Origin of the sequence: Streptomyces sp. NPDC060028 (assembly GCF_042736725.1) — a bacterium.
Lineage (GTDB): Bacteria > Actinomycetota > Actinomycetes > Streptomycetales > Streptomycetaceae > Streptomyces.
Window position 1 is genome coordinate 1 of record NZ_JBHWVJ010000069.1, and the last position, 40887, is coordinate 40887.

Annotated in this window: 44 protein-coding genes and 2 pseudogenes; 27 read left to right on the forward strand and 19 right to left on the reverse strand. The window is 72.4% G+C overall.

The window, feature by feature from the left end; all coding sequences use genetic code 11:
- From ACFWBF_RS27755 to ACFWBF_RS27775, 5 genes and pseudogenes are all read left to right on the forward strand, one after another.
- A pseudogene (locus ACFWBF_RS27755) lies at positions 1-1290 on the forward strand (hypothetical protein); the annotation flags it as partial.
- Between the two features lie 165 nt (positions 1291-1455).
- Positions 1456-2412: an ABC transporter ATP-binding protein gene (locus ACFWBF_RS27760; RefSeq protein WP_385606669.1), complete on the forward strand. Its 957-nt coding sequence runs from the start codon at positions 1456-1458 to the stop codon at positions 2410-2412.
- Positions 2409-3161, forward strand: coding sequence for an ABC transporter permease (locus ACFWBF_RS27765; protein WP_385606671.1), 753 nt, complete (start codon positions 2409-2411; stop codon positions 3159-3161). The genes ACFWBF_RS27760 and ACFWBF_RS27765 overlap by 4 nt, the downstream gene beginning before the upstream one ends.
- Positions 3162-3187: 26 nt before the next feature.
- Positions 3188-4315 carry a sensor histidine kinase gene (locus ACFWBF_RS27770; RefSeq protein ID WP_385606739.1) on the forward strand — a complete coding sequence of 376 codons (1128 nt, stop codon included), beginning with the start codon at positions 3188-3190 and terminating at the stop codon, positions 4313-4315.
- On the forward strand, positions 4312-4929 hold the full coding sequence (locus tag ACFWBF_RS27775; RefSeq protein WP_385606673.1) for a response regulator: 618 nt from the start codon (positions 4312-4314) through the stop codon (positions 4927-4929). Before ACFWBF_RS27770 ends, ACFWBF_RS27775 begins: the two co-directional genes overlap by 4 nt.
- Before the next feature lie 90 nt (positions 4930-5019).
- On the opposite strand, the gene ACFWBF_RS27780 is transcribed toward ACFWBF_RS27775, so the two are convergent.
- Positions 5020-5811, reverse strand: a complete 792-nt coding sequence (locus ACFWBF_RS27780; RefSeq protein WP_385606675.1) for a tetratricopeptide repeat protein — start codon at positions 5809-5811, stop codon at positions 5020-5022.
- Positions 5808-6797, reverse strand: a complete 990-nt coding sequence (locus ACFWBF_RS27785; RefSeq protein WP_385606677.1) for a GNAT family N-acetyltransferase — start codon at positions 6795-6797, stop codon at positions 5808-5810. Before ACFWBF_RS27785 ends, ACFWBF_RS27780 begins: the two co-directional genes overlap by 4 nt.
- Before the next feature lie 116 nt (positions 6798-6913).
- Between ACFWBF_RS27785 and fdxA the strand changes: the two genes are divergently transcribed.
- Both fdxA and dapC read left to right on the forward strand, forming a co-directional pair.
- A complete protein-coding gene (fdxA, locus tag ACFWBF_RS27790) occupies positions 6914-7249 on the forward strand; it encodes a ferredoxin (RefSeq protein ID WP_365918743.1) in 336 nt (111 codons plus the stop codon).
- A gap of 116 nt (positions 7250-7365) precedes the next feature.
- Entirely contained in the window at positions 7366-8463 is a 1098-nt protein-coding gene (gene dapC / locus ACFWBF_RS27795; protein WP_385606679.1) for a succinyldiaminopimelate transaminase, read from the forward strand.
- Between the two features lie 59 nt (positions 8464-8522).
- Here the strand turns inward: dapC and ACFWBF_RS27800 are convergent, their stop codons facing one another.
- Both ACFWBF_RS27800 and ACFWBF_RS27805 read right to left on the reverse strand, forming a co-directional pair.
- Entirely contained in the window at positions 8523-8894 is a 372-nt protein-coding gene (locus tag ACFWBF_RS27800; protein WP_385606681.1) for an ATP-binding protein, read from the reverse strand.
- Positions 8895-9142: 248 nt separating this feature from the next.
- Positions 9143-10117, reverse strand: coding sequence for a hypothetical protein (locus ACFWBF_RS27805; RefSeq protein WP_385606683.1), 975 nt, complete (start codon positions 10115-10117; stop codon positions 9143-9145).
- 87 nt (positions 10118-10204) lie between these two features.
- Here ACFWBF_RS27805 and dapE point away from each other — a divergent pair, with 87 nt between their 5' ends.
- Positions 10205-11284, forward strand: coding sequence for a succinyl-diaminopimelate desuccinylase (dapE, locus tag ACFWBF_RS27810; RefSeq protein ID WP_385606685.1), 1080 nt, complete (start codon positions 10205-10207; stop codon positions 11282-11284).
- A gap of 64 nt (positions 11285-11348) precedes the next feature.
- A pseudogene (locus ACFWBF_RS27815) lies at positions 11349-12101 on the forward strand (TIGR00730 family Rossman fold protein); the annotation flags it as partial.
- A 163-nt stretch (positions 12102-12264) separates the two neighbouring features.
- Here the strand turns inward: ACFWBF_RS27815 and folP are convergent.
- On the reverse strand, positions 12265-13125 hold the full coding sequence (gene folP, locus ACFWBF_RS27820) for a dihydropteroate synthase (protein WP_385606686.1): 861 nt from the start codon (positions 13123-13125) through the stop codon (positions 12265-12267).
- A gap of 76 nt (positions 13126-13201) precedes the next feature.
- On the opposite strand from folP, the gene ACFWBF_RS27825 reads away from it, so the two are divergent.
- Together ACFWBF_RS27825 and ACFWBF_RS27830 are read left to right on the forward strand one after the other, a co-directional pair.
- Positions 13202-13525 (forward strand): DivIVA domain-containing protein, encoded by a 324-nt coding sequence (locus ACFWBF_RS27825; RefSeq protein WP_385606688.1) that lies wholly within the window; start codon positions 13202-13204, stop codon positions 13523-13525.
- Positions 13522-14109 carry a DNA-3-methyladenine glycosylase I gene (locus tag ACFWBF_RS27830; RefSeq protein ID WP_385606690.1) on the forward strand — a complete coding sequence of 196 codons (588 nt, stop codon included), beginning with the start codon at positions 13522-13524 and terminating at the stop codon, positions 14107-14109. Before ACFWBF_RS27825 ends, ACFWBF_RS27830 begins: the two co-directional genes overlap by 4 nt.
- On the opposite strand, the gene ACFWBF_RS27835 is transcribed toward ACFWBF_RS27830, so the two are convergent.
- Positions 14106-14909: an enoyl-CoA hydratase/isomerase family protein gene (locus ACFWBF_RS27835; protein ID WP_385606692.1), complete on the reverse strand. Its 804-nt coding sequence runs from the start codon at positions 14907-14909 to the stop codon at positions 14106-14108. The two genes, ACFWBF_RS27830 and ACFWBF_RS27835, sit on opposite strands and share 4 nt — an antisense overlap.
- A 333-nt stretch (positions 14910-15242) precedes the next feature.
- On the opposite strand from ACFWBF_RS27835, the gene ACFWBF_RS27840 reads away from it, so the two are divergent.
- Positions 15243-15410, forward strand: coding sequence for a DUF3117 domain-containing protein (locus ACFWBF_RS27840; protein WP_003966491.1), 168 nt, complete (start codon positions 15243-15245; stop codon positions 15408-15410).
- A gap of 126 nt (positions 15411-15536) precedes the next feature.
- Here ACFWBF_RS27840 and ACFWBF_RS27845 read toward each other — a convergent pair whose 3' ends face one another.
- Complete coding sequence (locus ACFWBF_RS27845) at positions 15537-16199, reverse strand: O-methyltransferase (protein WP_385606694.1); 663 nt, start codon at positions 16197-16199, stop codon at positions 15537-15539.
- Positions 16200-16388: 189 nt separating this feature from the next.
- Here ACFWBF_RS27845 and sigE point away from each other — a divergent pair, with 189 nt between their 5' ends.
- From sigE to ACFWBF_RS27870, 5 genes are all read left to right on the forward strand, one after another.
- Positions 16389-17168 carry an RNA polymerase sigma factor SigE gene (gene sigE / locus ACFWBF_RS27850; protein WP_385606696.1) on the forward strand — a complete coding sequence of 260 codons (780 nt, stop codon included), beginning with the start codon at positions 16389-16391 and terminating at the stop codon, positions 17166-17168.
- Positions 17165-17827, forward strand: a complete 663-nt coding sequence (locus ACFWBF_RS27855) for an anti-sigma factor family protein (RefSeq protein WP_385606698.1) — start codon at positions 17165-17167, stop codon at positions 17825-17827. Before sigE ends, ACFWBF_RS27855 begins: the two co-directional genes overlap by 4 nt.
- A gap of 111 nt (positions 17828-17938) precedes the next feature.
- Positions 17939-19288 (forward strand): S1C family serine protease, encoded by a 1350-nt coding sequence (locus tag ACFWBF_RS27860; RefSeq protein WP_385606700.1) that lies wholly within the window; start codon positions 17939-17941, stop codon positions 19286-19288.
- 116 nt (positions 19289-19404) lie between these two features.
- Positions 19405-19857 (forward strand): sec-independent translocase, encoded by a 453-nt coding sequence (locus tag ACFWBF_RS27865; protein ID WP_385606702.1) that lies wholly within the window; start codon positions 19405-19407, stop codon positions 19855-19857.
- 138 nt (positions 19858-19995) lie between these two features.
- Positions 19996-20727, forward strand: coding sequence for a hypothetical protein (locus tag ACFWBF_RS27870; RefSeq protein ID WP_385606703.1), 732 nt, complete (start codon positions 19996-19998; stop codon positions 20725-20727).
- 55 nt (positions 20728-20782) lie between these two features.
- Here ACFWBF_RS27870 and ACFWBF_RS27875 read toward each other — a convergent pair whose 3' ends face one another.
- The 3 genes from ACFWBF_RS27875 to ACFWBF_RS27885 form a co-directional block, all read right to left on the reverse strand.
- On the reverse strand, positions 20783-21949 hold the full coding sequence (locus ACFWBF_RS27875) for an Mrp/NBP35 family ATP-binding protein (protein WP_385606705.1): 1167 nt from the start codon (positions 21947-21949) through the stop codon (positions 20783-20785).
- A gap of 42 nt (positions 21950-21991) precedes the next feature.
- Positions 21992-22519, reverse strand: a complete 528-nt coding sequence (locus tag ACFWBF_RS27880; protein ID WP_385606741.1) for a DUF1003 domain-containing protein — start codon at positions 22517-22519, stop codon at positions 21992-21994.
- A gap of 160 nt (positions 22520-22679) precedes the next feature.
- On the reverse strand, positions 22680-23951 hold the full coding sequence (locus ACFWBF_RS27885) for a magnesium transporter MgtE N-terminal domain-containing protein (RefSeq protein ID WP_385606706.1): 1272 nt from the start codon (positions 23949-23951) through the stop codon (positions 22680-22682).
- A 177-nt stretch (positions 23952-24128) separates the two neighbouring features.
- On the opposite strand from ACFWBF_RS27885, the gene ACFWBF_RS27890 reads away from it, so the two are divergent.
- Positions 24129-24935 (forward strand): hypothetical protein, encoded by an 807-nt coding sequence (locus ACFWBF_RS27890; protein ID WP_385606708.1) that lies wholly within the window; start codon positions 24129-24131, stop codon positions 24933-24935.
- Here ACFWBF_RS27890 and ACFWBF_RS27895 read toward each other — a convergent pair.
- Together ACFWBF_RS27895 and ACFWBF_RS27900 are read right to left on the reverse strand one after the other, a co-directional pair.
- A complete protein-coding gene (locus ACFWBF_RS27895) occupies positions 24925-25464 on the reverse strand; it encodes a hypothetical protein (RefSeq protein WP_385606710.1) in 540 nt (179 codons plus the stop codon). The genes ACFWBF_RS27890 and ACFWBF_RS27895 overlap by 11 nt on opposite strands.
- A gap of 31 nt (positions 25465-25495) precedes the next feature.
- Positions 25496-26620, reverse strand: a complete 1125-nt coding sequence (locus tag ACFWBF_RS27900) for a magnesium and cobalt transport protein CorA (RefSeq protein ID WP_385606711.1) — start codon at positions 26618-26620, stop codon at positions 25496-25498.
- Between the two features lie 364 nt (positions 26621-26984).
- Here ACFWBF_RS27900 and ACFWBF_RS27905 point away from each other — a divergent pair, with 364 nt between their 5' ends.
- The 4 genes from ACFWBF_RS27905 to ACFWBF_RS27920 all read left to right on the forward strand — a co-directional run bounded on the left by ACFWBF_RS27905 (position 26985) and on the right by ACFWBF_RS27920 (position 30068).
- Complete coding sequence (locus ACFWBF_RS27905; RefSeq protein WP_385606713.1) at positions 26985-27569, forward strand: suppressor of fused domain protein; 585 nt, start codon at positions 26985-26987, stop codon at positions 27567-27569.
- Positions 27570-27640: 71 nt separating this feature from the next.
- A complete protein-coding gene (locus ACFWBF_RS27910) occupies positions 27641-28285 on the forward strand; it encodes a DUF6758 family protein (RefSeq protein ID WP_385606715.1) in 645 nt (214 codons plus the stop codon).
- A 253-nt stretch (positions 28286-28538) separates the two neighbouring features.
- Positions 28539-29405, forward strand: coding sequence for a PHP domain-containing protein (locus ACFWBF_RS27915; protein WP_385606717.1), 867 nt, complete (start codon positions 28539-28541; stop codon positions 29403-29405).
- 57 nt (positions 29406-29462) lie between these two features.
- Complete coding sequence (locus tag ACFWBF_RS27920; protein ID WP_385606718.1) at positions 29463-30068, forward strand: MarC family protein; 606 nt, start codon at positions 29463-29465, stop codon at positions 30066-30068.
- Between the two features lie 63 nt (positions 30069-30131).
- Here ACFWBF_RS27920 and ACFWBF_RS27925 read toward each other — a convergent pair whose 3' ends face one another.
- The 3 genes from ACFWBF_RS27925 to ACFWBF_RS27935 all read right to left on the reverse strand — a co-directional run bounded on the left by ACFWBF_RS27925 (position 30132) and on the right by ACFWBF_RS27935 (position 33215).
- Complete coding sequence (locus tag ACFWBF_RS27925) at positions 30132-30284, reverse strand: hypothetical protein (RefSeq protein WP_385606720.1); 153 nt, start codon at positions 30282-30284, stop codon at positions 30132-30134.
- A gap of 99 nt (positions 30285-30383) precedes the next feature.
- Positions 30384-31244 carry an alpha/beta fold hydrolase gene (locus ACFWBF_RS27930; protein WP_385606722.1) on the reverse strand — a complete coding sequence of 287 codons (861 nt, stop codon included), beginning with the start codon at positions 31242-31244 and terminating at the stop codon, positions 30384-30386.
- Positions 31245-31346: 102 nt separating this feature from the next.
- A complete protein-coding gene (locus tag ACFWBF_RS27935) occupies positions 31347-33215 on the reverse strand; it encodes a DEAD/DEAH box helicase (RefSeq protein WP_385606724.1) in 1869 nt (622 codons plus the stop codon).
- A 466-nt stretch (positions 33216-33681) separates the two neighbouring features.
- Between ACFWBF_RS27935 and ACFWBF_RS27940 the strand changes: the two genes are divergently transcribed.
- On the forward strand, positions 33682-34440 hold the full coding sequence (locus tag ACFWBF_RS27940) for a ferritin-like fold-containing protein (RefSeq protein WP_385606726.1): 759 nt from the start codon (positions 33682-33684) through the stop codon (positions 34438-34440).
- 87 nt (positions 34441-34527) lie between these two features.
- On the opposite strand, the gene ACFWBF_RS27945 is transcribed toward ACFWBF_RS27940, so the two are convergent.
- The 4 genes from ACFWBF_RS27945 to ACFWBF_RS27960 form a co-directional block, all read right to left on the reverse strand.
- Positions 34528-34830, reverse strand: a complete 303-nt coding sequence (locus ACFWBF_RS27945; RefSeq protein ID WP_385606728.1) for a hypothetical protein — start codon at positions 34828-34830, stop codon at positions 34528-34530.
- Between the two features lie 119 nt (positions 34831-34949).
- The gene (locus ACFWBF_RS27950) at positions 34950-35177 is read right to left on the reverse strand and encodes a DUF3107 domain-containing protein (protein ID WP_385606730.1); all 228 of its coding nucleotides are present in this window, start codon (positions 35175-35177) and stop codon (positions 34950-34952) included.
- A gap of 164 nt (positions 35178-35341) precedes the next feature.
- Entirely contained in the window at positions 35342-35980 is a 639-nt protein-coding gene (locus ACFWBF_RS27955; protein WP_365918689.1) for a TetR/AcrR family transcriptional regulator, read from the reverse strand.
- 137 nt (positions 35981-36117) lie between these two features.
- Positions 36118-36333: a hypothetical protein gene (locus tag ACFWBF_RS27960; RefSeq protein WP_385606732.1), complete on the reverse strand. Its 216-nt coding sequence runs from the start codon at positions 36331-36333 to the stop codon at positions 36118-36120.
- Between the two features lie 132 nt (positions 36334-36465).
- On the opposite strand from ACFWBF_RS27960, the gene ACFWBF_RS27965 reads away from it, so the two are divergent.
- The 4 genes from ACFWBF_RS27965 (at position 36466) to ACFWBF_RS27980 (ending at position 40827) form a co-directional block, all read left to right on the forward strand.
- The gene (locus ACFWBF_RS27965; protein WP_385606734.1) at positions 36466-37431 is read left to right on the forward strand and encodes an alpha/beta fold hydrolase; all 966 of its coding nucleotides are present in this window, start codon (positions 36466-36468) and stop codon (positions 37429-37431) included.
- Positions 37432-37580: 149 nt separating this feature from the next.
- Positions 37581-38759 (forward strand): DUF3152 domain-containing protein, encoded by a 1179-nt coding sequence (locus ACFWBF_RS27970; protein WP_385606736.1) that lies wholly within the window; start codon positions 37581-37583, stop codon positions 38757-38759.
- A gap of 57 nt (positions 38760-38816) precedes the next feature.
- Positions 38817-38912 (forward strand): Ms4533A family Cys-rich leader peptide, encoded by a 96-nt coding sequence (locus ACFWBF_RS27975; RefSeq protein WP_324605477.1) that lies wholly within the window; start codon positions 38817-38819, stop codon positions 38910-38912.
- 172 nt (positions 38913-39084) lie between these two features.
- The gene (locus ACFWBF_RS27980) at positions 39085-40827 is read left to right on the forward strand and encodes an ABC transporter substrate-binding protein (protein ID WP_385606738.1); all 1743 of its coding nucleotides are present in this window, start codon (positions 39085-39087) and stop codon (positions 40825-40827) included.
- Positions 40828-40887 lie beyond the last annotated feature (60 nt).

Below are 40887 nucleotides of genomic sequence, written 5' to 3' on the forward strand. Positions count from 1 at the left end.
GGCTACGGCCCCGGCCCCGCCGGACCCGGCTTCGACACGCCGCCCCAGGGGTTCGCGGCCCCCGCCGCACCCGGCTTCGCCGCGCCCGCGCCCGCCCCGGCGGCCCGGCCCGTCGGCGGACCCGGGGTCGGCGCCACCCAGGGCATCCCCGCGTACGGGACCGGCCCGGCGGGCCCCACCGGCGGCCCCGCGCTCGGCACCGTCCCCGTCGAGGAGCAGCAGCCGCCCCGCTGGCCCGGACCCGACCTGGACACCCCGGTGCGCCACGCACCACCGCCGGTCCCGGCCCCCGGCCCGGCGGCAGCCGCCCCGGCCCCGGCCAAGGCGGCCGCCCCCGCCAAGCCCGCCAAGAAGGGCCGCAACAAGCTCGTCCTGCTCGGCGGCGCGGCCATCGCCCTGCTCGGCGTGGCTTACGGCGCCGGACTGCTCCTGAACCACTCCGACGTCCCCAAGGGCACCACCGTCCTCGGCGTCGACATCAGCGGCAGCCGCGACGAGGCCGTCTCCAAGCTCCAGACGGCCTTCGGCAATCGCGCCGCGGCCCCCCTCCAGCTCAGCGTCGGTGGCAAGCAGGTCGAGCTGAAGCCCGAGAAGGCCGGCCTGACCCTGGACAGCCAGACCACCGTGCGCAATGCGGCGGGCAGTGACTACAACCCCGTCACGGTCATCGGGTCCCTCTTCGGCAGCGAGCGTGCCGCCGAGCCCGTCATGCCCACCGACGAGGAGAAGCTGCAGGTGGCTCTCCAGGAGCTGGCCGGGAGCGCCGGTTCCGCCACCGAGGGCACCATCACCTTCGACACCGGCAAGGCCGTCGCCGTCCCCGGCAAGCCCGGCTCCACGCTCGACGCGGACGGCTCCGTCGAACTGGTCACCAAGGCCTTCCGCGACATGGTCGCCACCGGCAAGGCCGATCCGGTCGAACTCCCGGTCACCACCAAGCAGCCGGTCGTGGACCAGGCCGAACTCGACCGTGCCATGAAGGACTTCGCCGAGCCCGCGATGTCGGCGACCGCCACCGTCAAGGCGGGCTCCAAGGCCCTCCCCTTCGGCGCCAAGTCCCTGCCCAAGATCCTCAGCATGCAGGTCGTGGACGGCCACCTCGTCGAGAAGTACGACCTCGAGGCGCTCAAGGCGACGTACGGGAACACCTTCGACGGCGTGTTGATCATGCGCGGCAACGGCCAGAAGACGGCCGTCACCCCGCAGGACGTCGTGGGCGCCCTCGGCAAGGCCCTGCGCGGCAAGACGCCCGCGGAGCGCATCGCCACCATCGACACGAACCCGAACTGACAGCGACAGCAGCACGTCGGAGCCGGTCAGCCGGTCAGCCGGTCGGAGCCCCTTCCCGGACCCCCGGGGAGGGGCTCCGTCACATCCCCCGCATGACATCTGTCATCCGCCCTTCACGACGGGCGACACTGCCGCGCGTACCCCCGTACCAGCGAACCTTGAGCCATGACGACGACGACCGCGAAGTACTCCACGGCCGCCACGGACCCCGGCTCCGACTCCGGCACCGTGGTGAGCTTCCGCAATGTGACCAAGAGCTACGGCTCGGTCCGGGCGGTCGACGGACTCTCCCTCGAACTCCACCCGGGCGAGACCGTCGCACTCCTCGGCCCGAACGGCGCCGGCAAGTCCTCCACCCTCGACCTGCTGCTCGGCCTGCGCCCCGCCGACTCCGGCTCCGTCAGCCTCTTCGGCACGACCCCCCGCGAGGCCATCGCGGCCGGCCGGGTCGGCGCCATGCTCCAGACCGGCGGCCTGATGGAGGAGGTGACCGTACGAGAGCTCGTGACGCTCACCTGCGCCCTGCACCCCCGCCCGCACCCCGTCGACCAGGTGCTCGGCCTCGCCGGTGTCGCCGACATCGCCGACCGCATGGTCAACAAGCTCTCCGGAGGCCAGGAGCAGCGCGTGCGCTTCGCGCTCGCCACCGCCGGACGCAACGACCTGATCGTGCTCGACGAGCCGACCACCGGCATGGATGTGACCTCCCGCCAGGCCTTCTGGGCCACGATGCGCGAGCAGGCCGCCGAAGGCCGCACCGTCCTCTTCGCCACGCACTACCTGGAAGAGGCCGACGCGATCGCCGACCGGGTCATCGTGCTGCAGAAGGGCCGCGTCCTCGCCGACGGCACCGCGGCCGAGATCAAGGCGAAGGCCGGCGCCCGCCGGATCGCCTTCGACCTCGCGGGCTCCGTCGACGAGGACGCGCTGCGCGCCCTGCCGCACCTGACGGCTTACGAGCGGCACGGCGAGACCGTACGGCTCCAGTCCGCCGACGCCGACGCGACGGTCCACGCCGTCTACGCCCTGGGGCTCTACCCCCGCAACCTGGAGGTCGCGGGCCTGGGCCTGGAGCAGGCCTTCATCGCCCTCACCGAGGCCGAGGAGGCCGACGCATCATGAACACCGGAACCGCTCTGCTCGTCAAGCTCGAGATCACCCGGGCCCTGCGCAACAAGAAGTACCTCTTCTTCACCGTCCTCTACCCGGCCGCCCTCTTCCTGATGCTCGGCGGCACCCTGGACGGCACGACGAAGGTCATGGGCACGGATCTGACGATGCCCGCGTTCTACATGGTGGCGATGGCCTCCTTCGGCGCCCTGACGGCCGTCCTGATGGGCAACAGCGAGCGCATCGCCAAGGAGCGGGAGAAGGGCTGGGTCCGCCAGCTCCGGCTCACAGCCCTGCCCGGCCGCGGGTACGTCCTCGCGAAGACCGCCAGCGCCGGCGTGCTCTCCCTGCCGTCGATCCTCGTCGTCTTCGCGGTCGCCGCGGTCGTGAAGGGCGTACGGTTCGACGCCTGGCAGTGGCTCGCCCTGACCGGCTCCATCTGGGCCGGCAGCCTCGTCTTCGCCGCCCTCGGCGTGGCCATCGGATACATGGCGACCGGCGACAACGTCCGCCCGATCACCATGCTCTTCTACTTCGGCCTCTCGATCCTCGGCGGCCTGTGGATGCCCACGGCGAACTTCCCGCAGTGGCTGCGCAGCATCTGCGAATGGCTCCCGACCCACGCCTACGCCGGCCTCGGCCAGGCCATCGAGCTGGGTGGCGCGCCGCACGCCAAGGACGTGGCCATCCTCGCCGTGTACTTCGTACTGTTCACTGGTGCCGCCGCCTGGCTGTACCGCAAGGACTCGCTGAAGGCGTGACGGTTGTGAGTGGGGCGACGAAGTCGATGATCGGGGTCCGGCCGCGAGACCGCCGGCACAAGATCGTGCAGTCACTGTGGATCGGCCTGTGGCTGTTCTACCTCAGCGCCCCCGTCACCGACCTGATCCGCGGCGGACACAGCCTCGGGGCCCGGCTGCTCGGCGGCCTGGGCCTCGCGGCCTTCGTCGCCTGGTACCTGCTCCTCGTCTACCGCACCGCCCGGCAGCTGCCCGTCGGCCGGGTCCTGTTCTCGGTGGCGGTGCTCTCCGCCCAGGCCACGATCCTCTCGCTGTCCCTGGGCCGCGAATGGCTCGTGCTCTTCGTCTACGTGTCCATCTCCTCCGGCGCCGCGCTGCCCGGGGAGATCTCCCGCTGGACGGTCCCCGGCGCGACCGCGCTGCTGGCGGTGACCGCCTTCGCGGTGCCGGGCGGCGACGCGTACCTGACCGGCCTGCTGATCCCGGCCCTGATGGGCGGCTTCGCGATGGTCGGCATCCGCGCGATGATCCGGACCACCGTGGAACTGCGCGAGGCGCGCGCCACGGTGGCGCAGCTCGCCGCGAACGAGGAGCGGCTGCGGATGGCCCGGGACCTGCACGACCTGCTGGGGCACTCGCTGTCGCTGATCACGCTCAAGAGCGAGCTGGCGGGGCGGATGCTGCCCTCCCGGCCCGAGGCGGCGGCCCAGCAGGTCGCGGACATCGAGCGGGTGAGCCGGCAGGCGCTGGTCGACGTACGGGAGGCCGTGAGCGGCTACCGGCGGCCGACCCTGCCGGGTGAACTGGCGGGCGCGCGGACCGCCTTGACCGCCGCCGGAGTGGTGGCGGACCTGCCGTCCGAGCTCACGGCGGAGCTGGCGGAGGAGCAGGAGTCGGCCCTGGCCTGGTCCCTGCGGGAGGCGGTGACGAACGTGGTCCGCCACAGCGGCGCCACACGCTGCACGGTCACGCTGGAGACCCGCCAGACCCTGGCGGGGCCGGTCGTGGAACTGGGCGTCGCCGATGACGGCGCGGGCGGTTCGGCCACCGCCGGCAACGGTCTGACGGGCCTGACGGAACGCCTGGAGGCGGTGGGCGGGACCCTGGCGGCCGGCCCGACGGGCAAGACCGGCTTCCGGCTGCGGGCGTGCGTCCCCCTAGGATCGGGATCATGACCCCACGACCCATCAGGATCCTCCTGGCCGAGGACCAGTCCATGGTCCGGGAGGCCCTGGCGGCGCTGCTCGGGCTGGAGCCGGACATCGAGGTGCTGGCCCAGGTCGCCCGCGGCGACGAGGTGGTGGCGGCCGCGCGGGCGCACGACGTGAACGTGGCGCTGCTCGACATCGAGATGCCGGGCATGACGGGCATCGAGGCGGCCGCGGCGCTGCGCGAGGCCCTTCCCGCGCTCCGGATCGTGATCTTGACGACCTTCGGGCGCCCCGGGTACCTGCGCGGCGCGATGGAGGCGGGGGCCTCGGCGTTCCTGGTCAAGGACGCGCCGGCCGCGCAGTTGGCGGAGGCGGTACGCAAGGTCCTGGCGGGGGAACGCGTCATCGACCCCACGCTCGCCGCGGCGGCCCTCGCGGAGGGCGCGAACCCCCTGACCGACCGGGAGCGGGAGGTGCTGCGGGCGGCGGAATTCGGCGCGACCAATGCCGAGCTGGCGGCCCACCTGCACCTGTCCCAGGGCACGGTCCGCAACTACCTCTCGACGGCGATCCAGAAACTGGCCGCCCGCAACCGCGCCGAAGCCGTCCGCACGGCCCGCGAAAAGGGCTGGCTCTAGCCGCGCTGCGGGGCTGAGATCGCAGGCGGCACCAGCCAGAATCCAGCCCCGCCGGCGATTGAGGCGCGGGGTCCGGGGCGGAGCCCGGGGTCAGTTCAGGAGGGCTCGGGCTGCCGCCGCCTCGGTGTGGAGGCGGGCGGCCGCGCCGGCGTCGACCGCGGCCACCACGTCCGCGTACGCGTCGAGTTCGGCCGCGCCCTCGACGAACGCCCCGCGCTCCACCAGCAGCCGGGCCCGCTCGTACCGCAGCGACGCCGGATGCGACGGCAGCAGCAGCGACAGGTCCAGCGCCCAGAGCGCCACCGCCGAGTGCTCCGGCCGGTCCGAGGCCCACGCGCGGACGTTGTTCAGGATCCGCAGCACGATGTCCAGCGTCCGCGCCGCCGTGCGCGGCCCCTGCGCCAGCTCCGCGGGCCCCGCGCCCAGCGACACGCCGCCCGCGAAGGGGTCCACCACCACCCCGTCCTGCGGATCCCCGAAGCCCACCACGAAGTGCCCCGGCAGAGCCAGCCCGTACACCGGCGCGCCCGCCCGCCGGGCCACCTCCAGCCAGACCACCGACAGCAGGATCGGCAGCCCCCGCCGACGCCGCAGCACCTCGTGCAGCAGCGAGGACGACAGCCGGTCGTAGTCCGCCGGGGTGCCGTGGAAGCCGAGCCGCCCGCCGAGCAGTTCCGTCACCGCCGAGGCCCAGGCCTTCGCGCCGCGCAGCCCGTACGGCAGCATCCCCGCCAGCCGGTCCAGCTCGATCTGCGCCCAGTCCATCCCCCGTTCGTCGAGGTCCGGGTCCGCCTCCGCGGCGAGCAGCAGGCACAGCACCGACAGGTCCGGCCGCTCGGCCCGCGCCTCCTGCGCGAACTGCGCGCGCGTCAGGGAGCTCACCGCGCCGCCGGGCGGTAGTGGTGGTAGGCGTGGTGCGTCGCGAAGCCCATGCCGTCGTACAGCGCCAGCGCCCCCGCATTGTCCGTCTCGACCTGGAGCCACGCCGCCGAGGCCCCCTCCTCCAGCGCCCGCCGCGCCAGCGCCGCCATCACCGCCGTCGCCAGGCCGCCCCGCCGGTACGCGGGGTCCACGGTGACCGCGGCGAAGCCGGCCCAGCGCCCGTCCACCACGCACCGCCCGACGGCCCGGCCCCCGGCCAGGTTCGCGAACCACACCGACGGGCCCTCCACCAGCATCCGCCGGGCCACCTCGGGGTCCTCGACCCGCCCGTAGCGGCCGAGCCAGTCCGCGTCCGGGGCGCGGGTGAGGCGTACCTCGCGGGCGGCGGGGGAGTCCACGTCCGCCACCGGCGCGAGGCCCGCGACCCGGACCTCGGCCGACACCTCGGCCGCCCAGCCCCGGGCCTCCAGCTCCGCGCACAGCAGCTCCTGCGTGCCCGCACCCCCCGTCGCGGCCTGCACGTAGGCCGGAAGTCCCCGTTCCGCGTACCAGGAGGTCACTCGCTCGAGTGCTTCGTCCAGCGGTATCCCCGGGTGGCCGAGCGGCAGCACGGAATTGGCCCGGCGGGTGAATCCCCGGGCCGCGCGCAGCGTCCAGTCGCCCATGGGCTCGCTCTCCAGCGGCTGCCAGGACCGTGCACAGATCCTCGAGAGCTCCTCGAAAGAGGCCGCGGGGCCCCTGCGGCGGGCCGGCGCCGCCGGTACGATCTTGCCTGCGACCAGCGTCGATTCCGCGATGCGGACGGACTCGCCGGTCTTTCGTGTGATCGTCAGCACACCCTGGTTCCAGGATGTGAGAACACCTACCGTGTCCCTGAACGCGGGGGACCCGCTCCGCTCGCTCTCCACCCGTCGTACAGAGACTCGTTTACCCACGTCAGCGGGGGTGATACGGATCTCCAGCAGCCCGCCGGCAGTGATTTCCACAGCTCTGTCCGCCCCTCCTGTTCGGATCGTGCCCGGGAACGGAGATACTAGGGGCGGGCATCGACGACGCCGCGCTCCCGCGCGATATGGAAGCCCTACCGAGGAGGAACGAGAGCGTGACCTACGTCATCGCGGAGCCTTGTGTCGACGTCAAGGACAAGGCATGCATCGAAGAGTGCCCCGTCGACTGCATCTACGAGGGCCAGCGGTCCTTGTACATCCACCCGGACGAGTGCGTCGACTGTGGTGCGTGTGAGCCGGTCTGCCCGGTCGAGGCCATCTTCTACGAGGACGACACCCCGGAGGAGTGGAAGGACTACTACAAGGCGAATGTCGAGTTCTTCGACGAGCTCGGTTCGCCCGGTGGTGCCTCCAAGCTCGGCCTGATCGAGCGCGACCACCCCTTCATCGCAGCGCTTCCCGCCGACATCAACCCCGCTGCCGAGCACTGAGGGTTTACGGCATGAGCGCCCCTCGGTCCCGTCCGGCCTTCCCGCCGCACGGGACCGAGGCGTTTTCCGACCCGCAACCCCGTCTTCGAACCGGCACCCAGAGAGCAGAGATCTTCGTGGCCGCAGTTTCCGCCCGTCTTCCCGTCTTCCCCTGGGACAAGCTGGAGCCGTACAAGGCGACGGCGGCGGCCCATGCGGACGGCATCGTCGACCTGTCGGTCGGCACCCCCGTGGACCCGGTGCCGCAGCTGATCCAGCGCGCCCTCGTCGAGGCCGCGGACTCCCCGGGCTACCCCACGGTGTGGGGCACGGCCGCCCTGCGCGACGCGATCACGGACTGGGTGCGGGGCCGCCTCGGCGCGAGCGCCGCCGGGCACCGCAACGTCCTGCCGGTCGTCGGCTCCAAGGAGCTGGTGGCCTGGCTGCCGACCCAACTGGGCCTGGGCGCCGGAGACAAGGTGGCCTACCCCCGGCTCGCGTACCCGACGTACGAGGTCGGCGCGCGGCTGTGCGGAGCGGAAGCGGTCGTCTACGACGATCCGACCGAGCTCGACCCGGCCGGCGTGAAGCTGCTGTGGCTCAACTCCCCGTCCAACCCCACCGGGAAGGTCCTCGCCAAGGAGGAGCTGATCCGGATCGTGGCCTGGGCGCGCGAACACGGGATCCTGATCTTCAGCGACGAGTGCTACCTGGAGCTCGGCTGGGAGGCCGAGCCGGTCTCCGTCCTGCACGACGACGTCTGCGGCGGCTCGTACGAGGGCATCGTCGCCGTCCACTCCCTGTCCAAGCGGTCCAACCTGGCCGGCTACCGGGCGGCGTTCATCGCCGGTGACGCGGACGTGCTCGGCGAGCTGCTGGCGATCCGCAAGCACGGCGGCATGATGACCCCGGCGCCGGTGCAGGCGGCCACGGTGGCGGCGCTCGGCGACGATGCGCACGTCGAGGAGCAGCGGGTGCGCTACGCCGCCCGCCGCGCCGCGCTGCGTACGGCGCTGGAGGCGCACGGCTTCCGCGTCGAGCACAGCGAAGCCAGCCTCTACCTGTGGGTAACCCGGGACGAGCCCTGCTGGGAGACGGTCGCCCACCTGGCCGAGCTGGGCATCCTGGTGGCGCCGGGCGATTTCTACGGCGAGGCGGGCGCGAGGTTCGTCCGCGTCGCCTTCACGGCCACGGACGAGCGCGTCGAGGCGGCCGTCAAGCGCCTGTCGGTCTGAGACGGCCCGAGGGGGCCGGGAGTTCGTGCTCCCGGCCCCCTCGGTGTTCCCGGCGCCGCTCAGCCGCCCAGCGGCAGGCCGGCCACGGGCAGCGTGCTCACCGGCAGGCTGCCGACCGGCAGCGCCTGCGCGGTCTTCAGCGCCGACCCGGCCGGCAGTCCGCCGAGCAGCTGCTCGGCGGGGCCGGCGGCCTTGGTGGCGGCGCCCGTGGCGTCCGAGGCGGTCTCCGTGGCCGTGTCGGTGGCGGTGTCCGTTGCGGTGGTCGCGGCACCCGGGGCGTCCGGGCTGGTGAGCGCGCCCAGCTGCGGCAGCTGCGGCACGGACTCCAGGCCCGCGGCGCTGGCCGCGCCGGCCGCACCGACCACGGGAGCTGCCCCGGCTGCGAGCAGCAGCGCGGTACGGGCGATCCGGCGGGTCAGGGGGAGGGACATGATGCTCCTAAGCGGTAGCGGCTGAGTACGCCGTGTACAACCGCTCGAGGGGCGGGTGGAGTTGCGGAGGCGGTGGGTAAAGGATCAGTAACGCATCGTTTAATCGGCTTCCGCGACAAGCGCATTGGATGCGCGCCGACCTGCGCTTGTGTCCTCCCCGGGGCCCCGCGGACCGCCGCCAGGGTCACCCCCGCACGGGGGACGGCCCGTACGCCTGAGCGAGCCGCTGCCGGGTGTGCGTGCGCGACTCAGCGGTTCACGAAGATCCGCACCTCGGCCGGGGTCGCGTTGTGCGGATCCCCGTCACCGGACTTGCCCGGGCCGCCCTTGAACTGCCACAGGCCCTGGCCCTCGCCGGCGATCCAGCTCTTCCACGAGTACGAGACCCGGGCGATGTCCATCTCGCGCGCATGGGCCACCGCCCACTGGGCCACCGCCTGGCCGGCGCGCAGCCCGGCCTCGCCGGCGTCCTGCTTCTCCACCAGGAGGATCTCGGACTCCCTGATCTCCATGCCCTTGGCCCCGGCGTGGCTCCGCTCCGGAGTCATCTCCTGCAGCGCGTCCTTGCCGAAGATCCGGGTCAGCTCGGCCCGTACCTTCTGCGGATCGCCCGCCTGCGCGGGCGGGGGACCGCCGCAGGCCACCTCGCCGCCACCGGCGAAGGCCGCCGTCAGCACGATCGCGTCCGGCTCGTGCTTCGCGTACGCCTGCGGGAAACCGCTGCGCTGCACCCGCTGCGCGGCCACCGTCAGGGGGAGCCTCGAATACCCCTTGATCTCGGCCAGATGGTCGTAGAAGATCCCGGCCGAATACACCGGGTCCATGATCTGCCCCGGCGTGCCCCAGCCCTGCGAGGGCCGCTGCTGGAACAGCCCGAGCGAGTCCCGGTCGCCGTGGTCGAGGTTGCGCAGCGAGGACTCCTGCATCGCGGTCGCCAGCGCGATGGTCACGGCCCGGTCCGGCAGGCCCTTGGCGACGCCCACGGCCGCTATCGTCGCCGCGTGGCCGGCCTGCTCGGGGGTCATCTCGTACGTCCGCAGGGTGCCCTCGTGGGACGGATCCGCACCCTCCCGCACGGAGGCCGTGCAGTACGGCGCACCGCCGCCGCCGTTCGATTCGCGCTGCACGATGAGATAGCCGGCCAGCGCGAGCAGGACGAGGAGACCCGCGGCCGTGCGCAGCGGCCGACGGCGGCGGGGGCGGTGGCGCGGGATCTCGGACACGCGGCCCACCGTACTTGAGCCATGGGACGCGTCCGTCGGCCGGACGTACGGCCCGGCCGCGGGGCCCGGCGCGTTAGGGTCAGGGCCATGTCCGAATCCGAGCTGGACCTCACCCAGGACGCCGCCGAGCTGACCGCCCGGCTCGTCGACATTCCGTCCGTGAGCGGCGACGAGAAGGTACTCGCCGACCTCGTGGAACACGCGCTGCGCGGCCTGCCCCACCTCACCGTGGACCGGTACGGCAACAACGTCGTTGCCCGCACGGACCTCGGACGCGCCGAGCGGGTCGTACTCGCCGGCCACCTGGACACCGTGCCCATCGCCGACAACGTACCGTCGCGCCTCGACGAGAACGACGTCCTGTGGGGCTGCGGCACCACCGACATGAAGTCCGGCGTCGCCGTACAGCTGCGCATCGCCGCGACCGTGCCGGAGCCGAACCGGGACCTCACCTTCGTCTTCTACGACCAGGAAGAGGTCGCCGCCGACCTCAACGGCCTCGGCAAGGTCGCCGAAGCCCACCCCGACTGGCTGACCGGCGATTTCGCGGTGCTGCTGGAACCGTCCAACGCCGAGGTCGAGGGCGGCTGCCAGGGGACCCTGCGCGTGCTGCTGCGGACGGCCGGCGAGCGCGCCCACTCGGCGCGCAGCTGGATGGGCTCCAACGCCATCCACGGGGCGGGCCCGATCCTGGCCAGGCTGGCGGCCTACGAGCCGCGCAGGCCCGTCATCGACGGCCTGGAGTACCACGAGGGCCTCAACGCGGTCCGCATCGAGGGCGGCGTCGCCAACAACGTCATCCCGGACGCCTGCACGGTGACGGTCAACTTCCGCTATGCCCCGGACCGCAGCGAGGCACAGGCCCTGGCCCACGTGAAGGAGGTCTTTGCGGACTGCGACATCGCGCAGTTCGTGGTCGACGACTCCTCCGGCGGCGCCCTCCCCGGCCTCTCCCACCCGGCCGCCGCCGCTTTCATGGCGGCCGTCGGAGGCCGTGCGATGCCCAAGTTCGGCTGGACGGACGTCTCCCGCTTCAGCGCGCTGGGCGTCCCGGCGGTCAACTACGGCCCGGGTGACGCCCTGCTGGCGCACAAGGTCGACGAGCGGGTCGAGACGAAGGCGATCCTGCACTGCGAGGAACGACTCCGTGCCTGGCTGACCTCGTAAATTCCCCTTCTGGTCACCTTTGTGCGCCTAACCTGATCCAACGATCAGCAGGAGGGAGCACATCATGGGCAACCCCGACGGTACCGCTCGTCGCAAGCCCGAGGAGCAGCAGCTCGGGCCGGTGCTGCGCAGGCGCAGCCAGGTCCAGGCGGGCAGCACGACGGACCAGCGGCTGCTGGATTCGGCCGGGCCCTCCGAGTGGGTGCACACCGATCCCTGGCGGGTCCTGCGCATCCAGTCGGAGTTCATCGAGGGCTTCGGCACGCTGGCGGAGCTGCCGCCGGCGATCAGCGTGTTCGGCTCCGCGCGGACCCCGGCGGGCACGCCGGAGTACGAGGCCGGCGTACGGATCGGGCACGCGCTGGTGGACGCCGGCTTCGCGGTGATCACCGGCGGCGGTCCGGGCGCCATGGAGGCGGCCAACAAGGGCGCGCGGGAGGCCAACGGCATCTCGGTGGGCCTGGGCATCGAGCTCCCCTTCGAGCAGGGGCTCAACGAGCACGTCGACCTCGGGCTGAACTTCCGGTACTTCTTCGTCCGCAAGACGATGTTCGTGAAGTACAGCCAGGGCTTCGTGGTGCTGCCGGGCGGTCTCGGCACGCTGGACGAGCTGTTCGAGGCGCTGACCCTGGTCCAGACCCGGAAGATCACCCGCTTCCCGATCGTGCTGTTCGGCACGGAGTACTGGAGCGGGCTGGTCGACTGGCTCAAGAACACGGTGATCGCGCAGGGCAAGGCGTCCGAGTTCGACCTGCTGCTCTTCCACGTCACGGACGACGTGGAAGAGGCGGTGACCCTGGTCAGCAAGGAGGTCGGCGAGGGCACGAACGAACGCGCCGCCCTCGCCGCCACCGAAGAGGCGGCCCGGGAAACCGGCGACTAGTGCTGCGACCGCACTAGGCCGCAACGGCTCCCGGCGGGGCCCGCCCGGGACCGTCCGGTCAGGCGGCCCCCGGCGGGCGGCCGCCGGGCCGGTGGCCTCAGGCCAGTCCGCGGCGGGCGACCGCCGGGGGGCGGTGGCCCTGGATCGACGCGACCATCTCGAGGACCTGCTTCGTCTCGGCGACCTCGTGGACGCGGTAGACCTGCGCGCCGAGCCAGGCCGAGACGGCCGTCGTGGCGAGGGTGCCCAGGAGGCGCTCCTTGACCGGCTTGTCGAGGGTCTCGCCGACGAAGTCCTTGTTGGACAGCGAGACCAGGACCGGCCAGCCCGTCTGCGCCATCTCGCCGAGGCGGCGCGTGGCCTCCAGCGAGTGGCGGGTGTTCTTGCCGAAGTCGTGGCCCGGGTCGATCATGATCGCGTCGCGCCGGACGCCGAGCGCGGCCGCGCGCTCCGCCAGCCCGACCGTGACGCTCAGGATGTCCGCCATCACGTCCTCGTACGCGATCCGGTGCGGCCGGGTGCGCGGCTCCACACCGCCCGCGTGCGTGCAGACGATGCCCGCGCCGTGGCGGGCGGCGACCTCCGCCAGCCGGGGGTCCACCCCGCCCCACGCGTCGTTCAGCACGTCGGCCCCGGCCTCGCAGACCGCCTCGCCGACCTCGTGGCGCCAGGTGTCGACGCTGATCACCACGTCCGGGTGGCGGCGGCGCACCTCCGCGACGAAACCGACCGTACGCCGGACCTCCTCGGCCGCGTCCACGTGCTCGCCCGGGCCCGCCTTGACCCCGCCGATGTCGATGATCGCGGCGCCCTCGGCGACCGCCTGCTCGACCCGGTCCAGCGCGGGCGCGTCGCGGAAGGTCGCGCCCTGGTCGTAGAAGGAGTCAGGGGTCCGGTTCACGATGGCCATGATCACCGGCTCGTGGGTGTCGAACTCGCGCCTGCCCAGTCGCAGCATCCTGCTCTTTCCTCCTTCGGCGGCCCTCGCGCCTCGCCTGCGACCTTAACCTGGTGGCCGGAGTCTCTCAGGGGAGTTGATCGTGTTCTGGTTCTTGCTGATCGCGCTGGTCGTGGTCGTCGCCGCGGTCACCCTCGCGGTGGTCGGCGGCGGCTCGGAAGCCGTGCTCCCGGATTCCGAGCCGGACCGGGTGGCCGACGGGCTGCCGGAGAACCGCCCCGTCGTACGGGCGGACGTCGATGCGCTGCGGCTTCCGGTGGCCCCGCGCGGGTACCGGATGGCCGAGGTGGACGACGTACTGGAGCGCCTCGCGGCGGAACTGGCGGAGCGCGACGCCCGGATCGCCGAGCTGTCGGCGAGCGCCGCCCGCGCCGTGGACCTCGGCAAGGCCGGACAGTGACGGGCGGCGCGCTCGCGGGCGCGGACGGCGGGCTGCGGTGCCCGTGGGCGCTGTCCACCGAGGAGTACGTCACGTACCACGACACGGAGTGGGGGCGTCCGGTCCACGGGGACGACGCCCTGTACGAGCGGCTGTGCCTGGAGGCGTTCCAGTCGGGGTTGTCGTGGCTGACGATCCTGCGACGCCGCGAGGGCTTCCGCAAGGCCTTCGCGGGGTTCCGGATCGCGGAGGTCGCGGAGTTCGGCGAAGCCGACGTGGAGCGGCTGCTGGCGGACGAGGGCATCATCCGCAACCGCGCCAAGGTCGAGGCGACGCTGGCCAACGCGAAGGTCCTGGCGGGCTGGGAGCCGGGCGAGCTGGACACGCTCGTCTGGTCCCACGCCCCGAAGCCGGGCCGGGCCCCGAAGAGCACCGCCGAGATCCCGGCGGTGACCCCGGAGTCCACGGCCCTGGCCAAGGCACTGAAGAAGGCGGGCATCCGCTTCGTCGGCCCGACGACGGCCTACGCCCTGATGCAGGCCTGCGGTCTGGTCAACGACCACCTGGCCCGCTGCGTCTCCCGCAAGCCGGTCCGGCCGGCCTAGCGCCCCAGGTAGCGCGGGGGCTGCTTGGCGAGGAAGGCCTGGACGGCGATGGAGTGGTCCTCCGAGGCGCCCGCGCGGGCCTGGAGGGTGTCCTCGCGCTCCAGGGCCTCGCGCAGGGAGTGGGCCGCGCCGTACGCCAGGGACTCCTTCAGGGCCGCGTAGGCGACCGTGGGGCCCTCCGCGAGGCTGCGGGCCACCGCCTCGGCCTCCGCGCGCAGGGACTCCGAGGGGACCAGGCGGTTCACGATGCCGAGGTCGTACGCCTCCTGCGCCTTGACCGAGCGGGGGAAGAGCAGCAGGTCCGATGCGCGCGAGGCGCCGATCAGGCGGGGCAGCGTCCAGGACACCCCGGAGTCGGCGGTCAGGGCGACGCCGGCGAAGGAGGTGTTGAAGGACGCGGTGTCCGCGACGACGCGGAAGTCCGCCGCCAGCGCGAAGCCGAAGCCGGCCCCGGCCGCGACGCCGTTCACGCCCGCCACCACCGGCTTCGGCATTTCGGTGAGCGCCCGGACGATCGGGTTGTAGTGCTCGGCGACCGTGCTCATGGTGAGCCGCGAGCCGCTCTCGCGGTCCGCCGCCAGGTTCCCGATGTGCTCCTTGAGGTCCTGGCCGACGCAGAAGGCCCGGTTGCCCGCCGCCGTCAGCAGGACGGCCCGTACGGCGGTGTCGCCGGCCGCCGCCTGGACCGCGTCGCGCAGGGCGACCTTGGCCTCGGTGTTCATGGCGTTCATGGCGTCGGGACGGTTGATCGTGATGATCGCGAGTCCGTCGGTCACTTCGTAGAGCACACTGTCGGCCATGGCAGGGGGTCCCCCTTCGTCGCGGGCTTGGCTACCGGCCGGTACCGGCCGGTGCAAGGGCCAGCATGGCGGACCGGACGGGGCCCGCACATGTGATGTGCGTCAAAGAAACCTGGAGCCCATCGCCAGCGACGGCGGCGAAGTATCGCAGGCCGGTCCCCGAAATGAGTGGTTTTGGCCGAGCGCGTTGCGCAAGCGTTCCCGGCCGATGTTGGTCATCGGGTCCTGACATGCGGGATAATGGCCAAGAAGCAATGTGTTCGATGCCGGGTACTAGGCGCCTGAATGGGGCCGTCGGCTGACGATGAACTGGTTTCAGGAAGGGGAACGAGCATGGCGGCCATGAAGCCGCGGACGGGCGACGGCCCGCTCGAGGTCACCAAGGAGGGGCGGGGCATCGTCATGCGCGTACCGCTCGAGGGCGGCGGTCGGCTCGTCGTCGAGCTGACTCCGGACGAGGCGGACGCCCTGGGTGACGCCCTGAAGAAGGTCGTCGGCTGATCGAGTCGGCGCCAACTGGAATCTCTGCACTGCCCCGGTCGCTCACCGCGCCCGGGGCAGTGCTGTTTCCGGTACGGGCTCACGGGCTGTACGGGCCCACGGGCGCGGCCTGAGGGCTTGGACCGACTAGCGCCGGACCGCGCACAGCAGGCCGTCGCCCACCGGGAGCAGCGCGGCCTCCAGGGCCGGGCTCTCGCGGACGCTGCGCAGCAGCTCGCGCACGCGCAGCACCTCCACCGGCTGGGCCGCGGAGTCGACGGTACGGCCGTCGGAGAAGACCCCCTCGAAGCACACCAGTCCGCCGGGGCGCAGCAGACGCAACGATTCAGCGAGGTAGTCGAGGGACTCGGACGGGTCGCCGTCGCAGAAGACGAGGTCGTACCCGCCGTCGGCGAGCCGGGGGAGCACGTCGAGGGCGCGGCCCGGGATGAAGCGGGCCCGGTTGCCCGCGAAGCCGGCGGCGCGGAAGGCCTGGCGGGCGAAGGCCTGCCGGTCGGGCTCGGGATCCACGGTGGTCAGCACCCCGTCGGGGCGCATGCCGTGCAGGAGGTGGATGCCGGAGACCCCGGTCCCGGTGCCGATCTCCGCGACCGCCTTGGCGTCCGCGGTGGCGGCGAGCAGGCGCAGCGCGGCCCCGGTGCCGGGGGATACCGAGCGCAGGCCCGCTTCCCTGGCCCGGTCGCGGGCCCACCGCAGAGCGTCGTCCTCGGCGACAAACGCGTCGGCGAACGCCCAGCTCGTCTGCCGGTTGCCGGTAATGACCCTCTCCTGTCCCCATAGTTGGCGCAACGGTGACTGTATCCGCTGGAGTCGGGAACCCGCAGATGGGACCGGGCGTTGAGAGCAGTAGAGCGGCAATCGAGGCGGGATAGACGGGACTCTGCCGGGCAGATCGGTGGTCCTTGGCCGTTCCGGGACCTCGGACCCGTGCAAAGTTACTGCAAAAATGCTTATCCGGAGCTGACGGAGGGGGTGGCTATGGTAGGGACTCCGCTGGACACCACCAGAGCCGACAGGGGAGGTGCGGCTGCGCCTGTGGATCGTGGAGGCGTCCTCCGACGTCTCTTCTGGTCGGCGGGTGAGCCGAAATCCGTGACCTACATTGCTGACCGCTTCCACACCGCAGACACCGCAACCACCGCGACCTTTGCCGCCGATGCGGGCTCCCAGGCGTGGACCCCTCCCTCGTGGGAGGAGATCGTCAGCACGCACAGTGCCCGGGTCTACCGTCTCGCCTACCGGCTGACGGGTAACCAGCACGATGCCGAGGACCTGACGCAGGAAGTCTTCGTCCGCGTGTTCCGCTCGCTGTCCACGTACACGCCCGGGACGTTCGAGGGCTGGCTGCACCGGATCACCACGAACCTGTTCCTGGACATGGTCCGCCGCAAGCAGCGGATCCGCTTCGACGCCCTCGGCGACGACGCCGCCGAGCGGCTGCCGAGCCGTGAGCCGTCGCCCCAGCAGGTGCTGCACGACACCCACTTCGACGCGGACGTGCAGCAGGCTCTGGACACCCTCGCCCCCGAGTTCCGCGCGGCCGTGGTGCTGTGCGACATCGAGGGGCTGTCGTACGAGGAGATCGCCGCCACGCTCGGCGTGAAGCTCGGCACCGTGCGCAGCCGTATCCACCGAGGCCGCTCGCACCTGCGCAAGGCGCTCAAGCACCGCTCCCCCGAGGCCCGGGCGGAGCAGCGTGCGCTGGCGGGAGCGGCCGTGGGCGCCCCGGGCGCCGGGGGAGAGGGCGGACCCGAGTGAGCGGAGTCAGTCCGTCCCCGTCGCCCGCCGAACAGCACTTGGGCGACCGCCTCGCCGCCCTGGTGGACGGGGAGCTGAGCCACGACGCGCGCGAGCGGGTGCTGGCCCATCTGGCCACGTGTCCCAAGTGCAAGGCCGAAGCCGATGCGCAGCGCCGCCTGAAGACCATGTTCGTGGAGAGCGCCCCGCCACCGGTGTCGGCGGGACTGTTGGCGCGCCTGCAGGGGCTGCCCGGCGGCGGCCTCGACGGGCCCCCCGGTCCGCCGGGTGCGGGCGGCTCGCCCGGAGCGGATCCGTTCGCCTCCTTCCGGTACCCCGTGCCGCTCGCCGCCCCGCAGCGGCAGGGCTTCCCGATCCACGAGGTGGGCCGGCCGCGACGCCGCTTCGCCTTCGTGGCGGCCGGGGCCGTGTCGCTGGCCGCGATCGCGCTGGGCGGCGCGGTGCCGCCGGACACCCTCGACCCGAACGTGCGGGGCGAAGCCCCCGCCTCGCGGCCGGGGCCCGCGGCGCCGCTGTCGGTGCCCGTGGCCGACGCCGTGGCCCGTGACCGGCTGTCGAGCCCCGGGGTCGTGCCGACCCTCGTACGCTCCGCGGACCCGCTCCCGCCGATGCAGCCGTCGCCCTCCGCGTCGGCCCGCCCGGTCTCCCTCCTGCGCTGACGTCCGCTGACGCCGCTGCCCCCGCCCGGCCCGGTCCCGAAGGCTCCGGGCGACGGCGGGGCGGGACCTGATTGAATCGGCGGCAGAAGCGAAACCACGCGGGGAGCGGCCATGTCCGACAGTCAGCAGCAGACCGGTCCGGCTCCGGCTGCGTCCCCCCGATGGTGGAGCCGCCCCGACGACACCCCCGCCCCCGCTGACGGATCCCCCGCCCCACACCCGGACCAGGGGCCCGCCGAGCCCCGGGACGGGGCACAGGACGCCGTGGTGCCGGCGCCGCGGGGTGACGAGCCGCGGTACGACCCCTGGGCGGCCCGGCCGTTGCAGGTCGTGGACACCGGCAAGCCGCAGCGGGGCTTCCGGCTCTGGCAGGTCGTGGCACTCGCCCTCGGGACCGCCCTCCTGGCCGGCGGCATCGGCGGATACGCCGGGGTCCTCGCCGAGCGGCAGGCCAACACCCGCCTGGAACTCCCGCAGGCCGCCGCCGTCGCCGACAAGGGCCGGGCCCCCGCGAGCGTGGCCGGGATCGCCGCCACGGCCCTGCCCGGCGTGGTGACCCTGCACGTCAACGGCGGGGAAAGCAGCGGCACCGGCACCGGGTTCGTGCTCGACCAGCAGGGCCACATCCTCACCAACAACCACGTCGTCGCCGACGCCAAGCAGATAACGGTCACCTTCAGCACCGGCGACAGCGTCAGCGCCGAGCTGGTCGGCCGCGACACCGGCTACGACCTGGCCGTGGTCAAGGTGAGCGGCGTACGGGGCCTGCAGCCCCTGAGCCTCGGCAACTCCGAGAACGTGAAGGTCGGCGACCCGGTCGTGGCCATCGGCGCCCCCTTCGACCTCTCCAACACGGTCACGGCCGGCATCATCAGCGCCACCGGCCGCCCCATCACCGCCGGCGGCGACAAGGGCGACGGCAGCGACATCAGCTACGTCGACGCCCTGCAGACGGACGCCCCCATCAACCCCGGCAACTCCGGCGGCCCGCTCCTGGACTCCTCCGCCCACGTGATCGGCATCAACAGCGCGATCCGCGGCGCCGACAAGGGCGGCGACAGCGGGGACGCGACCCGCCAGAGCGGCAGCATCGGCCTCGGCTTCGCCATCCCGGTCAACCAGGGCAAGCGCGTCGCCGAGGAGCTCATCCGCACCGGCCGCGCCACGCACCCCGTCATCGGCGTCACCCTCGACATGCGCTACGAGGGCGACGGGGCCCGCGTCGAGGAGAAGGGCGAGGGCGGCAAGCCGGCCGTCACCCCCGACGGTCCCGGCGCCAGGGCGGGCATCAAGGCGGGCGACGTGATCACCAAGGTCGACGGGCAGCGGGTGCACGGCGGCGACGAGCTGATCATCAAGATCCGGGCCCACCGGCCGGGCGACCCGCTGCACCTCACCGTCCTGCGCGACGGCCGGGAGCGCACGCTGGAACTGGTCCTCGGTTCGGCGAACGGATCATGACGAGCGGGTGAAAGCACCGCCGGGCCCGTATTGAGCCGGTACTGGTGTACTGGCCGGCGGACAACCCCGGGTACCGTGTGTCGGGCCTGACGTGAAGAGAGCCGAGGAGCGGCAAGGTGTTCAACGACATAGGCGCACTCGAGGTGGTCACGATCGTGGTGCTCGCCATTCTCATCTTCGGCCCGGACAAGCTGCCCAAGGTCATCCAGGACGTCACGGGCTTCATCCGGAAGGTCCGCGCGTTCTCGGACAGTGCCAAGCAGGACATCCGCTCCGAACTGGGCCCCGAGTTCAAGGACTTCGAGTTCGAGGACCTGAACCCCAAGAACTACCTCCGCAAGCAGCTGGCCGAGAACGAGGACCTCAAGGAGATCCGCGGCAGCTTCGATCTCCGCAAGGAACTGAACGACGTCACCGACGCCGTCAACAGCCGGGAGACCGCCGCACCGGCCGCCTCCGCCTCGTCCGGCCCGTCCGCCACGCCCACCGCCGCCGGGCCGGACCTGCTCAAGAAGCCCGCCGCTGCCGCCCCTGACCTGCGCACTCCCTTCGACGCCGACGCCACCTGAGTTCCAGCCTGCCCGGCGATCCGGGGTGGGATGGCTATCCTCCATCTGTCCGGACGCAGGACGCCCGAGGGAGGGGGTCCCCCCAGCGAAGCGAGGGGGAGGGCCGCTCCGGACCCCACGGAACGAGAGGCCGCCCAGATGGAGACGACGAGCAGTAGCCGGGTAGGGGCGCAGACCGCCGAAACCCCCGCAGCCGCCGCCGAACCCCCGCAGACAGCACCGGCAGCAGAGCCGACAGCACCGCAGCCCCAGGAGGCCTCCGCGCCCGTCCCGGGGGCCCGCCGGGCGGTCGAGGGATACCTGCTGGCAGATTTCCCCTGGTACGGGCTGGACGGGGCCTTCACCGGCCCCCGCTGGCTCATGCAGGTCGGTACCGGCGCCGACGGCGCCGTGGAGCACGGCTCCACCGGCCACGGCGACGAGCCGTCGGCACGCGGTGAGATCGCCACCGGCGAGAAGGAGCGCTTCGCCGTGGTCGTCACGGTGGCGAGCAACCCGCTGCGCCGCAGCGGCGACGGCACGGGCGTCCTGGAGGCCACCTCGGTCTCCTCGGCCGCCTGGCTGGCCGGCTCGGGGCTGCTGGCCTACAGCTGGCCCGGCCAGATGGACCACTCCCTGCGCGACGACTGGCTCGACCAGCAGACCGAGGCCGCGTGGGAGCTCGCCGACGCGCTCGACGGCGAGGACTGGTCGTCGCTGTCGCTGCCGGTGGACGGGGAGCCGACGCCCTTCCACTACCGCGAGTCCGAGTTCGGGTGGGTCCTCGCCGGATCCACCCGGGGCGGAGTCCACCTGGGTGCGTACGGCCGGGGCATGAGCGCGTACGGGCTCGGCTTCTCGGTCATCGGGGACCTGGCCGCGTACGAGTAGCCGCGCGGGATGCGCGAAGGGCCCCGCCGACCGTGGCGGGGCCCTTCGTCTTCGCTCAGAACTTGTTGCGCGGGGTGATGCCCAGGGACATGCCGGCCAGACCGCGTGCGCGGCCGCCCAGCTTGCCCGCGATGGCGCGCAGCGCGGCGCCCGCCGGGGAGTCGGGGTCGGACAGGACGACGGGCGTGCCGTCGTCGCCGCCCTCCCGCAGCCGGACGTCGATCGGGATCGAGCCCAGCACCGGCACCGCCGCGCCGACCGTCTTGGTCAGGCCGTCGGCGACCTTCTGGCCACCGCCCGAGCCGAACACGTCCACCATCTCGTCGCAGTGCGGGCAGGGCAGCCCGGACATGTTCTCGACCACGCCGACGATCTTCTGGTGCGTCTGCACGGCGATCGAGCCGGCCCGCTCGGCGACCTCGGCAGCGGCCTGCTGCGGGGTGGTCACGACCAGGATCTCGGCATTGGGCACCAGCTGGGCCACGGAGATCGCGATGTCGCCCGTGCCCGGCGGGAGGTCCAGCAGCAGCACGTCCAGGTCGCCCCAGAAGACGTCGGCGAGGAACTGCTGGAGCGCGCGGTGCAGCATCGGGCCGCGCCACACCACCGGCGCGTTGCCCGGGGTGAACATGCCGATGGAGATGACCTTCACGCCGTGCGCGGAAGGCGGCATGATCATGTTCTCGACCTGCGTCGGGCGGCCCTCGACGCCCAGCATGCGCGGCACGCTGTGGCCGTAGATGTCCGCGTCCACGACGCCGACCTTGAGGCCGTCGGCGGCCATCGCCGCCGCGAGGTTGACGGTGACGGAGGACTTGCCGACACCGCCCTTGCCGGACGCGACCGCGTAGACGCGGGTCAGCGAGCCCGGCTTGGCGAAGGGGACCTCGCGCTCGGCGGTGCCGCCGCGCAGGTTCGTCGCCAGTTCCTTGCGCTGCTCGTCGCTCATCACGTCCAGCGTGACCGAGACCGAGGTGACGCCGGCGACGCGCTCGACGGCCTCGGTGACGTTGCGGGTGATGGTCTCGCGCATGGGACAGCCCGACACCGTCAGGTAGACGGTCACGGAGACCGCGCCGTCGTCGCCGATCTCGACCGATTTGACCATGCCGAGCTCTGTGATCGGCCGGTGGATCTCGGGGTCGTTCACCGTCGCCAGCGCGTCCAGGATCGCGTCCTGCTCGGGCACGGCGGCGTCGGCGGAGCTTGTGTCGGTAGCCATGCCCCGATGGTACGGCTCGGTGGCGTGCCTCAGGAAAGAGCGCTAGCGGTCGCCTTCGTCACTCTCGAGCGGGAATAGACGCCGCTCGTCCATCTCCTTTATCAGGTCCTGGAACTCCGACCTGATCCAGTCGCGGGTCGCCACCTCGCCCAGGCCCATCCGCAGGGCCGCGATCTCCCGCGTCAGATACTCGGTGTCGGCGAGCGAGCGCTCGTTCTGCTTGCGGTCCTGCTCCAGGTTGACCCGGTCGCGGTCGTCCTGCCGGTTCTGCGCGAGCAGGATCAGCGGAGCGGCGTACGAGGCCTGGAGCGACAGCATCAGCGTCAGGAAGATGAAGGGGTACTGGTCGAACCGCAGGTGCCTCGGGGCAAAGATGTTCCACAGCACCCAGACGACGACGACGACGGTCATCCAGACGATGAAGCGGCCCGTGCCGAGGAACCGCGCCACCCGCTCCGAGAGCCGCCCGAACGCCTCCGGGTCGTACTCGGGCAGCAGCCGCCGGCGCGCCGGGCGCGGCAGGTCGAGGCGCACCCGCGAGCGCGTCAGCGCGCTCGACCCGGTCGACACGCCGGCCTTCGCCCGCTCGCCGCGCTCGAAGGAGGAACGTTCCGCCCGCTCCGCGGCCGCCTCCGCCAGCCCGTACTCGCGCGCCTGCGCCCGCGCCTGCTCGCGCCGCTCCCGGATCTGCTCCCGGCGCCGCTCGCGTGACTGGTCGCCGCGCCCCCGCTCAGTGGTCACGCACGGCCTCCTCGGAATGGAAGTCCGTCTCCCGCCAGTCGTCCGGCAGGAGGTGGTCCAGTACGTCGTCGACGGTGACCGCGCCCAGCAGGGAGCCGCTCTCGTCGACCACGGGCACCGCAACCATGTTGTACGCGGCGAGGTAGCTGGTCACCACCGGGAGCGAGGCATCCGGCCGCAGCGGCGGCAGGTCCGTGTCCACGATAGAGCTGACCAGCGTGAACGGCGGATCGCGCAGCAGCCGCTGGAAGTGCACCGTCCCCAGGTACTTGCCCGTCGGCGTCTCGTCCGGCGGCCGGCACACGTACACCTGCGCGGCCAGCGCCGGCGACAGGTCCGACTGCCGAACGCGGGCCAGCGCGTCCGCGACGGTCGCGTCCGGCCGCAGCACGATCGGCTCGGTGGTCATCAGACCGCCCGCGGTCCGCTCCTCGTACGACATCAGGCGCCGCACGTCGGCCGCGTCGTCCGGCCGCATCAGCGTCAGCAGCCGCTCCTTGTCGTCCTCCGGCAGCTCCGAGAGCAGGTCGGCCGCGTCGTCCGGGTCCATCGCCTCCAGGACGTCGGCGGCGCGCTCCTCCTTCAGCTTGCCGAGGATCTCCACCTGCTCGTCCTCGGGGAGCTCCTCCATGACGTCCGCGAGCCGGTCGTCGTCGAGGGCGTTGGCCACCTCCGCGCGCCGCTTGGGCGTCAGGTGGTGCAGTACGTTCGCCACGTCGGCCGGGCGCATCTGCTCGAAGGTGGCCACCAGGTTCTCGGCGCCCTGCCCGTGCTCCTCCAGCGAGAAGCCCGTCACCGCCGACCACTCCACCGTCAGGGTCTCGCCCCGCCGGCGCAGCGCACCCGACTTGCCCTTGCGTACGAAGATGCGGTCGATCTCCCAGTCCCGGCGGGCCGGAAGCTGCTGGATGGCCACGTCGAGGACGGTGACCTCCTCCTCGTCCGCGACCAGCCGCACCCGGCGGTCCAGCAGCTCGCCGAGGATCAGCCGCTCGGTGGGGCGCTGCTCGAAACGGCGCATGTTGACCACGCCGGTGGTGATGACCTGGCCGGACTCCACGCCCGTCACCCGGGTCATGGGCAGGAAGATGCGGCGGCGGCTGACCACCTCGACCACCAGGCCCAGCAGCCGCGGCGGGCGGCCGCCGACGCGGAGCATCGCGACGAGGTCGCGGACCCGGCCGACCTGGTCGCCGTTGGGATCGAACACGGGCACACCCGACAGATGTGAGACGAAGATCCGCGGGGCGCCTGCAGCCATCCGAGCGCCTCCTGGAGCGTCAGTCATCATCCGTGCCGGCCCTCAGGCTAGCCCGTGGCGCACGAGGGTGCGCTGGTGGGGCGGTCCGCTCAGGTGTCCCCACGCGGGCGCGGCGCGCTCCCTACGGGCGGGTACGCTGCCTGCTGCCCGCAGACGACCGACGAGAGGCACCTGCCCGTGACCGCCTACTTCCCTGCCGCCCGGCTGCGCGGGGCGGCCCTCGCGGGCGTCCTGTGCGCGGGCCTGGCCGTTGCCGGCGCGGGCTGCGGGGCGGACCCCGACGAGGGCACGAACGGGGTCGGCAAGCTCTCCGCCGAGCAGATCGAGAGCAAGGCCAAGGAGGCGGCCACCGCGGCCGACTCGGTGCACCTGTCCGGCAGCCTCGTCAGTGGCGGCAAGTCCTTCACCCTCGACATGCGGCTGAAGTCCGACGGCGGCTCCGGCGAGGTGAAGTCGCAGGACGACACCTTCCAGCTGCTGAGGGTGGGGGAGCAGCTCTACCTCAAGGCGAGCGCCGCGTTCTGGGGCCAGTCCGAGGCCGCGGGCAAGCTCGGCGACAAGTTCGTGAAGGTGCCCGAGGCCGACCCCTCGTACAAGCAGTTCCGCGGTTTCACCGACATGGACGTCCTGCTCGACGGGCTCCTCGGACTCGACGGGAAGCTCGCCAAGGGCGACTACGCCAAGGTCGGGCACATCCGCGCCGTCCAGGTCACGGCCGACGCGGGCAAGGGCGGCAAGCTCTCGGTCTCCCTGGAGGGCAAGCCGTACCCGCTGCTCATGGAGCGCGCGGGCGGCGCCGGCCGGGTGGTCCTCGAAGAGTGGGGCAAGCCCTTCCCGCTCGACCCGCCGGCCCAGGACCAGACGGTGGACTACGGGTCCCAGCTGCCGACCACCAAGGACCAGCAGGACCAGGGCGGCGAATCCAAGCCGTCCGCGTCGCCCAAGAGCTCCGGCGGCCAGGGCGCCTCCCCGGTCAAGCGCTAGCGGTTCCCGCGGCCGGCGGGCGGCCCGCCTTCTTGCGCTTCAGCAGCAGCTTCGGCAGGCCCGCCGGGATCGGCCGGCGGGTCGTCGCCGGCGAGGCCGGCGGCGCCGCGGCCAGCGAACCGGTGGGCAGCTCCGCGCGCACCGACTCCGGCTCCAGGCGCAGCAGCCGGCACTCCCGCGCCCACCGCGCCGTCATCTCCTCCGAGTCGGGCGCGTTCAGCCGCTTGCCCTTGAGCTCGGCGACCGCGGCCTGCCACTGCTCACCGCCGGGTACGAGCTCCCGTACGGTCGCGGTCCACGCGACGAGCCGGCCGCCCTTGTCCTTGCTGCGCACGGTCACCTCGGCGGGCGCCCCGTCCGCCAGACCGGGGAACGGCTGCTCACCGGGCCCGTCGCCCAGCACGTGGGCCGCGCCGTCCACCCAGGCGTGCCACAGCGAGCGGTCGGCCCCGCTGCCGCGGACCCAGATGAGACCGGACTTCTTGGTGGCCTCCTCGACGAGGGCCAGGTCGAGCGCGCTGAGAGTCATGCGCACAGGGTAGGGGGTCCCCCTTGAGCGGCTACAGCCAGCCGTGACGGCGCAGGGCGCGGTGGATCGTCAGGCAGGTCCCGACGATCGTGCACATCACCATCGGATAGCCGTAGCGCCACTGGAGCTCCGGCATGTGCTCGAAGTTCATCCCGTACACGCCGCAGATCATCGTCGGCACGGCGATGATCGCCGCCCAGGAGGTGATCTTGCGCATGTCCTCGTTCTGCGCGACCGTCGCCTGCGCGAGGTTGGCCTGGAGGATCGAGTTCAGCAGCTCGTCGAAGCCGACGACCTGCTCGTGCACGCGCGCCAGGTGGTCCGCGACATCGCGGAAGTACTTCTGGATGGCCGGGTCCACCAGCCGCATCGGCCGCTCGCTGAGCAGCTCCATCGGCCGTAGCAGCGGGGCCACGGCCCGCTTGAACTCCAGCACCTCGCGCTTGAGCTGGTAGATGCGCCCCGCGTCGCCGCCGCGCACGGCGCCCTTGGCGGGGGCGGCGAAGACCTCGCTCTCCACCTCGTCGATGTCGTCCTGCACGGCCGCGGCCACCGCGATGTACCCGTCGACGACATGGTCCGCGATGGAGTGCAGGACGGCGGAGGGGCCGCGCGAGAGCAGTTCGGGGTCGTCCTGGAGGCGGTGGCGCAGGCCCTTGAGGGAACCCTGGCCGCCGTGCCGGACGGTGATGACGAAGTCGGGGCCGGTGAAGCACATCACCTCGCCGGTCTCCACCACCTCGCTGGTGGAGGTCAGTTCGGCGTGCTCGACGTAGTGGATCGTCTTGAAGACGGTGAAGAGGGTCTCGTCGTAGCGCTCCAGCTTCGGCCGCTGGTGCGCGTGCACCGCGTCCTCGACGGCGAGCGGGTGCAGTCCGAAGATGGCGGCGATCCCGGCGAACTCCGCCTCGGTCGGCTCGTGCAGGCCGATCCAGGCGAAGCCGCCGTCCTCGCGGACCTCGCGCATCGCCTCACGGGGCGTCAGACGGGCCGCCCCCGGCCGGCGCGGGTCGCGCCGGCCGTCGCGGTACACGGCGCAGTCCACCACGGCGCTGCTCGCGGACGGGTCGCGGGTGGTGTCGTAGCCGGGCTGTGAGGGGGTGGACCTGCGCAGCGCCGGACGGACGGCGGCACGGAGGTAGGGCAGCATCGACATGGCAGGCTCCTTCGCGCGCACGGCTGCGGACCGTACGGGTGGGAGACCCTCCTGGCTGCGGGCGGGCAGGCCTGGTCAGCCGGAGGGAAGCAGGACGGGAGGGCAAAGTTCTGCCGTCGCTCTTCTACTGATCAGAAGATCACAAGGGGCGCGAATCGCCCGACAGGGAAGTGGAAGAGCGATTGGTACTGCACGATCGACTTCGATCCACTGCAGCCCCACCTCCTCCGGCCGGTCCCCCGTGGAGGACGTCCTGTTGCCGCGGGCCCGCTGCGTGCGGCCCCGGCCAGCTGTCCACATTAACAGCCGACGGATGGTCAAGACCCGCCCTTTACCCGGCTGATACGAGTTCTATGCTCGCTCCATGGCAGAAATTCTGGCTCTCGTCGAGGCCCGGCTGCGCAGCACGTTCGGTGAACCCGACGCCCGCGCCGCCGTCACCTTCCTGGGCACCGACCGCATCGAAGTACTCCGCTTCGCCGAGGGCGACCTCGTGCGGTACGCGACGCTCGGCATGTCCGCGCACCCGATGACCGATCCGACGGCCGTGGTCGCCGACCCGGTGCGCGGACCGCGCGCCGAGCTCGTACTGACCGTACGGGCGGGCCTGGCGGCCACCGACAAGCTGCTGCGACCGCTCGCGGTCCTGGCGGCCTCCCCGATGGTCGAGGGGCTGATCGTGGCCCCGGGAGCCTCGCTCGACGTGGGTGAACCGCTGTGGGACGGGGCGCCGTTCAGCTCCGTGCTCGTGGCGGAACCGGGCGGCCTGGTGGAAGACCTGGAAATGGACGACCCGATGGACCCGGTGCGCTTCCTTCCCCTGCTGCCCATGACCGCCAACGAGGCGGCGTGGAAGCGCGTGCACGGCGCGGCCGCCCTCCAGGAGCGCTGGCTCGCGCGCGGCACGGATCTGCGGGATCCTCTGCGCAATGCGGTCGCCCTGGACTGACCCGTGTCCGGCCCCCCGGACGGGTGATCGCGTCTTGACGGGGCGCCGGGCGGGGAGGAACGTGGCTTCCTATGAGGGGCGAACCGAGTTGCCCGAAGTGCGGTGGCCGGGTCAGGGCGCCCGGGCTTTTCGCCGACTCCTGGCAGTGCGCGGTGCACGGCCCCGTACATCCCTTGCAACCCGTCATCCCGCCGAGCGTCGAAGGCCTGGGCGTCGTCGTGCACCGGGCGCAGGTGCCGGTGTGGATGCCGTGGCCGCTGCCGGTCGGGTGGCTGTTCACCGGGGCCGCGTCGGCCGGTGACGACCGCAGCGGGGGCCGGGCCACGGCCGTCGCCTGCTCGGGGCCGGGACCACTGGGCGGCATCGGAGAACTGCTGCTGGTCGCGGAGGAGCTCGGCGTGGGCCTCGGCGCGCGGTACGCGGGCATCGACGGCCCGGACCCCGGCTCGTACATCGACGTATCGTCGACCCCGCACACCAAGGTGGTCGCGGCGGGCCGCCCGACACCGCTGTGGCACCTCAAGGGAGCCCCCGACGACCGGGCCGTCTTCGCGGGCGAGGCGCGGGGCCTGTGGCTCTGGGCCATCGTCTGGCCGGAACAGACCGGCCTCCTGATGTACGACGAGCTCGTCCTCACCGACCTGCGCGACGCGGGAGCCGAGGTCGAACTCCTCCCCTGCGGCGCGCTGAGCCCGCGCATCCTGAGCCCCACCTAGTGCTGCGGCCGGAAAGGTTCACCGGGGCGCGGCGCCCGGCACGGCACCTCGCCGCGTTGTCGGACCGCGCAAGTACGTCCAGTACGAGACGCGGTCCTCCGCCTTGCGATGCACCGCACCGGACACCGCGACCCGTCAAACCTTCCCGGCCACAGCACTAGCTGCCCCGGCCGGAAAGGTTCACCGGGTCGCACCACTGGCCCGGTTATCCTGGACTGTCCCCCGTTCGAACGAAACACCCTGGAGCTCGGCTGTGCGCATCGACCTGCACACCCACTCCACGGCTTCGGACGGGACCGACAGCCCCGCCGAGCTGGTGCGCCATGCGGCCGCGGCCGGGCTGGACGTCGTCGCGCTGACCGACCACGACACCGTCCGCGGGTACGCCGAGGCGATCGCCGCCGTGCCCGCCGGGCTGACGCTGGTGACCGGCGCGGAGCTGTCCTGCCGCCTCGACGGAGTCGGGCTGCACATGCTCGCGTACCTCTTCGACCCCGACGAGCCCGAACTCGCCCGCGAGCGGGAACTCGTACGGGACGACCGCACCCCCCGTGCCCAGGCCATGGTCGGCAAGCTCCGGGCGCTCGGCGTCGACGTCACCTGGGAGCAGGTGGCACGGATCGCCGGCGACGGCTCCGTGGGCCGCCCGCACATCGCCACCGCGCTCGTCGAGCTCGGGGTCGTCCCCACCGTCTCGGACGCCTTCACCCCCGACTGGCTCGCCGACGGCGGCCGCGCCCACGCGCAGAAGCACGAGCTCGACCCCTTCGACGCCATCCGCCTGGTCAAGGCGGCCGGCGGCGTCACCGTCTTCGCGCACCCGGCCGCCGTCAAGCGCGGCCAGTGCGTGCCCGAGGCGGCGATAGCCGCGCTCGCCGCAGCCGGTCTCGACGGCATCGAGGTCGACCACATGGACCACGACGCCCCCACCCGCGCCCGGCTGCGCGGCCTGGCCGCCGAGCTCGGCCTGCTGACCACCGGCTCCAGCGACTACCACGGCAGCCGCAAGACCTGCCGTCTCGGGGAGTACACGACCGACCCCGAGATCTACGGCGAGATCACGCGCCGCGCCACCGGGGCCTTCCCCATCCCCGGCGCCGGCGGACGCGTCGGCGCCTGAGCGCCGTCCCGACCCGCCCCTTTTCTTCGTAACACCCCTCTCCTGCAAGGCATCACTGTGTTCGATTTCGCCGTCTTCGGATCCCTTTTTCTCACGCTCTTCGTGATCATGGACCCCCCGGGGATCACGCCCATCTTCCTCGCCCTGACCTCCGGCCGCCCGGCCAAGGTGCAGCGCCGCATGGCCTGGCAGGCCGTCTGCGTGGCCTTCGGGGTCATCGCCGTCTTCGGCATCTGCGGTCAGCAGATCCTGGACTACCTGCACGTCTCCGTCCCGGCGCTGATGATCGCGGGCGGTCTGCTGCTCCTGCTCATCGCGCTCGACCTGCTCACCGGCAAGACCGACGAGCCGAAGCAGACCAAGGACGTGAACGTCGCCCTCGTCCCGCTCGGCATGCCCCTGCTGGCCGGGCCCGGCGCGATCGTGTCCGTCATCCTGGCCGTGCAGAAGGCCGACGGGTTCAGCGGTCAGGTCTCCGTCTGGACCGCGATCATCGCCATGCACGTCGTGCTGTGGGTGGTCATGCGGTACTCGCTCGTCATCATCCGGGTCATCAAGGACGGCGGAGTCGTCCTCGTGACCCGGCTGGCCGGCATGATGCTCTCCGCGATCGCCGTCCAGCAGATCATCAACGGTGTGCTCCAGGTCGTCCACACGTCCTGACGCACGCATGCGAACGCCCCCGCGCCGATCGGTGCGGGGGCGTTCGTCGTCGTGTGTCAAGCGTCAGGAGGACGCACTCTCGGCCGGTCGGATCAGAATGCGCTGGCCGACAGACGCGGCCTGCTGCACGATCCGGTTGACGGAGGCCGCGTCCACGACGGTGCTGTCCACGGCAGATCCGTAGACGTCGTCCAGGCGCAGAATCTCGAAGCGCACGGGGCTTCTCCCTTCGTCAGTGTTCTCCTTGCTCAGGGTTAACGAGCTACAAGTCGCAAACATTCCCTACGCTAAGGAAATTTTTTCACTGGCTAACTACTACCGGGGGCAGGAGTCCCAGAACGCCGCCAGCGCGGCGGCCGTCACCGCCGGGGCCTCGGCGTTGGGGGAGTGCTCCGTACCCGCGACGACCACCCTGCCCGCGCCCAGCCGCCGGGCCATCTCGTCCATCAGCGAGACGGGCCACACCGGGTCCGACTCCCCGGACAGCACGAGCTTCGGCAGGTCCGGCGCCGCGAGCGTGAGGTCGTCGATCCGGTCCGGCTCGCTGATCAGCGCCCGGCCGGTGACGATCAGCTGCTCGGGCATGGTGCCCAGCCAGCGCCGCCGCATGAAGGCCCTGAGCTCGGGGGACTCCGGCGGGGCGTCGCGCGGGTCCTGGGAGCGCATCGCGGCCCAGATGGCGGGCATGTCATCGCCCATCGCCTCCAGTGCGGCGATCAGCAGCTTCGTCCGCGCCTGCTGGTCCTCGCAGACGGCGCCGGGACCGGTGCTCATCAGCGTGAGACTCGCGAACGGCCGCGGGTCGCGCACCACGGCCGTTCGTACGATCAGGCCGCCGAGCGAGTGGCCGAGCAGGTGCAGCGGGCCGTCGCCGAGTCCGGCGGCCTGGGCGAGTACGTCGCGGGCCAGCTCCTCCAGGGCGTACGGGGGCTCCTCGCGCGGGCCGGGGCTCTCGTGCTGCCCGCGCCCGTCGACGGCGACCACCCGGTACCCGGCGGCGGCCAACGGCGTTAGGAGGCCGATGAAGTCCTCCTTGCTGCCGGTGTAGCCGGGGACCAGCAGGGCGGTGCCGCGCACCGGCTCACCGGCCTCGTGTACGGCGAACTCGCCGCGGGCGGTGGCCAGGCGGTACGTACGGGCTTCGGGCGGCAGGGTGAGGCGCGGCGGCTTGCTCATGGCGCTCACGTTACTGGCCGGTCAGGGTCCGCGGACAGGCCGATGGCCCGGCCCCCTGGACGGGGAACCGGGCCATCGGCGGTGGTGCGTGCCTGCTGAGCCTTACGCCTCCGGCGCGGCCGCGACCTTGCGGGTCCGGGTGCGCTTCGGCTTGGCGGGAGCCTCCTCGGCCGCCGCGGCGGCCTCGGCGACGACCGGCGCGGCCTCGGCGACCTTGCGGGGCCGGGTGCGGCGGGCCTTGACCGGCTCCACGGGCGGGGCCATCTGGAAGTCCGGCTCCGGGGCGGTCTCGACGACCCTGCGGGTCCGCACGCGCCTCGGCTGGACCGGCGCCTCCTCGGCCACGACGACCGGGGTGGGGGCCACGACGGCCTCGGCGACGGCGGCCTTGCGGGTCCGGGTGCGCTTCGGCTTGGCCGGAGCCTCCTCGGCGACCGGGGCCTGGGCCGGAACCGCGAGCGGGGCGGCGACGGCGGCGGGCGCCTCGACCACGGCCGACTCGACCACGGCCGACTCCGCCACCGCGGCGGCGGCAGCAGCGGCGCCGGCGGACACGCGGGTCCGGCGACGGCGCGGCTTGCGCGCCTCGTCGGCGTCCGGAGCCTCGGGGGCCTCGGTCACGGGGGTCACCGGCAGCACGGCGGTCTCGGAGCCCAGCTCCGAACCGCCCCGCGTACGGCGGCGCTGACGCGGCGTACGGGTACGGGCCGGACGGTCCTCGACCACCGCGGCAGCGGCGGGGGCGGCCGGGCCGCGACCGCCACGGCCACCGCGGCCGCCGGTCTCGCCCAGGTCTTCCAGGTCCTCGGCCTTCAGGCCGGCCCGCGTGCGCTCGGCGCGCGGCAGGACGCCCTTGGTGCCGGCCGGGATGTTCATCTGCTCGAACAGGTGCGGGGACGTGGAGTACGTCTCGACCGGGTCGTGGAAGTCCAGCTCCAGCGCCTTGTTGATCAGCTGCCAGCGCGGGATGTCGTCCCAGTCGACCAGGGTGACGGCGATGCCCTTGTTGCCCGCGCGGCCGGTACGGCCCACGCGGTGCAGGAAGGTCTTCTCGTCCTCCGGCGTCTGGTAGTTGATGACGTGGGTGACACCCTCGACATCGATGCCGCGCGCGGCGACGTCGGTGCAGACCAGCACGTCGACCTTGCCGTTGCGGAACGCGCGCAGCGCCTGCTCGCGCGCACCCTGGCCCAGGTCGCCGTGGACGGCGCCGGAGGCGAAGCCGCGCTTTTCGAGCTGCTCGGCGATGTCGGCCGCCGTGCGCTTGGTACGGCAGAAGATCATGGCCAGTCCGCGGCCCTCGGCCTGCAGGATGCGGGAGACGAGCTCCGGCTTGTCCATGTTGTGCGCGCGGAAGACGTGCTGCGTGGTGTTGGCGACCGTGGCGCCCTCGCCGTCCTCGGAGACGGCGCGGATGTGGGTCGGCTGCGTCATGTAGCGGCGGGCCAGGCCGATGACCGCGCCCGGCATGGTCGCCGAGAACAGCATCGTCTGACGCTTCGCCGGCAGGTAGTTCATGATCTTCTCGACGTCGGGCAGGAAGCCCAGGTCGAGCATCTCGTCGGCCTCGTCCAGGACGAGCGCCTTGACGTGGGAGAGGTCGAGCTTCTTCTGCCCGGCCAGGTCGAGCAGGCGGCCCGGGGTGCCGACGATGATGTCGACGCCCTTCTTGAGCGCCTCGACCTGGGGCTCGTACGCACGGCCGCCGTATATGGCGAGGACGCGGACGTTACGGACCTTGCCTGCGGTCAGGAGGTCGTTGGTCACCTGGGTGCACAGCTCGCGGGTCGGAACCACCACGAGGGCCTGCGGGGCGTTGGTCAGCTGCTCGGGCGTGGCCCGGCCGGCCTCGACGTCCGCGGGGACGACAACGCGCTCCAGCAGGGGAAGGCCGAAGCCCAGCGTCTTGCCGGTACCGGTCTTCGCCTGGCCGATGACGTCCGTGCCGGAAAGGGCGACGGGGAGGGTCATCTCCTGGATCGGGAAGGGGGACACAATGCCGATGGCCTCGAGGGCTTCGGCCGTCTCGGGAAAGATCCCGAGGTCTCGGAACGTAGTCAGGGTGCTGCCTCTTCTGTGAGACGCGGCGCGAGGCGGCGAAGGGGGGTCGTACCGTGCCTGGCTTGCAGTACTGCGACGTACGTACAAAGCTGCGCGGGACCACGAGCCTTCGCTCAAGCGCTTGTGCCGCTGAGGGGGCCCCTCGTGGGAGGCGGTACGCATGAACGTACGCTTCACACCGAGGGCGGTCGGGTTGGAGCCGATCGGGCCACCGACCGGGCATCCTCATTCGGATGGCCCGCCGAGTGTTCGGCAGGCGCATTACCACTGTACCCCCAAATCGCGCAGGTGTGTCGGGTGAATTCACCAGGTAGGCGCGTTTAGGTGGACTGACCAGGTGGTTCGTGATGCCTTTTGGCGAGCTATTGTGCGGAGCATGTCGACCGTAGAAAACGCATCGCCCGCCGACGACAGCGCCCCCGCCGAGGCGGCCGGCATCGCCGCCCAGGACTGGGCCACCGCCTCCGCCTCGCCCCAGTACCGGGCCGCCGTGGTGGACCTGCTCGGCGCGCTGGCGTACGGAGAGCTCGCGGCCTTCGAGCGCCTCGCGGAGGACGCGAAGCTGGCGCCCACCCTCGACGACAAGGCCGCGCTCGCGAAGATGGCCTCCGCCGAGTTCCACCACTTCGAGCGGCTGCGCGACCAGCTCGCGGCGATCGACGCCGAGCCCACCGCCGCCATGGAGCCCTTCGCCAAGGGCGTCGACGACTTCCACCGCCAGACCGCGCCGTCGGACTGGCTGGAGGGCCTGGTCAAGGCGTACGTCGGCGACTCCATCGCCAGCGACTTCTACCGCGAGGTCGCCACCCACCTCGACACCGACACCCGCGCGCTCGTCGTCAGCGTGCTGGACGACACGGGCCACGGCGGCTTCGCCGTGGAGAAGGTCCGCGCCGCCATCGAGGCCGACCCGCGCTGCGGCGGCCGGCTCGCGCTGTGGGCCCGCCGGCTGATGGGCGAGGCGCTCTCGCAGGCCCAGCGCGTGGTCGCCGAGCGCGACGCGCTCTCCACCATGCTGGTCGGCGGCGTCGACGGCATGGCGGCGGGCTTCGACCTCGCGGCCGTCGGCGAGATGTTCGCCCGCATCACCAAGGCCCACACCAAGCGCATGGCCGCGCTGGGCCTGGCGGCCTAGGGTTTCTCGGCGCTGGTGCGCCGGCCCGTACGTCGGCCCCGGCCGCGGAAGCCACCGCGCCGGGGCCGAGGCGTATCCGGAGGGCCATCAGCCCCGCGTCGGAAGCGAAAACGGAGTCCGGGGGGACGGCCTCCCGGTGCGACCGCCCGGGCGCAGCAGCAGCGACAGGACCACCGCCGCCACCAGCAGCCCGCCGCCGAAGGTCGCGAAGACGGTGTTGTGCCCCGGGCCCAGCGCGGTGTGCGTCAGGTAGGCCCCGAAAAGCGCCCCCAGCGTCCCGCTGACCAGCACCACTCTCGGGGAAGGCAGCCGCTGCGGGAGCGCTCGCACGGCCGCTCCTGAAAGGGCGAGGCCCAGCAGGGCAGAGCCGAGCGCTTCGATCAGCAGCATGGGGTTCCTCCCATACGTCGGGGCAAACCGGGTCACTGCGGTCCTACCCGAAGCGGAGGAATGAGAAACGGCCCGGCGGGATCAACCACCGGGCCGTTCTCTTCAGTTCTCGAAGCTGCTCAGAGCGCGCCGAAACCGACCTTGCGCGCGCTGGGCTCGCCCAGGTCCACGTACGACAGGCGGTCGGACGGCACCAGGACCTTGCGGCCCTTGACGTCGGTGAGGCTCAGAAGCGGCGCCTTGCCGGACAGAGCGGCGGCGACGATGGTCTCCAGCTCCTCGGCGCTCAGGTCGCTCTCCAGAACGATCTCCCGGGGTGCGTGCTGCACGCCGATCTTGACCTCCACGGCCTTGTCCCTCCGACGGTCCGGTTCGCGCGATCAGCCGCGCCGTTACCCGGTCCACATTAGCCCGGACAGAGGACGTGTCCGCCGCATGGCGGACACGCTCGCAGCGAACAGCACCGCTCAGTGGCCGGTCAACGGCCGGTCGGCAGCCGCTCGGCGCCGCCTCAGACGTCCGTCGGGTGCAGCGGGAAACCGGCGATACCGCGCCATGCCAGCGAGGTCAGCAGTCCCACCGCGGTGTCCCGCGCGACCGGGCTCTCGCTGGAGAGCCAGTACCGGGCCACGACCTGCGAGACGCCGCCCAGGCCCACGGCCAGCAGCATCGACTCGTCCTTCGACAGGCCGGTGTCCTCGGCGATGACGTCGGAGATGGCCTCGGCGCACTGGAGCGACACCCGGTCCACGCGCTCGCGCACGGCCGGCTCGTTCGTCAGGTCGGACTCGAAGACCAGCCGGAAGGCGCCCCCCTCGTCCTCCACGTACGCGAAGTAGGCGTCCATCGTCGCCGCCACGCGCAGCTTGTTGTCGGTCGTCGACGCCAGCGCGGTGCGCACGGCGAGCAGCAGGGCCTCGCAGTGCTGGTCCAGGAGTGCCAGGTAGAGGTCGAGCTTCCCCGGGAAGTGCTGGTACAGCACCGGCTTGCTGACCCCGGCGCGCTCGGCGATGTCGTCCATCGCGGCAGCGTGGTAACCCTGCGCGACGAAGACTTCCTGGGCCGCGCCCAGCAGCTGGTTGCGCCGGGCCCGGCGCGGCAGTCGCGTGCCCCGCGGACGCGCTGCCTCGGTCTGCTCGATGGCTGTCACGCCGCCTCCCACTTTCTCTAAGAACACAGTGCGCTCTGCGCCGCGCCGCCATCGTACTTTTCGGTAACCGAATCTGGAGGGTTCAAGCCGAGTTTTCTCGCGGTACGGACCGGTCGGAGACGCTGGTCAAGGGGTGGTCAGCGGTAGTCGTCCTCGTCCAGGGGCACCACCCGGGCCTGCTCGGCGGCGTCGCCGTCCGCGGCCTCGCCCCGCTCCGGTGCGGCGACCTGGTCGTCCTCGTTCGGCTGCAGCTCGATCCGCTGCTCGGCCGCGTCCGCCTCGGGTGCCTCGACGTCGGGCGCCTCCCCGAGCTGTTCCTGGAAGGTTTCCGGTTCTGCGGGGTCGACGGTCATGGGGCTCCCCTTCTCTCACTACGAGCGTAGGAGGATCGCGGATACCCCGCCAGGCGGGTCCGCATGCACCCGTGTCGCCACTGTGACGGCGAACACAAGGGTCCGGACGTGATCGTCTCGTAACATTGCCCCATGTCTTCGACCGAGCTTCCGGGTGTGCGGTCCACCGCCGAGCCGTCCTCCCAGGTGGGAGCCGTCCGGATGGCCGAGGGTGAGCAGCTGCGCACCGACCGGCTCCCCGGACTCGACCTGAACGTCCGGGTGCGCACCCCGCTCCGTGCCGGTCTGCCGCCGGCACTGTTCGTACACGGGCTCGGCGGGTCCTCGCAGAACTGGTCCGCGCTCATGGCGCGCCTCGCCGACACCGTCGACGGGGAGGCCTTGGACCTGCCGGGCTTCGGCTGGTCCCGGCCGCCCGCCGACCGGGACTACTCCGTCACCGGGCTCGCCCGCGCGGTCATCCGGCACCTCGACGCCGCCGACCGCGGGCCGGTGCACCTGTTCGGCAACTCCCTCGGCGGCGCCGTCTCCACCCGGGTCGCGGCCGTCCGGCCCGACCTGGTGCGGACCCTCACCCTGATCTCGCCCGCCCTGCCCGAGCTGCGCGTACAGAGGTCGGCCGTGCCGACCGCGCTGCTCGCGGTGCCCGGGGTGGCCGCCCTGTTCAGCCGCCTCACCCGGGACCTGACCGCCGAGCAGCGCACCCGGGGGGTGATGGGCCTCTGTTACGGGGACCCCTCCCAGGTGACGCCCGAGGCCTTCGCGCACGCGGTCGAGGAGATGGAGCGGCGCCTGGCCCTGCCGTATTTCTGGGAGGCGCTGACCCGCTCCTCGCGCGGCATCGTCGACGCGTACACCCTCGGCGGGCAGCACGGACTGTGGCGCCAGGCGCAGCGTGTGCTCGCCCCCACGTTGTTGGTCTACGGTGGCCGGGACCAACTGGTCTCGTACCGTATGGCCCGCAAGGCCGCGGCGGCCTTCCGGGGTTCGCGGCTGCTGTGCCTGCCCGAGGCCGGGCACGTGGCGATGATGGAGCACCCCGAGGTGGTCGCGACCGCCTTCCGGGGGCTGCTCGACGACGAAGACGGCAAGGGCTGAGGACGACCGTGGGACGACATAGTCGTAAGGACCCCGCCCCTGCGCCGGCGCCTGCCCCGGCCCCCGCGCCCGCCCCGGCGCCGGTCTTCCCGGACGGGGAACCCCGCGCGCGGCAGCGCCCCGAACCCACCGTCACCCACCAGGGATACGTGCCTCCGGCGCGCGTCGCGTACGGCGCGCGCGCAGGCCACCCCGAGCACCGCGAGCCCGGCGGCGCCTGGGGCGCCGGGGCCGCAGCCGGGGCGGGCGCCGGGACCGCAGCCAGGTACGGGGACTGGCGCGGAGTGCCGCGCGACACCGACACCCCGGCCTTCGGCACCCCCGCGGTCGGCTTCCCGCAGGTCACCCTGGACCCGCCGCCGTCCGCCCCGCCGGCCCCGCCGACGCCGACGCCCGCGTCCGACGCCGTCACCTCCACCGGCTCGCACCGCCGGATCCCCGCGCCCCGCAAGCCCGCCGACGCCCCCGCCGCGGAGCGGCCCGGCTCCGGCCGGGGCACCAAGGTCCGCACGTACACCGGCATGGCCGCTGCGGCCGTCACCACGGTGTTCGCCGTCGTCGTCGCCGGCCACGTGGCCGGCGAGGGCGACTCCGCCAAGGCCGACGCGCACGCCGCCGACGACGGCCGGGCCCGCTCCGCCAAGGGCCAGGCCGCCGCCTCCCGCTCCGACGGCCGCGCCACCCCGGACCCGTCGGTCGTCCAGGGCGCCCCGGCCGCGCCCGAGATGACGTACGAGCAGCGGATGGCGCAGCAGCTCCCGATCGACGAGAAGCTGAAGGGGCCGGGCACCTTCGACACCGTCCCCGGAGTGGCCCCGTCGCCCGGCAAGGGCAAGGTGATCCGCTACCGCGTCGACGTGGAGCAGGGGCTCGGCCTGGACGGGCAGCTGTTCGCGGAGGCCGTCCACCGCACCCTCAACGACGACCGCAGCTGGGGCCACGGCGGCACGAAGTCCTTCGAGCGGGTGCCGGGCGGCGAGGCTGACTTCGTCATCACCCTCGCCAGTCCCGGGACCACCGGCGTCTGGTGTGCCAAGTCCGGGCTGGACACCACCGTCGACAACGTGTCCTGCGACTCGGCGTCCACCGACCGGGTGATGATCAACGCGTACCGCTGGGCACAGGGTTCCCCCACGTACGGGGCGGACCAGATGCTCGCCTACCGCCAGATGCTCATCAACCACGAGGTCGGGCACCGGCTCGGCCACGGCCACGTGAACTGCCGGACGCCGGGTGCGCTCGCGCCGATCATGCAGCAGCAGACGAAGTCCCTCGACATCGGCGGGATCCAGTGCAAGCCCAACCCCTGGGTCTTTCCGGGCAGTTGACGGGAGGGCCGGGACCGACGTTGACAATCCGTCCGATCATCGGCAATGGTTCTCCGCATGTCGCACCACCACACCATGATTGCGAGCGCCGCCATCGAGCTGGCGCTGCTTGGTGTGACCGCGCACAGCGTGGCCGACATTCTTTGTCGCTGACGCCTGCCCGACAGCGCCGCGACCTCCGCCTTCTCCGCGTTCCGCGCCGCGTCCGGGTGTACGTGTGCCCGCAGGCGCGGCTTCTCCCGTTCGGTGCCCTTTCGGCTCCGTGACCGATCGCTGCCCCTCGCGTGGCCTTTCTTCTTCCTTCACGCCGAGAGGTCATTTTCCGATGTTCCGTCAGTCCCACACATCGCGCCGCGTGGCCGCGGTCGCCGTCAGCCTCGTACTGGCCGGGGGCGCCGCGGCATGCGGGCCCAAGGACGGCGCGGACCAGGCGGGCGACAAGCCCGGCGGCGCCGCCGGGGGCGCGCCGCAGAAGGGCGGCCTCCTCACCGTCCTCAACTCCGAGCCGCAGGAGGACTTCGACCCCGCGCGGCTCTACACCTCGGGCGGCGGAAACGTTCCCTCGCTGGTCTTCCGCACACTGACCACCCGCAACCGCGAAGCCGGCGCGGCCGGCACCAAGGTCGTGCCCGACCTCGCCACCGACATCGGCAGGCCCAACGCCGACGCCACCGAGTGGACGTACACGCTCAAGGACGGCCTGAAGTACGAGGACGGCACCCCGATCACCACCGCCGACATCAAGTACGGCATCGAGCGGTCCTTCGCCGCCGAGCTGTCGGGCGGCGCCCCCTACCTGCGGGACTGGCTGGTCGGCGGGGAGACCTACGAGGGCCCGTACAAGGACGGCGGCAAGGGGCTCGACTCGATCGTGGTGCCCGACACGAAGACGATCACCTTCAAACTGCGCAAGCCGGAGGGCGACTTCCCCTTCGTCGCCACCCAGACGCAGTTCGCGCCCGTCCCCAAGGCCAAGGACACCGGCGTCAAGTACGAGGAGCACCCGGTCTCCTCCGGCCCGTACAAGGTCCAGAAGAACGAGAACGACGGCGAGCACCTCACCCTGGAGCGCAACGAGCACTGGGACCCGAAGACCGACGAGGAGCGGAAGGCCTACCCGGACCGGATCGACGTCCGCGCCGGCCTCGACTCCGCGGTCGTCAACCAGCGCCTGACCACCAGCTCCGGCCCCGACGCGGCCGCCATCACCACCGACACCAACCTCGGCCCCGCCGAGCTCGCCCAGATCGGCGCCAACGCCGACAGTGAGCTCGCCTCCCGCGTCGGCACCGGCCACTTCGGCTACGTCAACTACCTCGCCTTCAACCCGAAGGTGGCCCCCTTCGACAACCCGAAGGTCCGCCAGGCCATCTCCTACGCCGTCAACCGCACCAGCGTGGTCAACGCGGCCGGCGGCTCCGCGCTGGCCGAGCCCGCCACCACCTTCCTGCCCGAGCACCAGGCCTTCGGCTTCACCCCGTACGACCACTTCCCGGCGGGCAAGACCGGCGACCCGGCCAAGGCCAAGGAGGTGCTGAAGGAGGCCGGCTACCCGGACGGCCTCACCATCACCCTGACCCACTCCAACGCGCAGAACCGCCAGACCAGCCCCGAGGTCGCCACCGCCGTGCAGCAGGCGCTCGCCGCCGCCGGGATCACGGTCAAGCTGGAGGGCCTGGAGAACAACGCCTTCAACGAGAAGCGCTGGGACGCCAAGAACACCCCCGGCTTCTTCCTCTCCCGCTGGGGCGCCGACTGGCCCTCCGGCGGCCCCTTCCTCGCGCCGATCTTCGACGGCCGCCAGATCGTCGCCAACGGCTCCAACTACAACCACGCGCAGCTCGACGACCCGGCCGTGAACGCCGAGATCGACGAGATCGCCAAGCTGACCGACCTCGCGGCGGCCGGCAAGCGCTGGGGCGCCCTCGACAAGAAGATCGGGGAGCAGGCACTGGACGTGCCCCTCTTCCACCCGGTCTACAAGCGGCTCGTCGGCAAGGACGTCAAGAACGTCGTCATCAGCGACTGGACCGGCGTCCTCGACATCTCGCAGGTCTCCGTCAAGTGAGCGTCCTCATAGACCGGCCCGACACGTCGGCGCCCGCGCCCGGGACCCCCGTCCCGGGCG

What these genes read in the sequence shown, in the direction of transcription:
- folP (WP_385606686.1), bottom strand. Translation starts at nt 13,125, where the DNA reads ATGCTGCGACTGGGCAGGCGCGAGTTCGACACCCACGAGCCGGTGATC.
- ACFWBF_RS27770 (WP_385606739.1), top strand. Translation starts at nt 3,188, where the DNA reads ATGATCGGGGTCCGGCCGCGAGACCGCCGGCACAAGATCGTGCAGTCA.
- dapE (WP_385606685.1), top strand. Translation starts at nt 10,205, where the DNA reads ATGTCCGAATCCGAGCTGGACCTCACCCAGGACGCCGCCGAGCTGACC.
- ACFWBF_RS27895 (WP_385606710.1), bottom strand. Translation starts at nt 25,464, where the DNA reads ATGACTCTCAGCGCGCTCGACCTGGCCCTCGTCGAGGAGGCCACCAAG.
- ACFWBF_RS27835 (WP_385606692.1), bottom strand. Translation starts at nt 14,909, where the DNA reads ATGGCCGACAGTGTGCTCTACGAAGTGACCGACGGACTCGCGATCATC.
- ACFWBF_RS27765 (WP_385606671.1), top strand. Translation starts at nt 2,409, where the DNA reads ATGAACACCGGAACCGCTCTGCTCGTCAAGCTCGAGATCACCCGGGCC.
- ACFWBF_RS27975 (WP_324605477.1), top strand. Translation starts at nt 38,817, where the DNA reads ATGTCGCACCACCACACCATGATTGCGAGCGCCGCCATCGAGCTGGCG.
- ACFWBF_RS27875 (WP_385606705.1), bottom strand. Translation starts at nt 21,949, where the DNA reads ATGGCTACCGACACAAGCTCCGCCGACGCCGCCGTGCCCGAGCAGGAC.
- ACFWBF_RS27965 (WP_385606734.1), top strand. Translation starts at nt 36,466, where the DNA reads ATGTCTTCGACCGAGCTTCCGGGTGTGCGGTCCACCGCCGAGCCGTCC.
- sigE (WP_385606696.1), top strand. Translation starts at nt 16,389, where the DNA reads ATGGTAGGGACTCCGCTGGACACCACCAGAGCCGACAGGGGAGGTGCG.
- ACFWBF_RS27960 (WP_385606732.1), bottom strand. Translation starts at nt 36,333, where the DNA reads ATGACCGTCGACCCCGCAGAACCGGAAACCTTCCAGGAACAGCTCGGG.
- ACFWBF_RS27930 (WP_385606722.1), bottom strand. Translation starts at nt 31,244, where the DNA reads ATGAGCAAGCCGCCGCGCCTCACCCTGCCGCCCGAAGCCCGTACGTAC.
- ACFWBF_RS27885 (WP_385606706.1), bottom strand. Translation starts at nt 23,951, where the DNA reads ATGGCTGCAGGCGCCCCGCGGATCTTCGTCTCACATCTGTCGGGTGTG.
- ACFWBF_RS27860 (WP_385606700.1), top strand. Translation starts at nt 17,939, where the DNA reads ATGTCCGACAGTCAGCAGCAGACCGGTCCGGCTCCGGCTGCGTCCCCC.
- ACFWBF_RS27905 (WP_385606713.1), top strand. Translation starts at nt 26,985, where the DNA reads ATGGCAGAAATTCTGGCTCTCGTCGAGGCCCGGCTGCGCAGCACGTTC.
- ACFWBF_RS27980 (WP_385606738.1), top strand. Translation starts at nt 39,085, where the DNA reads ATGTTCCGTCAGTCCCACACATCGCGCCGCGTGGCCGCGGTCGCCGTC.
- ACFWBF_RS27940 (WP_385606726.1), top strand. Translation starts at nt 33,682, where the DNA reads ATGTCGACCGTAGAAAACGCATCGCCCGCCGACGACAGCGCCCCCGCC.
- ACFWBF_RS27800 (WP_385606681.1), bottom strand. Translation starts at nt 8,894, where the DNA reads ATGTCCCTCCCCCTGACCCGCCGGATCGCCCGTACCGCGCTGCTGCTC.
- ACFWBF_RS27760 (WP_385606669.1), top strand. Translation starts at nt 1,456, where the DNA reads ATGACGACGACGACCGCGAAGTACTCCACGGCCGCCACGGACCCCGGC.
- ACFWBF_RS27910 (WP_385606715.1), top strand. Translation starts at nt 27,641, where the DNA reads ATGAGGGGCGAACCGAGTTGCCCGAAGTGCGGTGGCCGGGTCAGGGCG.
- ACFWBF_RS27935 (WP_385606724.1), bottom strand. Translation starts at nt 33,215, where the DNA reads ATGACCCTCCCCGTCGCCCTTTCCGGCACGGACGTCATCGGCCAGGCG.
- ACFWBF_RS27945 (WP_385606728.1), bottom strand. Translation starts at nt 34,830, where the DNA reads ATGCTGCTGATCGAAGCGCTCGGCTCTGCCCTGCTGGGCCTCGCCCTT.
- ACFWBF_RS27840 (WP_003966491.1), top strand. Translation starts at nt 15,243, where the DNA reads ATGGCGGCCATGAAGCCGCGGACGGGCGACGGCCCGCTCGAGGTCACC.
- ACFWBF_RS27775 (WP_385606673.1), top strand. Translation starts at nt 4,312, where the DNA reads ATGACCCCACGACCCATCAGGATCCTCCTGGCCGAGGACCAGTCCATG.
- ACFWBF_RS27870 (WP_385606703.1), top strand. Translation starts at nt 19,996, where the DNA reads ATGGAGACGACGAGCAGTAGCCGGGTAGGGGCGCAGACCGCCGAAACC.
- ACFWBF_RS27900 (WP_385606711.1), bottom strand. Translation starts at nt 26,620, where the DNA reads ATGTCGATGCTGCCCTACCTCCGTGCCGCCGTCCGTCCGGCGCTGCGC.